Source organism: Vreelandella glaciei (genome assembly GCF_013415125.1).
In the GTDB taxonomy this organism is placed as follows: domain Bacteria; phylum Pseudomonadota; class Gammaproteobacteria; order Pseudomonadales; family Halomonadaceae; genus Vreelandella; species Vreelandella glaciei.
This window is the reverse complement of record NZ_JACCDE010000040.1, coordinates 1-40645: the sequence shown is the minus strand read 5'-3', so window position 1 is coordinate 40645 and position 40645 is coordinate 1. Positions and strand designations below refer to the sequence as shown.

Below are 40645 nucleotides of genomic sequence, written 5' to 3'. Positions count from 1 at the left end.
CCTGCTCAACGGCCACTCCCCCCAGGAAAACTGGAACGCGCTGTTCAAGGCCGGTGAGCGGGTACGGCTACGCGTGATTAACGGTTCGGCCATGTCATACTTCGATGTCCGTATACCTGGCTTGAAGATGACCGTGGTGGCCGCCGATGGCCAACCGGTCCAGCCCATCCCTGTTGATGAGTTCCGCATTGGCGTGGCGGAAACCTACGATGTGCTTGTTTCACCTGAAGACGACCGGGCATACACCATCTTCGCCGAAGCCATGGATCGCAGCGGCTACGCCCGCGCTACCCTGGCACCGCGTGAAGGGATGCAGGCCGACATCCCTGAACGCCGTCAAATTGCCGACCGCGGTATGGAAGCCATGGGTGCCCACGGTATGGGCGGGATGGATCATTCTGGCATGTCAAATATGGCGGGGATGGACCACTCCGGCATGTCGAATATGGAAGGTATGGATCATTCCAACATGTCGGAAATGGATCGCTCAAACATGTCGAATATGGAAGGCATGGATCATTCCAGCATGGCGGGGATGGACCACTCCAGCATGTCCAACATGCAAGGCATGGATCACTCTAATATGGGTGGCATGGCGGGTGAACAGGCGAAAATCGGCGAAAATGGCTTGCTCGTTGCCGGTGAAGCCCAGCCCGGCTCTCGATACGACCAGGCGGGCATCGGCATCGACCCTGATGAACGTCGTGTTTTAGTCTACCGCGATTTAAAAGCCTTCACGCCATGGCCTGACCGCCGTGAACCAGGCCGTGAGCTTGAGCTGCACCTGACCGGCAATATGGAACGTTATATGTGGTCGTTCGACGGTAAGAAGTTTAGCGAAGTGACCGGCCCCATCCATTTTGAGAAAGATGAGCGACTGCGCCTTATCCTCATTAACGACACCATGATGGAGCATCCTATCCACCTCCACGGCATGTGGATGGAGCTGGAAAACGGCCAGGGTGAATTGATTCCGCGCAAACACACCTTGAACGTGAAGCCCGGCGAGCGCGTGTCTGCGCTGATCACTGCAGACGCCGAGGGCAGTTGGGCGTTCCACTGCCACCTTCTCTATCACATGGATGCTGGCATGTTCCGCGTTGTTCAGGTTTCTTAAGGAGGCAGTATGAAAACCAAGTACTACGTAACCCTCGCCAGCGCCGCCCTCGGCATGGCCGCCGCCACGACTGCTCAAGCCGAAGACGGCTATGACGCCCCGGCCGGCTGGCCGTCACCGGTCGTGGAGCACCCGATGACCACGGTACTGGTCGATCGCTTGGAATATGCTTCGCCCGACAAGGGGGGGGATGCCTTGGTCTGGGATTTCCAGGCCTGGTATGGCGGTGATTTCAATCGCCTATACGTGGAAGGCGAAGGCGAAAACGTCCAGGGCGATGGCGAAGATGCAGAATTCGAGTCCCTCGACCTGCTTTATAGTCGTTTGATTGCCGACTTCTGGGAACTTCAGGGCGGCATCGGTTATCAGGGCGGTATCGCTACGAATGACCATCCCGAACGCTATTTCGGCGTCATCAGCCTATTGGGGCTCGTCCCCTATCGCTTCGAGACCGATCTCGACTTGAGGATAAGCGATGAAGGCGATATCTCCGCCAGCCTGGAAAGCGAGTACGATCTGCGCCTGACGCAGCGGCTCTACCTACAGCCGCGTACCGAAATTGCCGTTGCTGCTAGCGAAGTCGAGGAGTTTGGGGTGGGCCAAGGGCTAAACTCCGTGCGTGTGGGTATGCGTCTAGGTTATGAGGTGACCCGCCGCTTCGCCCCCTACATCGGTGCTTATTGGGAGAAAGAGTACGGCGACACGGCGGATCTCACCCGCGCCAGTGGCGACAACACGGAAGACACTGGAGTGGTGGCCGGTGTTAGAATGATGTTCTAACAACTCTGGTAATGGGTAACTTTTAACGTCACCAATTGGTGGCGTTTTTTTTATTGTTTTTATTTTTAAATTCAGCTTCGTTTCAAAAACCACAGCTAATATAAACAAATCATCAACCACTGGAGTAATTATCATGAAAGTTAAATCAATTCTCTTTGGAGCGCTTGTAGCCAGCATTCTTTCAACACCTGTATTGGCTAACTTCGGCAATACAACCCAGGATCTGCCGCTACTTGAAAGAGGCGTCTCTTCTACACAGATTCTTGCTCAGGGGCAATCCAAACGTTTCAATATTAACATTGAACAAGCGACTACGCTGAAGGTGGCAAGCGAGCACTTTCCAGGCGCAACCAGCACTGGAAACCGTATCTCCGCGGTGCTTTATAATGCAGCGGGACAGCAGGTAGCAGAAGCATCCAGCCCACGTGGCCATTTTGAAATGGTCCGCCAACTGCAGCCAGGCAATTATCAACTTGAAGTGACAGGCAATGCACTGGGAGGTACTAAAGAAAATGACAATAACCGCTATGAGTTACATGTTGACTATTAATATATAGTCACTAATTTAAGATACAGGGCCAGCCTTTATGCTGGCCTTTTTATTTAACATATATTTCTATCGTTGCAGAAACCTATTCGTAACCGTAGCTAGAATTTTAAAATAAATGAGCAGGCTATACTTGCCTGTATGTAGCACAAAGGTTCTATATTTTTAGTAAATACCATGTTCTTAACGAAGGAAAATCAATGCCAACGTCAACATCCACTGCCTCTGCACAGGTTTACCGGATGAAAACCGTCGAGCATATGTGCCCGTTCGGTTTGAAAACGGTTGATCTACTCAAGCGTAAAGGCTTTAAGGTCGACGATCATACCTTAACGTCTCGTGATGAAATCGATGCTTTCAAAAAACAGGAAAACGTCGACACGACGCCCCAGGTGTATATCGGTGACCAACGTATCGGTGGCTATGAAGAGCTGCGCAAACATCTGGGAATGAGCGTTCCCAATGCAAAAGAAACCACTTACCGGCCGGTGATTGCCATTTTTGCTACTGCGCTGCTGATAGGCTTGGCGATTAGCTGGGCGACCCAAGGCACACTGTTTACTGCACGCATGCCGGAGTTCGCCGTTGCTACGGCGATGGTGCTGCTGGGCTTGCAGAAACTGCAAGATGTCGAAAGTTTCAGCAGTATGTTTTTGAATTACGACCTTTTGGCCCAGCGCTACGTGCCCTACAGCTATTTTTACCCCTACGCCGAGACACTTGCAGGCATTTTAATGCTGGCCGGAGCATTGATTTGGCTGGCAGCCCCACTGGCGCTATTTGTCGGTACGGTGGGGGCGGTTTCCGTGTTTAAAGCCGTGTATATCGATAAGCGTGAGCTGAAGTGCGCCTGCGTCGGTGGTAACAGCAATGTGCCGTTGGGTTTTGTGTCACTAACCGAAAACCTCGTGATGATCGCTATGGGACTGTGGATGCCGTTGCGGATGTTGTTGGGGTAAGACCCGTACTCTTACGCCAAACCATGATATAGGTCAGTTAAATGACTGAACCATATTCAGGTTACGTTCAGCTAACTCAACCACACTTGGTGTTGAACTTATCCCACACTGGCCTAAGGCGGTGAACACGCACGCCTTAGGCTTAATCCATAGGAGTGTTTGCATGGCTGACCAGGATAGAACGCCACATTACGAAGAAGGAAGCCTCTCACTAATCGGTGCCGTAGCACTTGGCACTGGAGTAATGATCGGCGCAGGAATCTTTGCGTTAACTGGACAGATGGCGGAAATGACCGGCCCTCTATTTCCCCTAGCCTTTTTGGCTGCCGCGGTCATTGTCTCTTTCAGCGCTTACTCTTACGTCAAAATGTCCAATACTTACCCATCTGCCGGGGGGATTGGCATGTATTTGCAAAAAGCGTATGGCTCAACGCTCCCCACCGCTTTCCATGCGCTATTGATGTATTTTTCCATGGTGATTGCGCAGAGCTTTTTGGCGAGAACTTTCGGTTCTTACACGCTGGAGCTATTTGACCTGGGTGATCGCGCTGTGTTTGTGCCACTACTCGGTGTGGGCTTATTGCTCGCGGCTTTTTTGATCAATTTATCCACCAACAAGTTGATTGAAACAGTTGCCTCGGTGCTGGGCTTCATCAAAATTGGCGGCATCATCGTGTTTGGTGTTGTCGGTGTTTTTATTGCAGATTCTATCGACATGGGTACTGGCGGGGATGCGCCATCCCCAACCCTCTCAGGCTTCTTGGGCGCGACGGCGCTAGGTATTTTGGCTTTCAAAGGTTTTACGACCATTACCAATAGTGGCTCGGAGCTGAAAAACCCAAAGCGCAACCTGGGCAAGGCCATCATGATCTCCATCGCGCTATGTGTAGTCATCTATGCGCTTGTGGGCTTTGCGGTGGCCAGCAATCTTTCCTTGTCTGAGATTATCGAAACTCAAGACTATTCGCTGGCGGCAGCGGCTCGGCCCGCACTTGGTGAAGCTGCCGTTGGCTTTACCGTTGTTTTAGCCATGCTAGCCACAGCAGGCGGGATCATCGCCAGTGTTTTCGCCGTATCACGCATGCTAGCCATGCTGACTGAAATGAAATTGGTTCCACACCGCCACTTCCATATGCCAGGTAGCCTGCAAAAGCACACGTTGGTGTACACCATTGTGTTTGGCTTAATCTTGACTGCGTTTTTTGATCTTAGCCGTATCGCGGCGCTCGGCATTATTTTTTACTTGATCATGGATATCGCTATCCATTGGGGAGTGCTGCGCCATCTCAGGAAAAGTGTGGGCGCTAACGCGGTTATTCCAAGCATTGCCATTCTGCTAGATGTCCTCGTATTGAGTGGCTTTGTTTGGGTAAAAGCCACTTCAGATCCACTGGTACTTATCGTTGCCGCCGGATTGATGGCCGTGCTGCTCATCGGCGAATGGCTATTTCTTGCCAAGCGCAACAATTCAGCCGATAGCGAACAGTTTCATTCCCACTAACCACAACTGTACATGTGAACCGCCCCGGCTTTACCGGAGACTCCATATCTTGAGAGGATGGCGTCATTAACTCACCAAAACGATATTCCCCGGAAGTCCGGGAGCGGGGTGTTCGATTAGTCATTGAACAGCAATGGGAATACCTATCCAAGTGGGCAGCAATCTGCTCCATTGCTAGTAAGTTAGGCTGCACACCAGAGACCTTGAGAGCCTGGTGCAAACGCACAGAACTCACGCAGGAAAACAGCTCGGTTAACCTGTCTGAACATGAACGACTCAAGCAGCTAGAGCGTGAAAACACCGAATTGAAGCGTGCCAAGGAAATTCTCCGTAAGGCGGTTGCTTTTTTCGCCCAGGCGGAGCTCGACCGCAAACCCAATTGATGGTGTCATTTATCGACGAGCATCGTGCTCAGTTCGGGGTCGAATCGATTTGTAGTCAGCTGCCAATCGCCCCATCGAAGTATTACCACCACAAGGCACTTTGAAGCCGATCCTGAACGACGAGCAGAGCGATATCGGCAGGATGCGTTTCTTACGGCTGAGATTCATCGGGTATGGGAGGAAGATTTCTGCGTTTACGGTGCTCGTAAGGTCTGGCGGCAACTCCACGTTAATGTTGCTCGCTGCACCGTAGAACGGCTCATGCGCCCTAATAAGCTTTGGGTGGCCGATTTTACCTACGTCGCCACCTGGTCTGGCTTCGTTTATGTTGCGTTCGTTATCGATGTTTACGCACGATGTATCGTGAGTTGGCGTGTAGCGACGTCGATGAAAACGGGACAGGTACTGGACGCCCTGGAGCTAGCTCTGTGGGCACAAAAACACATACGAGGGTTGATCCATCATAGTGATCGGGGAAGACAATATCCCTCGATTCGCTATACAGAGCGTATGGCTGACGAGGGTATCGATGCCTCAGTCGGCACCACCGGCGACTCCTACGACAATGCACTGACCGAGACCATCATCGGCCTATTCAAAACGGAGGTGATTCACCATCGTGGCCCATGGAAGGGGCTGGATACCGTTGAGTATGCCAGGCTGGAATGGGTTGACTGGTTCAACAATCGCCGACTACAGGAACCCATCGGAAACGTTTCACCAGCAGAACGAGAAAGGACGTATTGTCGTCAACTGGAGGAGTCGGGTGAAGCAGCCTGACTCAAACAAACCGGTCTCCAGAATAACCGGGGAGGTTCATCCCGGGGTTACTCGCTTTGAGAATAGAAATACCGGCCCCAGTCATGGGCGCAAGCACACCGAGCTTGATGAGTAGCGGTCTGCAGTTCATCTTCCTAGTAGTTATAAACAGACACCTCAACTGTGCCAGTCCATGTTGTCACAGCGCCATGTAGTTCATGGCAAACACGGTGTAGATACGAACTGAATGTGCTTCTCTGGAAACCGGTGCAGCGCCTGCCAACTGATTGGACAACAACGGCATGCATAATTATCGAGGCAACGAGTGTTGCTATCTACTTTTGTGATCCACACAGCCTATGACAACGCGGTAGCAATAAAAACATCGACGGCTTAACACAGGCGAAAGGGGCGGAACTGCCGCGCCACACCCAAGAGGACATTGTATTACCAGTTGAATAGGAAGCGCCTTGACTTCAGGTGGCCAGTTGAGGCGCTGGTCTAAACACCATGAATGCTCACCCGCCATCTATTAGGTAGCGTTGCACTCAGAGCCTGCACCCACCTTGCGGTTTATTACTTTTTGCACCATGTTTTAGGCAGCATATTCAGTTTGCATTCAGGTTTGATATCTACACTTGTATAAATGCGCTGCTTCAGCCTGCTACGTTGTAATTTACGGCAAGGATTTGCTGGCTAATGACGCGAGGGATTCGCATGGAACTGTTGACTCTGCTTATTGTTTTATTACTGAGCTTAGGCGCCGGCCTGCTAGTGCAGTGGCTGCCTATGCGCCACCAGCCGATAGCCACCTACCCGCAGCGCGCGCCTTTTCTAGGCGGTGGTACGCCAGATAGCCACGCCTGGAGCCGCTATCACGTCCGCTATTATCCCATGACGCTGCTGCTGATCGCCTTCGAAATGGAGATGATGTTCATGTATCCATGGGCGGTTGTCTTCGTAGAGAAGGGCATGATGGCAGTAATGGAGATGGGCATGTTCCTGGCCATCCTGTCGGTTGGCATTGTTTACGCCTGGCGTGAGGGGGTATTCAAGTGGCAGTGAACTGGCTACGGAAACTCGCTTCGCATAAGCGGGCTCCCGTATTTCCTGTGCTGGGCAAGCAGGGCGATAAAGCGCTGCGGTACCTCGCGCTATCGCCGGAAATCGAACTGGTCGATTCGCCACGCCACGCCAGTGTGTTGCTGATTGCGGGGGAGGTTCCGGCTGATAGATTAGAGCCTCTACGTCGTGTTCACGATCAGTTGCCTGATCCTTTCACTACGCTGTGGTTTCGTAACGAACCGTGGCCTCATCTTGAAAACGTGGATCGGATCGATGATCTCACCGATTTACCTGCGGCCCTAACCAAAGCACATCGTGAACTGATGACAGGCCAGCGTGACAGTGGATGCCGCATCTTGTCGGATAGACCGCCCAATCCTTGGAAAGGTGAAGGAGACTTCGGCCAAGGTGGCGAAGGCATGATGGGTGGAGTGCCCTACGGGCGGCCCATGGCCATGAATATGCAGGAAGATATCAGCGATGGTTTGACGCTGGATTCGCTGACTTTTCGGCTCGGGCCGTTCTTCATGGCATTTCCGCCCGGCATGGCAGCGGAGGTTACGTTGCAGGGGGATCTGGTTCAGTCATGGGAAACGCAGTTGGAGCCGTATCCGCAACGCCTCGACGCGGTGTTTTTCAACGCTCGGAAGCACCCCGTCCCCATCGCCGAGATTGAGCTCGCACGGGCCCGTCATCATCTGCAGCGCCTGTACCATGCGCTGCATCTTGCTGGGCTGGAAGCACTCAGCCTAAGTTCCTTGCGCCTGGCACACGGTTTGTCGACATCAAGCACGCTAGATGGGCTACGTCGACGCCTGGTTCGCAGTGGCTTCTTTCATCTGGCTGCTGTAGGCGGTGGTGTGCTCAATACAGAGCAGGCCCGACAGTTTGGCGGGCCTGCCGCTCGTGCTGCCGGGCTGGCTGATGATTTGCGTTCACACGATGCCGGTTATCGCCGTCTAGGGTTTTCCCCCGTATGCCAGGACGGAGGAGGAGTCTCGGCCCGTTGGAAGCAAATCTTGGACGAAGTCGAACAATCCTTAATGTTGGCACGCCAGGCCGAACGGGATGAGGTGTACACGAACGATGTGGATTGCATCGAGACGCCACGGGGGCCGTGGGACGAACAGCCTCCCGAAGATGCTAGCGCGATTCTTGACGAGATCTTACCAGGCCTGGAGTGGGGCGATGCACTGGCTACTATTGCTAGTCTGGATATAGCGGCGGTAGCCGATAGAGGGGGCGGAACACAGTCGCCTGGTGAGTCACGGGCAGTGCAGGGAGGTTCGGGTAATGTTGTTAAGTGAGCTGTTCCTGCCTGTACTGATGGTGATGTTCATGCTGACTGTCGGCGCCTACGTCGTGGCGGTGCTTGATCGGCTTATTGCCGGTGCATTCGGCGCCCCTCAGGCAGGCCGTGTCTGGCTTGCTCCCATGGCCCGAGGGGCTTGGCTGATGACCCAACACGCCAATGCCACCGAAGCACCGGACTGGCAGGCCTGGCGGCTGGCGCCGGCACTGTATTTGGCGTTGGCTGCAATCGGACTGGCCGTGGTGCCGTGGTCGGAGTCGCTGGTCGCCACTGACTTGGTCACCAGCGTGGTGCTGTGGGGCAGCGTGGAAGCATTAGCGACAGTGGTTATCTTCTTGCATGGCTGGTCGGCAAACGCGCTGCTGGCACTCATCGGCGGCTACCGTTATGTGGCGCTAGGGCTCTCTTACATCCTGATCAGCATGTTTGTGCTAATTGGCGTGGCATTGCCGGCCGAATCGCTACAGTTCACCCAAGTGGTCGCCTCGCAAGAAGCGCTGTGGAATGTCATACGCCAACCGCTGGGGTTGCCATTGTTCCTGATTGTCGGCCTAGGCATGACCTTCTGGGGCCCGCTCAACCTTGCTGATTCGAAGGACCTGGCTGGAGGAACGGCTTCTGAGATCTCTGGGCCACCTCGGCTGGTCTGGGATGTGGCTCGGGCGGCCATGTTGGTTGCTTTCAGTGGTGTGGCAGCAAGTGCTTTTTTAGGTGGCTGGATGGGACCTTGGCTACCCGGTCCGTTATGGATGGCCATCAAGATGCTGGCAGTGCTACTCGTGTTGCTATTGCTTGGACGGGTACTGCCGCGTATTGCCCCTGAGCGCTGCGTCACCTTGATGTGGGTGGTGCTGTTACCACTGTCGTTTATCGACCTGGTGTGGGCTGGCATAGGGGCGCTGCTATGAATCACGGCATTGGCATTGATATCACGTTTCTATCATTGGCCACGCTCGCGGTGGTCACCGGATGGCGAGTGTTTCGTACCGATTCCATGGTACGCGCCTCCTTTTTCCTGCTGGTGTCGTTCATCGCCGTAGGCGTGATCATGATTCTGCTGGCAGCGGAATACCTGGGCGTGGCGATGTTCTTCATGATGGCTGTGGAGATGACGGTCATGGCGCTGTTCATGGTCATGTTCATGATGAATCCTGCCGGCCTTAACCCGATGAATATGGTTCACCAGGAACGTATCGCTATCGGGGCGGGGATTGTCGGCTTCCTGGTATTGGGCGCCATGGCGCTATTGGCTGCCTTTCCTGACCAGCCGGTCTCGGCAGACCTTGAGCCAGTTAGATCCCTAGGCAATGAGATGCTTGGTGACTCGATGCTGATCTTCGAGTCGGCGGGCATCGTGCTTTTAACCACCATGATCGGCGTGGTGGTGTTGTCGAGTCATCGGGGCCGCTATGGGGCGGCTGCAGTGGGTTCGCTACCGCCGGGGCTGGAGCCGGGTGGCGACCCGGCGGGTAAGCTCGAGGAGGACGAAGAGGAAGAGAGTGGTGGTCATCAACACCATCATCACCACTGACCAAGCAGACAGATAGGCAGGGAGGCTTGCATGACACTAACCACACTTTTGCTATTGGCAGCGGCACTGATTGGCATCGGGATTTATGGTGCGCTTTCCCAGCAATCGTTCGTGATGCTGATGATGGGACTGGAACTGATCCTCAATGGCGTCATGCTCGCCGCGGTGGCGTTCTGGGCCTTTAGCGGGGCTGGGGCGCCAGAAGGGCAACTGCTGACGATCATTGTTATGGCGGTGATGGCCATTGAGATGGCCATGGGATTTGCTTTGGTAGTAGCCGTCTTCCGCGGTAAGCAGGCCGACATGACCGAGTCACTGACCGGGTTGAAGCACTGATGTTGTGGTTTGTTCCTCTTTTCCCACTGCTTGCCGCCCCCGGGATGTATTGGCTTGGCAAGCGCTTGTCCGCTAGGGATAGTGGTCGAGCCGTGTTGGGCCTGATGGGGGCGGCAGTCGCTGTCGTTACCCTGCTGCTCGCGAGTGTGGCGCTCATGGGGGACTGGGGTGGTGCCTATCGCTGGAGCTCACGGATCGTCCTGTCGGTTGGGATGACACCAGCGAGCGCTGTATTTGCCATCGTCGTGCCACTGATCGCTACACTGATCATAGCCTATAGCGCCTACCATGAGTCTGAGCCCGTCAGTGAGGGCGTGCCAACGCGTCCACCCGTCAGGTTGGTCGCTCTGCTGACGGCATTTGTCGGGGCGATGGAGCTTCTCGTGCTGGCTGAGGATCTGGTGACCCTGCTGATCGCCTGGGAGCTGGTCGGGGCCTGTTCATGGGCACTGATTGCCCACGAGTGGCAAGAGGGCGACAACCTGCGGGATGCCGCCTGGGCGTTCCTGGTCACTCGCTTCGGGGATCTGGGGCTGTACATTGCAGCGGCGGCAGCGTTTGCCGGCACTGGCTCGTTTGCCTTTGCTGACCTGTCCCAACTCGATGGGTGGCTACTGGATGTGTTTGTTGCCGGCGCCGTGTTGGCTGCAGCGGCCAAGTCCGCCCAGGTTCCCTTCTCGCCATGGTTGTTTGCCGCCATGTCCGGGCCAACACCGGTGTCGGCATTACTCCACGCGGCGACCATGGTCGCCGCAGGTATCTATCTGGTGATTCGGCTGCATGCGGAGATGGCTGCCGTTGCCTGGTTTGGGCCGGTTGCCATCACGTTAGGCTTGGCCACCGCCCTGGCAGGGGGGGTCGTGGCCTATCTGCAAAGGCATGCCAAGAAGCTGCTGGCCGCCTCGACATCGGCTCAGTATGGCCTGATGTGGTTAGCGGTAGGGGCAGGCTTTCCCGGTGTCGCCCTGGTGCACTTCGTCACACACGCCTTCACGAAAGCGGCTTTGTTCCTAGCAGCCGGCATTGCCGAACGTCATGTCGGCAGCTACTCGCTAAATACGATGCGCCTCGGGCGACTGCTTCCGGGGATTGCAGTGGCGACCATGGTGGCCAGTCTGGCGCTGGCAGGGGTTATCCCGCTGGGGGCATCCTGGAGCAAGGAGAAGATCATTACTGCTGCTGGCCATCAGGCGTCCTGGCTGGCCGTGATCGCCGCCATCGCTGGTGGGCTCAGCGCGTTGTATGCAACACGCTTTCAGTTGCTCGCATTTGGACGAGGTCTGCATGGCCCCACGAAAACTGCCCCATCACAGCCAGGGCACTCCTCGGTTGAGGCCGGCTCGCTCTACCTGCTTTCGGCAGGCACGCTAGTGCTATCTCTGCTCTGGTGGCCCGGTGTGGGAAACGACCTTGCTAACCTGCTATCGATCCAGCTTCCCCAAACCAAACTGTGGGAACTGATCCTGTCGCTACTGCTGGTGGCGCTAGGCATTGGCGCTGGGTTTTGGGCGGTGCGCCGAGAGGGGTCGAATCAGAGCCGACAGAGCGAGACGCATGCTGCTATGGCGAACTGGTTTGGCCTGCCAGCTCTGGCAGAGCGGGGGATTTCTACCTTCATGAGGTTCAGCCATGGCCTGGCACGTTTCGATGATCGCGTAGTGGATGCTGGATTACGGGGCCGCGGAGTAAGTGCTGCGATATCCTTCAGCCATGGCCTGGCACGCTTCGACGATCGAGCTGTAGATGCTGGCATCCGCGCCAGCGCCCGTTTTGGCGTGTGGCTGGCCAAGGTCAGTGATCGACGTGGCGAAGGGGCATTCGATGGCGCAACGAGCCTACTAGCGAGAGGCGTTGACTGGGCGGGCCAAGTAGCGCGGCAGGCCCATACCGGACAGACGCATCATTACTACACCGGTATCGCGGCAGGGTTCGCCGTAATTTTTATAATCTTGGGCATAGGAGCACTCCTTTGATTCTCACCGCAACCTTGGGCCTTCCCATGCTGGGAGCTCTCGTACTCGCCGTTTCACGCCGTTGGACAGAGACCACGGCTCGCCTGTTTGCTGTGGGGGTTTCCCTATTGCCTGTATTACTGCTGGCCTGGGCTTGGCTGCAGTTCGATACCCAAGGCGCACTATTTCAATTTGTCGAAGAGGTGCCTTGGGTACCCAGCCTGGGCATGGCATACCGGCTAGGCGTAGACGGCATCGCGCTGGCTATCGCGACGATGAGTTCCTTGGTCTTCGCTGCCAGTATTGCCTATCCCATTAACACGCAGAACCAGCCTCGGCAGTACTACGCTTGGATGCTCTTTCTGCAGTCCGTGTCGCTTGGCGTCTTCCTCTCATTGGACCTGCTGCTCTTCTATGTCTTTTTCGACCTGAGCCTGGTGGGGATGTTTTTCCTGATCGGCCGCTGGGGGCACGGTCAGGCCCAGCATTCAGCATTCAAGTTCTTTCTTTACACTTTCTGTGGTTCGCTACTGTTGTTGCTGGCATTCATCGGGCTTTATCTATCAGTCGAGCCACACACCTTTGACATGCGAGTGCTGATCGAGCAGCAGCCATTGGCGGGAGCGGGTGTGTCTGCTGGCCTCATATTTCTCGCCCTCATGCTCGGCTTCGCCATCAAGACTCCCATCGTGCCCGTGCATACCTGGTTGCCCCAAGCGCATGTCGACGCTCCCGGACCGGCCTCGGCAGTTCTCGCCGGGGTGCTGCTCAAGATGGGCACCTACGGGATTCTGAGGATTCCGTACTCAATGATGGGGGAGACCTTTGCCCGCTACGCTCTGATTATCGCTCTCTTTGCTGTGGTTTCTATTCTCTATGGTGCCCTCGTGGCATTTGGCCAGGGAAATTTGAAACGACGCATTGCCTATACCTCTATCAATCATATGGGCTACACGGTGCTAGGGATCGCCGTGGCTGGCGCCTTGTTCCAGGATGCGGTATATGCCCGCGAGATGGCACTGATAGGGGCCACGGTAGAGATGGTGGCACACGGACTGATTACCGGGGCGCTGTTTCTGATCTGCGGCTCGTTCTGGCAGCGCACCGAGGAATACGATTTGGATAGCTATGGTGGGCTGCTCCGACAGGCACCGCTATTGGCAACGTTCGCCATACTCGCCTCGTTTGCCAGCCTGGGGCTTCCTGGTCTGGCCGGCTTCGTGGCGGAGTTCCATATCTTTGCCGGCACCTTTGCCGTCTACCCTTGGCTCGCTGTCATTGGTGTGCTGGGCATTCTGATCACGGCAGCGTTGTTTCTGCAGATGCTGCAAAAACTGTTCTTCGGGGCGATGCCGCAGCGATGGGCGAAGTTTGACGATCTACGCCCAGCTGAGTGGGGTGTGCTCGGGGTGCTGTCGGCAGGCTTCGTGATCATTGGTATTGCGCCGCAGTTCCTGCTGACCCTCATAGAGGCTTCAGCAACGCTGTTGGTAGGAGCCCGCTGATGCCTATTGGTGATGTGTTGCCGGAAATCAGCCTGACGCTCGGTGCTGTGATTATCGTATTGTTCGCGGCTTTCGCCCGACAACACCAGCATGTCTGGGCGGCTGTACTGGCGTTGCTCACGATTGGGCTTTGTATTGGGTTGACCTTTACGCAGTGGGATGGACCGCCGAGGCTGACGTTCTCGGGTGTGTGGGCCCTGGACGGCATGGCACTCTCCAGCAAACTAGTCGTGTTGATTGCCGGCGCGCTGGTTATTGCCATGTCCCCTGAGTGGATGCAGACCGATCGCCGCCATGCCGAGTATTACGCATTGATGTTGTTCGCGCTGTTGGGTGTGATCATGATGGCGTCAGCCAGTGACACCATGGAACTGGTCGTCGGTGTGTTGCTGTCGTCGGTGGCCAGCTATCCGCTGGCTGCCTATCACCGCACCTGGGCACCCGCCCTGGAAGCTGGCATGAAGTATTTTCTGATGGGAGCCTTGACCAACACTTTACTGACGATAGGCGTTGTCGTGTTGTTCGGCCTGACTGGTAACACAGGCTATCCAGAAATCGCACAAAAACTTTCCGTAGGTCACGACAGCCTGGCGCTAACCATCGCCACTGCCTCTATCATACTGGGCTTGTCCTTCAAGCTGGCGGCTTTTCCGGCCCACGCCTGGATGCCGGATGTAGCCCAAGGTTCCCCGGCACCGGTGGCAGCCTTCTTGACCGTAATTCCCAAGATTGGCGCTGCCGTCGCATTGGCCCGTTTCGTGTCATTAATGCCGCCGGATGTCGCCTGGCGAGCGATTGTGGCTCTGATCTCGGTCACGACCATGACGCTGGGTAACGTGGCTGCCCTTCGACAGACAGATGTACGGCGCCTGCTGGGTTGGTCATCGGTTTCCCAGTCCGGCTATGCCTTGATGGCGATCGTGGTAATGGGAACAAGCGACCAGGCTCTACCGGCGCTGGTGTTCTTTTTGGCCAGCTACGCCATTGCTAACTTGGCGGCTTTCGCTGTGGTCACCTATCTGAGAGGGCGCACTGCACTGGAGAGCTATCAGGGGCTAGCCAGACAGGCACCTATTGCCACAACGATACTAATCGCTTCGCTACTTTCTTTAGTGGGTATCCCGCCGCTGATCGGTTTTTTTGGCAAACTCATGTTGTTCAGCGTCACGATTGAGGGGGGATACGCTTGGCTGGCATTCGTGGCTGCCGCCAACACCGTTGTCTCGCTGTTCTATTACCTGCGCATCGTGGCGCGGATGATGTTTAGCGATACCCGACCCACTGTGCATGTACTGGTGGGCCAGTGGGCACGAACCACCATGATCGTGTCTGGCTTGCTGTTGATTGTCGGTGGGCTTGGTGCAGAAATGCTAATGGAGTTCACGGATTCGATAGGCTTTGTGCGTTAGGCCTGGCCTGCCGAATCAAGCTAAACGGAGTAATACTTAGAGGGAGTTATTTATGTCACCTATTCAAGATTTAACTATCGAAACAATCGATAGCATTCATACCAAGGAGTGGCTGCGTGCGTACCAGCGGGTTCGTGCCGCCACCGACGCAATTTGCGAACCTCTGCATAAAGAAGATTACATGGTGCAGAGCATGCCGGACGTCAGTCCCCCGAAATGGCACATCGCCCATGTCAGCTGGTTCTTCGAAGCCTTCATCCTCAAGCCGTTTCACCCCAGCTACCAGACCCTCGACCCCGCATACGATTACCTTTTCAACTCTTACTATGAGACCCACGGTACGCCGTTTCCTCGTCCTGAACGCGGCATGATTTCGCGCCCCACAGTGGATGACGTCTATCGCTATCGCGCGCACATTAATCAGGCCATGGAAGAATTGCTCAACGACCCTCCGCAAGAACACCTGCAGGAGATTCTCCATCGTCTGGAGCTTGGGTTGCCTCACGAGCAGCAACATCAGGAACTGCTATTCATGGACATAAAGCATATCCTGGCCCAGAACCCGCTCTGCCCAGTCTATCGAGGTGATCTTGTGTCGGCACCCGCCCATGAGGTCGGTGAACTCGGTTGGCACGCTTATCCAGCCGGCGTGCGGCAGATAGGTCATGATGCCAACGATAGCCGTTTTGCCTACGACAACGAAATGGGGCGTCATCGTCAATTCATTGAGGCTTTCCAGATCGCTGACCGTCCGGTTACCAATGGTGAATTTCTCACGTTCATGCAGGCGGGGGGATACGACAAACCTGACTATTGGCTGTCGGATGGCTGGGCCACGGTCAAGGCGGAAGGCTGGAAGGCGCCACTTTACTGGGTCGAGCGGGACGGCGTCTGGCATCACTATACGTTAAGCGGGCTGGTGCCAGTGGACGTGAATGCGCCGGTTTGCCATGTCAGCTTCTACGAGGCCGATGCCTATGCCCAATGGGCCGGCGCACGCCTACCTACTGAGGCCGAGTGGGAGGCGGTGGCTCAACATGTCCCCCTGCATGGCAACTTCGTCGAACAAGGCCATCTTCAGCCGGTCGCGGCTGCCCCCGGCGGATCCAGCGAGGGGCCGAGGCAGATGTTCGGTGATGTTTGGGAGTGGACCGGCAGCGCCTATCGGCCCTATCCAGGATTTCGCAAGTTGCCGGGCAGCTTAGGTGAATACAACGGCAAGTTTATGTCGGGGCAGATGGTGCTTCGAGGTGGCTGTTGTGCCACCCCGGAAGACCATATCCGCACGACCTATCGTAATTTTTTCCCACCTCATGCCCGTTGGGCATTTTCCGGATTCCGTCTTGCTAAGGAGAGCTAATCATGAGCCTGGCCGTACAATTCCACGACTTGCACCCGTCCCCAGCCTCAACATCGCTTCGCGATGAGATACTGACGGGATTCAGAGCCGATCAAAAGTTCGCCTCGCCAAAGTTCTTTTATGATCAGCGTGGTTCTGAGTTATTTGATCAAATTTGTGAGCAGCCAGAATACTACCCGACACGGACCGAGGAGGCGATCCTCGCGGAGGCCGCCGATGATATAGCCGAGATAGCCGGGCATGAAGCGACGTTGATCGAGCTTGGCAGCGGGGCGAGCCGTAAGGTACGACTTCTACTGGAAGCCATGCGTCCTAGCAGTTACCTGGGAATCGACATCTCGCGGGATTTTCTGCTCGACAGTACACGACGACTAGCGGCGGATTACCCATGGCTTGAAGTGCATGCCGCCTGTGCCGATTTCTGTTGCAATATGGCCTTACCGGACGGGCTATGCTGCGAAAGACCGGTCGGTTTTTTTCCTGGTTCAAGTATCGGTAATTTCGACCCCCAAGCCGCTGAAGATTTTCTTCGTGGACTGCATTCTTTGTTACCCACCGGCAGCGGATTGTTGGTAGGAGTCGACTTGGTTAAGGATAAGCCGACCCTTGAAGCCGCCTACAACGATGCAGCGGGTGTGACGGCAGCATTCAACCTAAATCTATTGGAACGGCTACGGCATGAGCTGCACGCTAAAATCGATCCCGCCAATTTTGTCCATCATGCGTTCTTCAACGAAGCACACTCTCGTATTGAGATGCATCTGGTCAGTCAGTTACCTCAAGTCGTCACTATTGAAGGGGAGCGCTTCAGTTTTCTGGAAGGCGAGACAATCCACACTGAAAACTCGTATAAATACACGCTCGAGGGGTTTCAGGCGTTGGCGGGACGTGCGGGATTTGAGGCGCTCTCGTCCTGGACCGATGCGAATAGCTTGTTTAGCGTCCACTACCTGACGCGTGCCTAGGGGACACTGATAGCGCGGCCACTACAACTCCACATTAAGCGCTGATAGGGAAGGCCAAGGACAGGCCAATCCCGGGAGTACACATAAGGGGTCGCGCCAGTTCGCGGTGTCACTTCGGCGCTGAGGGTAGCCACCTTGAATTGAGGGGCGCGCTTAAGGACCATTCCTTCGTAGCAGATAGCTGCAGTGATGCCGGTGGTCGTGGTACTTAGCAGTTCTCGGCCGGTTTCGATGGCACGCATGCGTGACATCTGGAAGGGCAGGTGAGGGCCGAACCAAGCATTGTTGCTGACATTTACTAGTAACTGCGCTTCGGACAGAAGTTCTGTGACTTCGGCACCAAGACCGCTTCGTAGGAGATGAAGACCCCTAAGGGCGCCTCTGATGCATTAAGAACGTGTGCTTGCCTTCCCGGTATGAAAACAAACATGGCCGCCCCGAGCACGTCGGGGACCGAACCCAAGAAGTCTCGAAACGGAACATATTCACCTAATGGCACCAAGTGCGTTTGTAGTAGAAGCCTGAGAGATGGGAGAGGCTCACCACCACATTTTAGATACGACCCTCCGCTTCGCATATCGGGACGCCAATCAGTAACAAGTTGCCTGCCTGCTCGGCTAACGCCTCAAGCTCAGCAAGATATTCATTAGCCTGGTTATATCACATCGGGGTTGCTGCTTCTGACCAGATCCCGATGTCGGTCCCGAGGGCAAGGTACCGTGGCTTTTTTCGAGCACTACGCTTACTTATTAGCACTAGGGAAACACTACAAAAAACCGCCTGAGCTTGCAGGTAGTCATCGTCAGGGAATTGGTATCTAGCTTTTTGTCACCGTCTGCCAAAGCTGCCCTATGAATAGAGTTCTTCGCTGTGCTAGCGCAAGAAAAAGCCTTGCTGCGCAAATTGTCGACTAGCGTACCCTCCATCAGTGACGGAAACCGCTGTAAACCGACGGCCGGCTTCCCGCGTTCACGGCCTATTAGCTTCACGGAGCCCGCCCCGGCTCGTTCAGACCAGACTAATCGTTATGCTTTTTACCAAATAAAATTCCAACACGCGCGCGCCGCAACGGCTCACCGATCAAGACGATCAGCCCGACCCCAACCGCAATGGCGAGCATATCGGAAGGTATCAGCTTGAAACCGCCTAAGGCGATCAGCAAAGCTGTGGCCGCAGCCGGCGGGTGCGAGGCCTTAAGTAGCTGCTGAACGAGCAGGCAAATTCCCATCGCGATGGCCGATGCGACGACGCGCGACAGGGGCATGGTCTGGCTCGACAGCACCGATGCCCATACGAGGAGCCGGTTAAGCTGTGTACTCAATCGGCAAGGAGTGTCGGTAGCCGTCATTTGTCCACGGACACGGGTGGCTGATCAAAAACATTAATCACATGCTACAGGCCTCGCGCGCTAGGTAGCCCACGCGAGAATATAACGTTCACGTTCATCGCGCCCGCCTTTACCAAGGGAGTGACTCCCCATTGCTATGCCATAACCCACCATTGTTATCTAGTGTCAGCGCTTCAATACGTGCGGCAATGCCCAATGCAGCCTCTTGTGGACTGATCAATCCACCAGAATTAACCATGCGTGTTTTCACATAGCTGGGATGAAGGTGAGCCACGGCAATACCCAACGACCTCAAGTCCATCGCCAACGATTTACCAAACGCATTGAAAGCAGCTTTAGAGGCTCGGTAACCTAGCACCCACCGGAGTCGTTATCCGCTAGTGAGCCCATGTGGCTAGTGATATTAGCGAACTTGCTACCCTTTTTAAGATTTGGTAGTAGCGCTTCCACTACTCGCTGTGGCGCATAGACGGTGATTTCTATCTGCTCGCGGATACTATCGAAATCAACACCACCTAGTAACTCATCGCGAAGCAGTCCGCGTTGTTAATTAATAGATCTACCTCTTGGCCATTAAGCGCCTCGACCAGCCGGGCGACGTCGCCAGGCCGGGTGTCATCAATGCCCTCATTCACCTGATCGGCCTCGCGATCTAGTTCTTCCGACGACTGGCGGCAGGCACCGAACACTCGCCATCCAGCATCAAAATAGTGTTCTGCGAGCACCAAACCTACACCGCGGTTGACACCCGTAACGACAACTGCCGATTTCATTTTTGTCCCTCGCTTCCTTTCCTAATGTGTCCTACCAAGCCTAGGTGATAATAGCGCTACTGACCTGGAATAACCCACAAGACGTGCCCTTAATATACATTCAATCCCTTGGTTAAACTTGTGCAACCCAAGGCTTCTTGACTATGTTTCAAGTTATGTATGCGAATCGACACAGAGGTAGAGCTGCATATTAAAAATAAAGAATTCATGGAGGAATGCCCATATGAGCCAGCCGTGCACGATCATTTTCGATGGAGAAGAAATAAGAGGCATCGCCGATGAGCCATTGATCGACTTTCTAGAAGGTCATGGCATCGCTTTGCCAAGTGTTTGTTATCATCCCTCGCTAGGGGCGATTGAAACCTGCGATGCCTGCTGGGTCGAAGTCAATGGAGAGCTAAAACGAGGCTGCGCGCTGCGTACCCAAGAAGGGATGCAAATTTCCAGCCGTGATCCACAGGCTGTTGCAGCACGCCACGAAGGAATGGATCGCCTGCTTAGCAAGCATGAGCTGTACTGTACGGTATGTGAAAACAATAATGGCGATTGCAGCCTGCATAACGCAGTGGTGGAAATGGATATCCCCATTCAACGTTATGAGTTTCAACCTAAACCGCATGCTAAAGACACTACTAGTCCGTTTTATACCTACGATCCTGACCAATGCATTCTGTGTGGCCGTTGTGTCGAAGCGTGTCAGAACATCGAAGTCAATGAAACCTTAAGCATTGACTACGCCAGTGAAAACCCTCGCGTACTTTGGGATGGCGGCAAGGAAATCAATGATTCAAGCTGCGTTCATTGTGGACATTGCGTCACTGTTTGCCCTTGCAACGCACTGATGGAAAATAGCATGGATGAGCATGCGGGTCCGCTTACCTCCATGCCATGGTCACTTAAACGGCCGATGATCGAAATCGTCAAGAAAATCGAAACGACCATCAGCGCTAAGCCCATCACAGGGATTTCGGAAATAGATTCAGCTTGGCGCCAGCCCGGCATCAAACGCACTAAAACGGTCTGTACCTATTGTGGCGTCGGTTGCTCATTTGAAATGTGGACGCGCGATCGTCATATCCTCAAGGTTCAACCTTCCCCTGACGCTCCTGCCAACGGTATTTCTACCTGTATTAAAGGTAAATTTGCCTGGGATTTCGTTAATAGCGAGAAACGACTGACCACTCCACTGATCCGTGAGAATGGCCGCTTTCGTGAAGCCAGTTGGGAGGAAGCATTAGATCTCGTAGCTCGCAGGTTGCTTGAAGTCCGCGACACGCATGGTTCTAACAGTCTGGGTTTTATTGGCTCAAGTAAGGCCAGCAATGAAGAAGCTTACCTAACTCAGAAAATCGCTCGTTTGATCATCGGCACTAACAGTGTCGATAACTCCTCGCGCTATTGCCAAAACCCCGCCACTAAAGGCTTGTTTCGCACTGTCGGCTACGGTGGAGACGCCGGTACCATCAAAGATATTGAGCAAGCTGAGGTGGTCGTGTTAGTGGGTAGCAATACGGCCGAAAACCATCCTGTGATTGCTTCAAAGATTAAAGCTGCGCAAAAACTACGCGGCCAAAAATTGATCGTCATGGACCCACGCAAGCACGAGATGGCCGAACGCGCTGATATTTTTCTACGCCCCAATGCCAGCACTGACCTTATTTGGGCTTCGGCTCTGTCGCGTTATATGTTCGATAACCACTTAGCGGACCTGGATTTTCTGGGAAGATGGGTCAATAACGTGGAGGAGTACCGCCGCTCATTGGAGCCATTCACCTTGGATTTCGCCGAATTCAAGACAGGGATTTCCAAGCAGGAGCTAATCAACACCGCCGAAATGATTGGCCGGGCAAAAAACGTCTGCCTGCTGTGGGCGATGGGAATCACCCAGCACTCCCACGGCTCGGATACTAGTACTGCACTTTCCAACTTACTACTGGTAACAGGTAATTATGGCAAGCCCGGCACTGGCGGTTACCCTATGCGTGGCCATAATAATGTGCAGGGTGCGAGCGATTTTGGCTGCCTACGCAATATGTACCCCGGCTATGATAAAGTCACCGATGAGAGCGCACGACAGCGCTGGGCTAAAGGCTGGGGCGTCGATCCGAGCCAGCTCTCTAATGAGGTCGGTGAAGGCAATTTCCTCATGGTGCAATCGGCCGACCAGGGCGATATCAAAGCGATGTATGTGATTGGCGAGGAAACTGCTTTTTCCGATGCCAATACTCATAACGTACATTCCGCCTTTGAAAATCTTGATTTTATGGTGGTGCAGGATATCTTTTTAAGCCGTACTGCGGAGTTTGCTGATGTAGTGCTGCCCGCCTGCCCTAGCGTTGAAAAAGACGGAACATTTGTCAATACGGAACGGCGTATCCAACGCTTCTATGAAGTGCTGCCACCACTTGGTGACAGTCGTCCTGATTGGCGTATCCTTACCGACTTGGCCGCTCGTATGGGCCATGATTGGGGTTACACACACCCTTCTCAGATTATGCAAGAGTGCGCCTCTATCTCGCCGATGTTCGCTGGCGTCACCTACGAACGCCTGGAGGGCTGGAAATCCCTGTCGTGGCCAGTAGCTGCGGATGGTACTGATACACCCCTTCTGTATACCGATGGATTTCATACAGAAGACGGCAAGGCCAACCTTTTCCCGATGGAGTGGAAGGAGCCTGAAGAAGCTACCGATGCGGAATATGATTTATCACTCGATAATGGTCGGATACTTGAACAATTCCAAGGGGCCAATCAGACAGGCCGCTCGCAAGGCATCTGGGATCAGGCCCCGCATGGCTTTGTCGAAGTTAGCCCTGAACTTGCCGCCGAGCGGGGCATCAAGGAAGGCACTTGGGTACGGATTACTTCACGACGCGGCAGTATCGATTTCCCAGCGTTAATTACTGACCGTGTGGCTGGCAAGACCCTGTTCATGCCAATCCATTTCGGCAAGCCGGGAGTGAACGCCCTAACGGGCGAACATAACGACCCCGTTGTACAAACGCCGGCCTACAAGGAGACAGCCGTCAAACTTGAGGTGCTCGACAAGCGCACAGAACCGCCACTACCCAGTACTAACTATCGCTTCGGGCGGCGCACGCCTAATCAAGGCGTAGCGGTTGAGGTCAAGTGGATGCAAGAAGATTATCGGTTACCGCCCGCCCAGCAAACCAATCCGAGGAAAATGTAATGGCCGAACGAATCTCCCAGGACGTGACGCCGCCAAAGATAGGCCCTGATGCTCACGAAGAGTTAGAGACCCTGCTTCAGACCCTACATGAGCATGGGGTGCTGCGCTTTACTAACGATATGGTGGCCGCCAATTCCGATATTATTCGTATCTTGGTTAACGGACTGAGTAAAGAAGGGTCTCTCAACGCTATTCAAAATATCTCGATCATGGCGATGACCTTGTCCTCCATCCCCCCGGATCGTTTTTACCAAGTGATGTTCGCGATTAAGGAGGGGATGGGCGAGGTCAGCAGCTATCATGGTAATGAAAAGAGTAGTGAAAAGAGTGACGCAAAGACCGCTGAAGAAACTGACAACAAAGAAGCACCAGGTATCCGCGGTCTGTATAAGCTGCTGCACGACGATGAACTCTGGCATGCCATCCAGCCACTACTGGCGGGGTTAAGAGCTTTTTCCGAGCGGCTCGACAAGCCTATCGACAAGCCAGTCACCGACTTTACCGGCAAGGCGACAGAGGGACCATAAACCACGAACACGCTGGTAAATGAGTGCCCAGACTAGGCTGAGCGTTTGTTGACGGCACTATTGGGCAACACATAAGAGGGTCCGAGAATCCGCTCCGAGCCTGAGTAAATATTAAAACGACCCTCGCGCAGAAATCCTACCAGTGTTATACCGAACTCTCTTGCCAGCCGCACCGCATAACTGCTGGGGGCGGAAATCGCGCATACAACCGACACCCGCGCCATGATACATTTCTGAATGAGCTCGAAACTAGCTCGTCCACTTAGTAGCATGATGCGATCAGAAAGCGGCAGCTGATTATTCAATACTGCCCATCCATTCAATTTGTCCACCGCATTATGACGTCCAACATCTTCTCGTAATACCAGTAGTTGCCCACTGGTATCAAACAGGGCAGCGGCGTGTAACCCGCCGGTTTGCTCGAAGAGTGTTTGATGCTTGTGTAGCTCTGCTGGCAACGAAGAGAGCAGTTGTCGACTCAACTGATTGGAAAATGCTAAAGGTGGCAGCCCCTGCATAGCCTCAAGATTCAGCTTTTTCTTACCGCATACGCCACAGGCGCTGTTAGAGAGAGATGAACGCTCCAAGCGTTCGGCCTTAGTGGCATTAAAGCGCTTAAGCACTACTTGCAGTACATTGGGCTGCCCGACTAGATGGTCGATAACTTCAAAGTCATCCTTAGTACGCGCGAGCCCCTCGCTTAGCATTAATCCGGCGGCCAGTTCTCGATCGTGGCCTGGTGTTCGCATAGTGATAACAGGTTCGGCACCCGATAGGCGGATTTCCAACGCCTCTTCGATGGCCAAAGCGTCCTCTCTGGCGGTGATACCTTTGGCGTCTAAGGTGAGGATATCCAAATGAATATCGCCGTATTCGTGCGCGTTCCTCGCTATATCCATTGTAAGCTCCTTGCCCTGGTCTCTTCCTGAGTCGCGGCCACTTTTTTAGCAAGCAACAAGTCCACTATCTTTGAGGCTAGTTCAGCTTTTACCACCTGCCAATAAGATATGTGCTTAATCCTCCACATACCGCTAAAAAACCGCTATTCATATATATAGGTAACCGTACGCTGTCCAGCATCAAGGTGTCATCGCTTGTTCACCTACTTGACTCCGCATTGTCATTCCCCCCGTCCAGGATCCTTACAAAGAGAATATAGGAAACACTACAAAAAACCGCCTGAGCTTCCAGGCAGCCATCGACAGGGTATCGGTATCTAGCTTTCTGTCACCGTCTGCCAAAGCTGCCCTATGGATAGAGTTCTTCGCTGTGCTAGCGCAAGAAAAAGCCTTGCTGCGCAGATTGTCGAGTGGCGTACCCTCCATTGAGTGACGGAAACCGCTGTAAATCGACGATTAGTTTTCCGTGTTCACAGTCTATTAGCCTCACGGAGCCCGCCGCAACCCGCTCAGATCAAACTATTTATTACGCTTATCACCAAACAAAATTCCAGCACGTGCGCGTCGCAACGGCTCACCGATCAAGACGATCAGCCCGACCCCAACCGCAATGGCGAGCATATCGGAAGGTACCAGCTTGAAACCGCCTAAGGCGATCAGCAGAGCTGTGGCCGCAGCCGGCGGGTGCGAGGCCTTAAGTAGCTGCTGAACGAGCAGGCAAATTCCCATCGCGATGGCCGATGCACCGACGCGCGACAGGGGCATGGTCTGGCTCGACAGCACCGATGGGGCCTGGCTCGCCCCGGTCAGTAGAACACCGACTGCGCCTGCGGCCACGCCAATCAAATGCCCCATCACCGTGTTGTAAAGCCTGGCCGACTCTAGGTTGGGCTTGTGCACATGCAGGAAAATGCTCGGACCCAGGCTGGGGAATAGCCAGGGTTGACCGGCAATGACCGCTACACCCCCGATCAATAGCGTCGTGAATGCAGCGGTGACCGGGGACCAGAACCACTCCGGTCCGCCAAATGGCTTTCCATTCTTCGTATCCTCGCCCATCAACTTGGCACTATCAGACTTTGCGGAGCGGTCTGCTTGATTCGCGTCTTCAGCCAGGCCAATTGCCGACTGTTATGCTCCGACATGCGCTGCAATAGCTCCATCATTTCGTCGTCGCGCAGCGCCTGCGTAGCTTGCTTCAACACAACGATCGATATATGCGATTCCTGTGCCAGCAACCAGCAATCATGCAAATCACGCAGTAGCGAAAGAGGGCCCTTATGGTGGCTCGGCTGAAGCACCTCAAGCAGCTTATCTGCCTCCTTTTCCTGAGTTTCGCCGTAGCGCTGGATGCATGGTTGCAAGTCTTCGGAATGCTCTTGTGAGAAGCGCGCTAGCATTTTGCATATCGCGCCAATGTCCGGCTCGGCTTTATGCTTTTCCGCCACGGCGAACAGCGCCTGAGCAGTGGCGCGCGAGCTATCGTCGAGCAGACCGAGGTAATCGGCCACATGCGCCCTGGGGTTCTCCGAAGCCTCCTTTAAATGCTCGTCGCGCATCGGATCATCCATCTCGAAGGGCTCGCCCGGTTGCATCTTTCGCAAACGCACCGCGGCGTACTTGAAATACGGCTGTTTGCTCACCGGATCCCACTCATACAGCGTCATCTCGTTGACTGCTCGAGGCCGCTCGTCATTGTCCCAGTAGCCATAGTGAAACGGCATGAACACATGGCCTGGCTCGATATCACCAATACGCGCTGGAGCGTAGGCCCACCCGCGCCGGCTCTCAATCTGCAACATGTCTCTTTCTTCGATCCCCAGGCGCTCTGCATCTTCGCCATTAAGCTGGATAAAGGCATCCGGCGCAGCTTCGTTCAGCTCGCGAGAATGGGCAGTCTTGGTTCGCGTGTGGAATTGGAACACCACTCTTCCGGTGGTCAAGTGCAACGGATAGTCCTCATCGACTATTTCGTGAGGAACAACGTAGTCGGCGCCCTTCAAAAGAGCGCGGCCAGCGGGGTTCAGCGCTTTAAACGTTTTGGGCGTGACGGCCGCACCGGTGTCCAGGTCATGACCGAAGTTCTCCGCTGTGTCGTAGAATGTACGGAAAACATAGTCGGAATAGAGGTGTTCGCGCCCGTGCGGATACTGCTCATTGCACGGCCACTGGATACCGGAGCCGCCGCTTAGTTTCTCATAGCTCATGCCCGTGTAGTCGCAGAGTTGGCCCCGCGTACATTCGCGCCACGCATCAAACGCTTCCTCGGGCGTGTTCCACTTGATCAACGGCTCGCCATCCTTGTCTCGAAAATCCATGCGGCGTGCATAATCAAGCCAGATATCGAGGTCGGCTCGCGCCTCGCCGGGGGGCTCGATGGCCTTATGCGAAATATGCACTGTCCGGTCGACGTTCGTGAAGCAGCCTGTTTTCTCGCCCCAGATCGCTGCCGGCAGCACGACATCGGCCAGAAGGGTCGTCTCGGTATGAAAACCATCTTGAGCCACCACGAAGAGATCTTTGCGAGCGAGCATCGCGCGTACTCGATGTAGGTCCGGCAGCGACACGGCGGGATTGGTGGCCGAGATCCAGAGCATCTTTAAAGTACCTTTTTCCGCGTAGCGGAAGATCTCCAATGCATGGGTCGGCGGTTTCCAGGCGGGGAGCTGTTCTTTTTCTATGTTCCACAGATCCGCCAGTTGCTGGACATGGTCCGGGTTTTCCCAGTTACGAAAGGCCGGCAAGTCGCCGTCGGCACCGCACTCGCGCGTGTTCTGTGCCGTGGGTTGGCCATTCATTTGTAATACACCGCTGCCAGGCTTCCCGATCAGGCCACGGATGAGGTTAATGTTGTTGACCTGAACCGCAGCGGCCGTTGCCTGGTTAGACTGATAGACGCCCTGCAAGACAGTAGAGACCAAGCTTTTAACCTCACCGAGAATGGTGGCAGCAGCACGCAGGTCAGCTACCGGCACGTCAGTCAGTTCTTCGACACGCTCCGGCGAATACTTCGCCACCGTTTGCCTGAGCTTGTCGAAGTCCATCGTGTGATTGTCGATGAAGTCCTGGTCGATATGCCCCGCTTCAATAATCAGGTGGAGCAGGCCGTTGAGCAGCGGCACGTTGGTGCCGACCCGTGGCGCCAGGTGAACGTCCGCCTTGGCCGCAGTGGCTGTACGCCGCGGATCGATTACCACCAGCTTGGGCGGGTTGGGTCCACTTAGCCGGTCGAGAATCCGCATCCACAACACAGTCTGGGTATTGGAAATGTTATGGCCAACGTGAAGAATCCCCTCGGTCATATCCAGATCGGTATAGCTTCCCGGCTGACCGTCCGAGCCGAAGCTTTCCTTCAACGCTGCCGCAGCGGTTGCAGTGCATAATCGGGTATTACCGTCCATATGAGGTGTGCCGAGGCCAGCCTTACCGATCACGGCGAGGGTATAGTACTCCTCCAGAAATAGCTGGCCCGACGTATAGAAGCCTATTGCATTAGCCGTGTACTGCTCATAAATCTCTTTTGAGCGGCGCACGATCAGCTCCATCGCTTCGTCCCAGCTAGCCGGTTCCAGTTGGCCGCTGTCACGGCGAATCAACGGCTGAGTGAGCCGATTATCGCTGTGGTTGGCAATCCAGCCATGCAACCCCTTCGGCCCGAGCCGACCTCGGTTGACCCGGTCATCGGTGCGACCGCGCACGCCGACGATTTTTCCTTCCTTGACGCCGATGTCTAACCCACATCCGTTCGAGCACAATACACAGGCCGATTGCACCCAGCGCTCAGGCTCGTCGGCAAGCTGATAATCAGGGCGATCGGGCCATTTGCCAACGTAGGGCGTTCTATCACCCCAGATATTGTCGATACTGTCTCGGGATTGTGCGGTCATGGCAGGCTCCTAACATGCATGTATGTGACAACTGAGAGCAGCATAGTAGATAACGGCCATCTCAACAGGAGCGGTCTAGCTGAATCGGACCAGGTATTCTAGACACTGTTTGGTCTAGTATTTGGGGTTTGAAGGGTTTGTCTAAGCGGTCAATGTAAGTGTTCGAATAAGGTTTTCATCTAATGATGAGCCATTATGTCAGCTTTAACTAAAAGATCGCTTCTGGCCGGGCAACGACGGCCCGAAATAGGCCGTCGTTTGTCTATATCAAACTTCTGTTTGTTCTGCCACATCCAACGCATTATCTATTTCAATCCCAATATATCGGACGATGCTTTCCAGCTTCGTGTAACCCAGGAGCAGCTGCACTGTCCTCAAGTTTTTCGTGCGACGGTATATAAGCGAAGCTTTGGTGCGGCGCATTATGTGCGTGCCATAGATTGAGGCATCTAAACCTATTTCGGTGACCCAGGCTTTCACAATATGGACATATTGGCGCGTGGAGAGATGCTTTGCGCTGTTGATTCGGCTGGGAAACAAGAAGTCTCTATTTCTGAGTTGAGCAAGCTGTATCCAGTCCATAACTGAGATAGGGGTTTGCTCGGTTATTTCGAACTGTTCAGGTCTTTGCTTTTTTTGCTGCGTCCAATGGCTCGTGAGGGCATACACGCATCATGGGCTATATCCCGTACTCGTAAATTGACGAGGTCGTAGCTCCGAAATTTACTATCCTATCGTTGACCAGGCTAAAGAGGGGGGAGATCTTTCGTCTTTTTAGCAAGTTGTAGCCGAACATTAATAGCTCAGGTATTTTTAAGAAGCATAGGCCTCCTGTTCTACCAACTTGCCTTTACTACAAGATGCAATGGAGATTTCAGCCGAAATATTCATGGGTTGGAGATCGGCGATATATAGACACGGAGGGTATTCTCTTGCAAGACACCAATTATTCCCCAGCACAAACGAAGGCGAAAAAGCTGAACCAGCACTGCGTCTGCGTCACTCTCGATCGGCCAGAAGTGGTTCGTAGTCTAGCTAATCAGTTGGGAAGTAATGCGAACGACATGCTTTCCAGTTCAGTCTGGCATCACTTCTTTTCAGATGTTGCGGTTTTTGTTCCCAGCCAAGATCTGGATCGAATGCTGGCCATTGTCGGAGCTCTGGAAGCTGCGGCCAAGCTCCCCGACTTTCATCACCGTGTGTTTTCCAGAGCTCCTCAGAGCGCCCGAGCCAATCCTGGCCCCGTAGGCGCCTTCATGGGCTATGATTTTCACCTCGGTGGGGAGGGTCCGCTTCTCATCGAAGTCAACACCAATGCGGGGGGCGCGTTCCTCAATGCTGAGCTTGCACGTGCCCAACTGCAATGCTGCAGCGGGGCTACTCGGGTGGCCTGGGCCGAAAACTTTGATACTGCGGTCATCGCCCAGTTCGAGAGTGAATGGCGCGCCCAGCGGGGCAGTGGACGACCGAAAAGCATAGCGATCGTCGATGACCAGCCTATCGAGCAGTACCTCTATCCTGAGTTCCGACTGGCACAGCAGCTGTTTCGGGATAATGGTATCGATGCCCACATAGTCTCTCCCTCTGATCTCAGATATGAGTTGGGTGCGTTATACAGCGGCGGCGAGCGAATCGACATGGTTTACAACCGCTTAGTGGACTTCGCTCTGGAGGTGCCAGAGCATGCCGCACTGCGCTCGGCTTGGCTGGACGGAGGCGCTGTCATAACCCCAAACCCATTCGCACACGCACTCTTTGCAGACAAGCGCAATTTAGCCGAATGGTCTGATCCTTCCATTCTTCAGGATTGGGGGTTGAGCCCAGAGAACGCCGAGCTGCTTCGCTGCGGCGTTCCGCGCACCGTTAGGGTTGCCGCCAGTAACGCAGATGAGCTTTGGCAACAGCGACGGCTGTGGTTTTTTAAACCAGTGGCAGGTTATGGCAGCAAGGGCGCTTATCGAGGCAGCAAACTTACCAAACGCACATTTTCCCAGATACTCGAAAGTGACTATATCGCTCAGGCGTACGTGCCTCCCTCGGAGCGACTGGTTCTGGTCGATGGCGAGCGGGAAATGCTCAAGGTAGACGTACGGCTATATACCTATCGTGGCAATCTGATTCTGGCTGCGGCACGCCTGTACCAAGGCCAAACCACGAATTTTCGTACACCGGGGGGCGGATTCGCACCCATACTCATTGAGCCGATCTGACATAAGGCGTGGCGTTCCAACCATAGTCTTACGGAGCGGCCTGGCACTGATCGGCAGCCTGGGTAGACGCTCGCTCAGACAAGTTCAGCAAAACAGACCATCTTATTGTTTAAATTTGGCATGCCAGTAAAACCTTACTACTCTGAACAAATCACGTGATGAGAGGTGAATCAACGCTTCCTTTCTAGGAACAAGCGAGGTGCCGCAATGCAGCCGAAAACTAAGCATTTAGCGCTGGGAGCAGCCTTCGGGCTTGCAATACTCGTTCTGATTTTACTCCTTGTCGTCGTTTGGGTGGCTTATTCCGGCACCTACAACATCGCGGCGACTCAAGGCCATCAGCCCCTTGTACGCTGGACGCTGATGACAACGATGAAAAATTCTGTAGCAGACAGGGCAGAAGCCATCACGACTCCTTCAATGAATGATGAGATGGTGACTGCCGGAGCGACCGACTACAAGTCGATGTGTCAACATTGCCACGGCGGCCCGGGAGTTCGACAGAGTGAGTGGGCTAGAGGCATGCTGCCAGAGCCGCCACATCTGACCGATACCATCTCCGAATGGGAGCCCCGCGAAGTATTCTGGTTGGCTAAACATGGGATACGAATGAGTGGTATGCCTGCGTTCGGACCTACTCACAGTGATGATGAAATCTGGAACATCACTGCGTTTGTCATGCGCCTACCCGGCATGACGGAAGATGAGTACGCAAGCTTTGAAACGGGCAGTTCAACAGATCATGGACACTAAAGGGAAACGCTATGAACATGTCTTATTGGCGTTTCGGCGCGATGATCGCTACCTCTACGGTCATTATGTACGGGGTGATGTATCTCAATACGTACGCCTATGAGCATGTCTTCTGGAGCGAAACCAGAGCATGGATGGCACTTGTGATGGGCGCTGTGATGGCGGTGATAATGCTGAGCTTTATGCTCAATATGTATCAGAAGAAACTGATCAATATCGCCATTTTTGTGGGCAGCGCTCTGCTTTTCACCGCCGCATTATGGCTCGTCCGCAGCCAGGCTACCGTGGGCGATGACGAGTATATGAAGGCAATGATTCCTCACCATTCGATCGCGATCTTAACCAGCGAGCGAGCACAAATTTCCGATCCGCGTGTGCGTAAGCTCGCCGATGAAATTATTGAGGCACAGCGTCGCGAAATTGCGGAAATGAAATATCTCATACGCGATTTGGAGAGGGCCGACTGATGTTTATTCCTTCACAGAACCGCCCTCGTCAGATCCTTATCCTTTCGACAGTAACGCTGGGCACCGCTTTTCTCGCCGGTTGTGGCGATCCTGCCCCTGGCGAAGGAGTGGAAAATCCGATGATGCAAGGGCCGTCTCCCGAAGTGGTTGGAGCGCAGGAGGCCGTCAACTCGCCTGATATACCGGCGATCGATCCCCAAACGATGCAAGAAGCCGAAATCGAAAAGGTGCTGGGAGACGCTGCGTATTGCGCCTATCGGTATACCGCAGAAAGCCCGCCGATTCTCGCTATCGACAACACGGATCAAGGCCAGGGTGCCCGCGCAGTTACCAAGATTCATGGTCGTCTAGTGGAGTTATCAGCAGACCACAATCCTGATTATGAAAACTTGAAGCAAGGCCTCATGCTCACCGCAGAAGGGTTGACGATGAGGGTGTTTTCGGATGAAGAAGAACCAGAATCAGCGGAGCCAGGAGAGCTCATTACAGCAGAGCTACACTTTTCTCTTCAACAGGGTTTGAACGCCGGGTATCTAGGCTGGTATAGGTGCGAAACAGAATAGGCAATGCCTCTTCAGTGCTTCTTGATAGTGCGCCCGTTCGGGACTTGGCCAGCGAGTAAAAGCTGTTCGGCGTGTTTTTAGCGCAAAAAGACCAGCGACGATCAGGTAAAGACCTGGAGAAGCAGATGCTGCAAAAAATATGAACAGTTCTCGGCCTAGCATTACTCCCTGCGGCAGGAAACCTAGCCGGCGGCCTAATATCTGTCATGCATGCTCAGTAAGGAGGTTGCATGGATTTCGATTTTGATAAGCTAGTCTATCCAGAAACGGTTGTTATTGATGGTGTGGAGCACAAAGCTCAGAGGGATACCTTCAAAGAAAAATGAGTATCCCTTATTCAGAGGAACCCGACGTGGGAATGAAAGCAGTGATAGTTCAAAAGGCAAGCAAAAGAGAAATACACCTCAAGGTAACTGATGTTCAGTTTCTCGAAAGTCTGCAATGCTGCAAACAGGGTATTTCTCATTTGTTTCGAAATAGTCTTCAGACATCTTTCATTCGTCCTGTTTGGCGAACAAGGCGCATGGCTTCGTGTTCTTCTAAATCCAAAAGTGCATCCACCAACTCTTTGGTCTCAGGGATTTCCGCTTTGCCAGCCAAGCTGCGATAAAGACTGATTGCTTGCTCATGGAAGTCGAAAATCTCGTGACAAATATCGTCAAAACTCAACTCGGCGTAAGGAGCATCGCAGGTCCGATGCGTACGGATAGGTTTATGCTCTAGATAGTCATATACATATGTTTTTAATGCCTTTGTGTCGGCTTGTTGCTCAAAGCGTGCAACAACACGCTGCATTTCTGCTTCGTGAGCAGCTAAATAATTGAGCAGCATTTGAGCACGCTCTTCTTCATGCTCGGTGGCGCAGTGGGCTAGGCAACTAGCGAGATGTTCATGTAGCTGACGCGTCCAATCAATCAAATCACCAAACGTTCTGACTTCCATGGGATAGCTCCTATAGCGCTATTAATGTTAATGAGCGTGGTGAGAATGCTCGCTATCGTCTGATGTGCCGCGTTTGGCGAGGAACATCCACTCACCTAGCAAAATGATCGCCATTACTACGCCTGCAATCATAAGAACAAAAGGGTCTGAGGTGGCTTTTACCCAAATAAAGCCCAGCAACACAATGGCGTCCAGCAGTATGGCAATGACCAGTATGATAGGGTTGGCGCTCACGCTCTCTTTAAGATGCCGCAGCACACCCCAGTGAATAGCGATATCCATGATCAAATAAAGAATAATGCCGAGTGCTGCGATACGGCTCAGGTCAAAGAAGGCCGTGAGCACCAAACCGAATACAATGGTGTATACCAACGTGTGCTTTTGCAGGCTGCCGGGCATGTGAAAATGACGGTGCGGTACCAGTTTCATTTCCGTCAGCATCGCAAGCATGCGCGAAACGGCAAAGACGCTGGCGATAATCCCACCGGCGGTAGCCAGCATGGCGAGTATCACAGTAAAGGCAACCGCCGCTTCACCAAGCGCGGGCCGAGCCGCAGCGGCCAGCGAATAATCTTGTGTTTCAATAATTTCTGATAAGGAAAGGTTGCTGGAGCGGCAAAGCCGACAAGCGCATAGATCACCATGCATAAGGCAATTGAGATCATAATCGCTCTACCGACATTCCGTTTGGGGTTCTTAAGCTCCGAACCGATGTTAGTAATAGTCGTGAAGTCTTTAAAGGCTAAAATGCCCAGTGCCGTTGCGCCTAAAAAAACCTGCGATTGTAGGCGAAGGTGCTTCGCTGCTTGCCCCCATTTCGAGAGAATCGGCAACAAACACACCGACAACACCAAACACAACAATACCGCCTATTTTGACGAACCCGAGTACCGAGGCAACCGTCTCAATTAGCTTGTTGGCGGATAAATTGACCAAGAAGGCCGCTAGTAGTAAACCAACACCTAATAGAGGGGCATAAAAGGAGCGATCCCCTAATTCCAAGGTGTACGAGCCAAAGGTTCTCGCCAGAAAGCTCTGCGCGATCACCATAAAAAAATACATCAAAAGCGCATGAAAAGCGGTGGGGAGTGTTGGGCCGTATGCTTTCTGAAGGTACATGCCGATGCCGCCCGCCGATGGGTAGGCATTGGACATCTTTACGTAAGAATAAGCGCTGAAAGAAACGATCACCGCAGCGGCCAAAAAAGCGAGAGGAAAAAGATAACCGGTCATTTCGGCCATCTGGCCGGTTAACGCAAAGATACCAGCCCCAATCATCACGCCTGTGCCTAATGCAACGGCACCGACCAGCGAAAGACTGCCTTCTTTATACTGTGGCGTTCTGTCCTGTTTCGCCATAAAAAAAGCTACCTCTTCAATATCGACAGCGACTACCCTCGCTGTTTCGGATAGAAATGAATGAAGTTACCTTACCTACAGCATGGGTGACGATTCTGAACGCAACCTGAACAACGCAGAATGAAGACATGATCCCGATCAAGTGTTTGGCGAAAATAGGCTTACTCATCCGAGCAGCATTCGAAGCGGCATCCACAGTCCCACGGTACCGACGAAAAGCGCCAGTGGCGCGGCCAGCCAGATAAGGGTACCCGCTAACATCAGTAGCCCCGCCAGCGTTTCAGCGTAAGGGTAAACATAGCTATAGGGGACATGGCGCTGGGCAAGCAGATCGTAGTTGAGAAACATGGTGCTGAAGCTTTCTACGTCTTGAAGCTTTTGCAGACCCAAGAGCACCATCGCAGTGGCAACGGCGTACTCTGGCATACGAGTGGTGAACAGGGAGCCTTGGGCAGCCCAGCTAAAGGCAAAGCCGATCAATAGCGCGGTGGCGAAAATCGCCAGCACCGGACGATAGGTAATGGACTTAGCGTAAGGAACGCTCATCCCCAGGTGCTCGCGGAGTTCTTCATAGCCGCCGATACGTTCATCGCCAAGATATACTTGAGGCGTTGTGTCGCATTTTCCTGTTCTTTAAACGCGTCAATTTCTTCCCGTGAGGCCAACAAGTTATCGTCAACTGTGAAGCCTTTACGCTTGAGTAGATCAACCGTTTTCAAACCGAACGGGCACATATGCTCGACGGTTTTCATCCGGTAAACCTGTGCAGAGGCAGTGGATGTTGACGTTGGTATTGTTTTTCCTTCGCTAAGAATATGGTATTTGCTAAAAATATAGAACCTTTGTGCTACACAAAGGCAAGTATAGCCTGCTCATTTATTTTAAAATTCTAGCTACGGTTACGAATAGGTTTCTTCAATGATAAAAATATATGTTAAATAAAAGGGCCAGCATAAAGGCTGGCCCTGTATCTTAAATTAGTGACTATATATTAATAGTCAACATGTAACTCATAACGGTTATCATCATTTGCGTTACTGCCACCCCCTGATCTTCCTGTAACTTCGAGTTGATAATTCCCAGGTTGCAACTGATGGACAAGGTTGAAGTGGCCTTGTGGACTGGACGCTTCTGCTACTCGTTGTCCAGACTCATTGTAAAGAACTGCTGAAATGCGGTTACCATAGCTCCTTATGCCGGGAAAATGCTCACTCGTCACTTGTAGGGTAGTCGCTTGTTCAATATTGATATTGAAACGTTTGGATTGCCCCTGAGCAAGAATCTGTGTAGAAGATACGCCTCTTTCAAGCGTCGGAACGCCTTGAGAGGTGTTGCCTTGGCTAGCCAAGACAGGTGTAGATAGTATAGTCGCTACCGTTGCGCCAAAAATAATTGCTTTAATTTTCATGATAATTACTCCAGTGGTTGATGACTTGTTTATATTAGCTGTGGTTTTTGAAATGAAGCTGAATTTAAAAATAAAAACAATAAAAAAACGCCACCAATTGGTGACGTTAAAAGTTACCCATTACCAGAGTTGTTAGAACATCCTGGGTTCATAGAATAAACGCAGCACTTTGGACAGCACGGTAGAGGTAGGAGGACCAGCGCCGGTACCCTTCTCGGCTCACCGACCAAAGTGAAGAAGAGCATGGGATACCGATAGCTGACCCAGATCCAACGATAACAGATCTACGCCCGCCATGACCTGAGCCAGCGGCAGATCGCCGGAGAGCTTGGCATCCATAACAGCACCGTCAGCCTTGAGCTGCGCCGTAACGCCACCTCTTGTGGCTACGATCCCGAGCAGGCTCAGGTGCTCAGTGATCAGCGGCGTCGTACCGCCTGGAAGTGGACGAAGCACCTGCCGAGCATGATCACTGCCGTTGTCGGCAGGCTGTATGAGGAGTGGAGCCCAAAGCAGATCAGCGGCTTCATCGCGCCCCTGGCAGGCGTCGGTGTCAGCCATCAGTGGATCTATTACTTAATCTGGGATGACAAGGCGCAGGGCGGCGATCTCTGGCAGCATCTGCGTCAGCCCAAACGTCGCAGCAAGCATCGCACTCAGGCCAAGAGCTCAGGGCTTGGCAAGATCCCTAACCGGATAGGCATCGAGCACCGCCTCGCTGAGGTCGAAAACCGGCGCTTTATCGGCCATTGGGAGGGCGACACCGTACTCCAGGGGCACAAGCATTCAGGCCTGGTCACGCTGGTCGAGCGTCGCAGCGAGTACCTGCTGGCGGCAAGGCTGCCCAGGGGCTCGGCGGAGCTGATGAAAGCGGCCATGATCCGCCTGCTGAAGCCTCGTCGGGGCGCTGGCCAGACCATCACGCTGGATAATGGCTCGGAGTTCGCCGTCCATGAAGCCGTGTCCAAGGCCGTGACGGCAGCAACGTATTTCTGTGATCCTTACTGCTCCGGGCAGCGTCGGACCAACGAGAACACGAATGGCCTGATACGGCAGTACTTTCCCAATGGAACCTACTTCCGACAGGTCACGATGGCGAGCTGCGCAAGGTGGTCAGCAAACTGAATGACCGCCCCCGAAAACGGCTCGGCTATCGGACACCGGCGCAGGTGTTCCTGGGGGAATACTCAGGCGCTCTGGATACCGCAGGTGCTGAGCTTATTGATTGAAGTCAGGATTGAGATCCACAAGCTGTGTTTTCATCCTCAAAGAAGTGCCTGTTGATGTCGGAAAGTGATCGCTTTCGATTCTTACGATAGAGCTGCTGTCGAGGTTTAATTCGTACTCATGAGGAAAGGCGCTGGTTAAGATGTCGCCGCAGTTATCTCCTCCTTTAGCAGTTTATCTTGACCCTCGGAGTGGCCGAGTTCTGCAAAAGCAGGAGTAGTAATTGTAACCATCCCCTAAAATCAGTACATGCGTGATTAGAGTTCTCCAGCCTACAATGAGACAAACGGAGAACGGCATGAAGAAGTCACGGTACAGCGAGGCACAGATCGTCAAAATCCTGAAAGAGGTCGAGGGCGGTCGCCTAGTCAAGGAAGTCTGCCGGGAGTACGGCATCTCCGATGCGACCTACTACAATTGGAAATCCAAGTACGGTGGCATGGAAGCCTCTGATGTGAAGCGCCTTAAGGAACTTGAAGAAGAAAGCCGCCGGCTGAAGCAGATGTATGCTGAGCTGAGCCTGGATCACAAGCTGCTGAAGGATGTCATCAAAAAAAGCTGTAAATTCAGCCGTTCGACGAGAGCTGGTTGATTACCTCAAGCAAGCACATGGTGTCAGCACCCGTAGAGCTTACCGAATCGCTGGCATCAGTGGCTCTGTGTACCGTTATCGTCCGGACACATCTCGGGATGACCCAGTGGTTGGAGCGCTTCAAAGCGCGACTGAGCGCTATTCCGCCTACGGCTTCAGCAAACTGTTCAAGTTGCTGCGACGATGGGGTCATGGATGGAATCACAAGCGGGTCCATTGACTGTATTGCGCACTCAACCTGAATAAACGGCGACGGGGCAAGAAATGACTTCCGACACGGAACCCGGAGCCATTGAGCGTGCCAGCCACCGTTAATCAGTGCTGGCCCATGGATTTCATGAGAGACAGCCTGTTCTGTGGCCGCCGGTTTCGGAAGTTCAACGTGGTGGAGGACTTTAACCGGGAGATATTGGCTATCGAGATTGACCTAACCTGCCAGCACCGAGGGTTATAAGGGTCCTGGAACGCATTATCGTCTGGCGAGGCTACCCGGCCAAACTACGCATGGATAACGGCCGGAATTCATCTCGATCGCCCTGGCTGATTGGGCTGAACAACACGATATCAAGCTGGAGTTCATCAAACCTGGCACCCCGACTCAGAACTCGTATGTTGAGCGTTCAATCGGACTTACCGGAATGAGATCCTGAACATGTATGTCTTCCGGAACCTTACCTAAGTCCGACAACTGACCGAATCGTGGATGACGGAATACAACGATGAACGTCCCCACGATTCACTGGAAGACCTGGCGCCATGGGAATACCTGGCGAAACACCAATGCTCGGAGAACCCTAGTCAGCGGTGCAACTGAAACTGGGATGTTTACATAACCATCACGATAGCTGCAGCATCGAATACAAGCTTGAGCTTTATGAAAACCTTCCTTTCTGTTTTGTTACAATGCCATTGTGAGGCTTTTACCTGAATCCTCCCTTAATAGGGCGTATAAAAAAATGACCCAGTTCATGTTTTTATACGCTGTGCCTGGTGTAAATAAAAAAGCTTGGGCATACGCCCAAGCTAAAAGATCGAAACAGCTTCTCTGCTATACTACTAACTCATCTATCCTAGAAACTATATTGGGCGGCAACCATCACACGGCTCGCATCTTCTTCACGGTCATCGGTCAACTCCGTTTCGAAATAGCCGTACTCAATTCCATACATCAAACGCTCGTTGGGAGTCCACATCAGATTAAGAAATGTATTCTTGTTCTTTCTACCTGCATTTCCACCCACGGTAGTGTCGCCTAAATCGACATCGGTATAGCCATGAGACGCGTTCAATGAATACTGCGGCGATATTTGATAAGAAAGCCCAACGGCTCCGCCGTCGCCAGATAGCGTTTGCAGTTTGCCGTTGGTATCAACGTAGGCATCGGCACCGTTAAAGTAATCGCCAGACAGATAGAGGTAACTATTCGCCCCCTCGCTGGCGTTCACGATTGCTCTCAAGGTCACCGGCCCAGCATGATAGGCGCCTGCGGCGAAGGCCCCATAGCCCATTTCCGTATCCTTCTCGCTGCCGGTATCGTACTTCAGCTGTCGGGCGATGCCGGCGATGGAGTAGGAAAACTCACCCATGCTATTTTCATAGCGCAGGCTCAGTGCGGGTATCGATGATACGGCATCGTCATTATCCGGTAGCAAATCCTCGTCTGGCACGGAGCCATCAATGTTCTCCGCCAGCTGTGCCTTTGGATCCTCCGCAGCTATCGAGAACCCTCCCATGCTGTAGCGCAACTGGGCCAGGCGCGTCCCATAGCCATTGCTTCCCGCCGTGCCGAAGAAATCCAGTGTGGGTGTGGCGGCGACGAAGGTGTTGTAATTCGACCAGGTCTGTCCGGCAAGGATGCCATTCCAGGACCCATAAGCATGCCGTAGTCTGAAGCGCGTATTATCATCGTTGTAGGACCAGAAGTCCCCTTCGATAACGGTGTCTAGCGTGCTCCCCTCGACAGGCGTACTGGTCTGAAAGCCGATGCGGCTTTGTGTCGCGGTGACTTGAAACTGATCCCCTACATCTCTCTCATCTTCCGATCCTGCGGCTTCAGCAAAGTAACCTTCGTTAGCCGATCCGGCATCCCGATCGAAGTTGTAAGCCATGTTCAGCCTGACGTAGCCATAAAGCCCCACGGTGGTCTCTCCCACTTCGGTTTCCAGGGCCGAAACATACGTCGAGCCAATTGCCAAGGCCATAACCGTCATGCTGACCAAGGGAATCTTCTTGTTATTCCACATGATGACACCTCTTTGTGAATTGTCTTTTTTTTAGGCCGATTGCGGCAATATCAAATTAGCGAAGATTCCTGAATTAAAGCTGAATTTGCCTGCCGGGGTATCAATTTTTCATAAAAAAGGCCAGCTCATGGCTGACCTTCTGTAACCTCAGCATATTTGCCAATAAAGGTTAGTAGACAACGTGCAGCTTATAACGGTTATCATCATTTGCGTTACTGCCACCCCCTGATCTTCCTGTAACTTCGAGTTGATAATTCCCAGGTTGCAACTGATGGACAAGGTTGAAGTGGCCTTGTGGACTGGACGCTTCTGCTACTCGTTGTCCAGACTCATTGTAAAGAACTGCTGAAATGCGGTTACCATAGCTCCTTATGCCGGGAAAATGCTCACTCGTCACTTGTAGGGTAGTCGCTTGTTCAATGTTAATATTGAAACGTTTGGATTGCCCCTGAGCAAGAATCTGTGTAGAAGAGACGCCTCTTTCAAGTAGGGGCAGATCCTGGGTTGTATTGCCGAAGTTAGCCAATACAGGTGTTGAAAGAATGCTGGCTACAAGCGCTCCAAAGATAATTGGTTAACTTTCATGATAATTACTCCAGTGGTTGATGATTTGTTTATATTAGCTGTGGTTTTTGAAATGAAGCTGAATTTAAAAGGGTATACGGATTTAATGGTTGATGGGGCACCTTCACCCCATCAATCTGATACCACCCTCAGATGGTTGATAGATCGACTCCGTAGTTGAGTTCCTCTGCGAAGTCCGGCAGTCCGTAACC

Annotated in this window: 36 protein-coding genes, 4 pseudogenes and 1 other annotated feature; of the genes and pseudogenes, 24 read left to right on the top strand and 16 right to left on the bottom strand. The window is 53.4% G+C overall.

What is annotated here, in order from left to right; all coding sequences use genetic code 11:
• The 16 genes and pseudogenes from HZS80_RS20625 to egtD form a co-directional block, all read left to right on the top strand.
• On the top strand, positions 1 to 1117 hold a 1117-nt coding region (locus HZS80_RS20625), incomplete at its 5' end, for a multicopper oxidase domain-containing protein (protein ID WP_176305112.1).
• Between the two features lie 9 nt (positions 1118 to 1126).
• Positions 1127 to 1897, top strand: a complete 771-nt coding sequence (locus HZS80_RS20620) for a copper resistance protein B (RefSeq protein WP_035556033.1) — start codon at positions 1127 to 1129, stop codon at positions 1895 to 1897.
• Positions 1898 to 2030: 133 nt separating this feature from the next.
• On the top strand, positions 2031 to 2447 hold the full coding sequence (locus HZS80_RS20615) for a hypothetical protein (protein ID WP_035556031.1): 417 nt from the start codon (positions 2031 to 2033) through the stop codon (positions 2445 to 2447).
• A gap of 197 nt (positions 2448 to 2644) precedes the next feature.
• On the top strand, positions 2645 to 3403 hold the full coding sequence (locus tag HZS80_RS20610; RefSeq protein WP_035556029.1) for a glutaredoxin: 759 nt from the start codon (positions 2645 to 2647) through the stop codon (positions 3401 to 3403).
• 163 nt (positions 3404 to 3566) lie between these two features.
• Positions 3567 to 4904 carry an APC family permease gene (locus tag HZS80_RS20605; RefSeq protein ID WP_035556027.1) on the top strand — a complete coding sequence of 446 codons (1338 nt, stop codon included), beginning with the start codon at positions 3567 to 3569 and terminating at the stop codon, positions 4902 to 4904.
• A gap of 65 nt (positions 4905 to 4969) precedes the next feature.
• Positions 4970 to 6067: pseudogene (locus HZS80_RS20600) on the top strand (IS3 family transposase).
• Positions 5245 to 5361, top strand: a sequence feature (AL1L pseudoknot). (Overlaps the previous pseudogene by 117 nt.)
• 696 nt (positions 6068 to 6763) lie before the next feature.
• The gene (locus HZS80_RS20595; RefSeq protein WP_035556078.1) at positions 6764 to 7111 is read left to right on the top strand and encodes an NADH-quinone oxidoreductase subunit A; all 348 of its coding nucleotides are present in this window, start codon (positions 6764 to 6766) and stop codon (positions 7109 to 7111) included.
• Entirely contained in the window at positions 7102 to 8418 is a 1317-nt protein-coding gene (locus tag HZS80_RS24035; protein ID WP_179917160.1) for an NADH-quinone oxidoreductase subunit D-related protein, read from the top strand. Before HZS80_RS20595 ends, HZS80_RS24035 begins: the two co-directional genes overlap by 10 nt.
• Positions 8405 to 9331 carry an NADH-quinone oxidoreductase subunit H gene (locus tag HZS80_RS20585; protein WP_113271257.1) on the top strand — a complete coding sequence of 309 codons (927 nt, stop codon included), beginning with the start codon at positions 8405 to 8407 and terminating at the stop codon, positions 9329 to 9331. Before HZS80_RS24035 ends, HZS80_RS20585 begins: the two co-directional genes overlap by 14 nt.
• Positions 9328 to 9954: an NADH-quinone oxidoreductase subunit J gene (locus HZS80_RS20580; RefSeq protein WP_045812309.1), complete on the top strand. Its 627-nt coding sequence runs from the start codon at positions 9328 to 9330 to the stop codon at positions 9952 to 9954. Before HZS80_RS20585 ends, HZS80_RS20580 begins: the two co-directional genes overlap by 4 nt.
• A 30-nt stretch (positions 9955 to 9984) precedes the next feature.
• Positions 9985 to 10290 carry an NADH-quinone oxidoreductase subunit NuoK gene (gene nuoK, locus HZS80_RS20575; protein ID WP_035413666.1) on the top strand — a complete coding sequence of 102 codons (306 nt, stop codon included), beginning with the start codon at positions 9985 to 9987 and terminating at the stop codon, positions 10288 to 10290.
• Positions 10290 to 12263, top strand: a complete 1974-nt coding sequence (locus HZS80_RS20570) for an NADH-quinone oxidoreductase subunit 5 family protein (RefSeq protein WP_113271256.1) — start codon at positions 10290 to 10292, stop codon at positions 12261 to 12263. Before nuoK ends, HZS80_RS20570 begins: the two co-directional genes overlap by 1 nt.
• Positions 12260 to 13747 carry a complex I subunit 4 family protein gene (locus HZS80_RS20565; protein WP_206604585.1) on the top strand — a complete coding sequence of 496 codons (1488 nt, stop codon included), beginning with the start codon at positions 12260 to 12262 and terminating at the stop codon, positions 13745 to 13747. The genes HZS80_RS20570 and HZS80_RS20565 overlap by 4 nt, the downstream gene beginning before the upstream one ends.
• Positions 13747 to 15156 (top strand): NADH-quinone oxidoreductase subunit N, encoded by a 1410-nt coding sequence (locus tag HZS80_RS20560; RefSeq protein ID WP_113271255.1) that lies wholly within the window; start codon positions 13747 to 13749, stop codon positions 15154 to 15156. Before HZS80_RS20565 ends, HZS80_RS20560 begins: the two co-directional genes overlap by 1 nt.
• A 52-nt stretch (positions 15157 to 15208) precedes the next feature.
• Positions 15209 to 16516: an ergothioneine biosynthesis protein EgtB gene (gene egtB, locus HZS80_RS20555; protein WP_083025449.1), complete on the top strand. Its 1308-nt coding sequence runs from the start codon at positions 15209 to 15211 to the stop codon at positions 16514 to 16516.
• 2 nt (positions 16517 to 16518) lie between these two features.
• Positions 16519 to 17481 carry an L-histidine N(alpha)-methyltransferase gene (egtD, locus tag HZS80_RS20550; protein ID WP_083025447.1) on the top strand — a complete coding sequence of 321 codons (963 nt, stop codon included), beginning with the start codon at positions 16519 to 16521 and terminating at the stop codon, positions 17479 to 17481.
• Here the strand turns inward: egtD and HZS80_RS23670 are convergent.
• The 4 genes from HZS80_RS23670 to HZS80_RS24025 all read right to left on the bottom strand — a co-directional run bounded on the left by HZS80_RS23670 (position 17478) and on the right by HZS80_RS24025 (position 19602).
• Positions 17478 to 17723, bottom strand: coding sequence for a hypothetical protein (locus tag HZS80_RS23670; protein ID WP_241524673.1), 246 nt, complete (start codon positions 17721 to 17723; stop codon positions 17478 to 17480). The two genes, egtD and HZS80_RS23670, sit on opposite strands and share 4 nt — an antisense overlap.
• Positions 17724 to 18499: 776 nt before the next feature.
• Entirely contained in the window at positions 18500 to 18829 is a 330-nt protein-coding gene (locus HZS80_RS20540) for an HPP family protein (protein ID WP_082072709.1), read from the bottom strand.
• Between the two features lie 109 nt (positions 18830 to 18938).
• Complete coding sequence (locus tag HZS80_RS24030; protein WP_338035174.1) at positions 18939 to 19187, bottom strand: SDR family NAD(P)-dependent oxidoreductase; 249 nt, start codon at positions 19185 to 19187, stop codon at positions 18939 to 18941.
• A 157-nt stretch (positions 19188 to 19344) separates the two neighbouring features.
• On the bottom strand, positions 19345 to 19602 hold the full coding sequence (locus HZS80_RS24025) for an SDR family NAD(P)-dependent oxidoreductase (RefSeq protein WP_338035173.1): 258 nt from the start codon (positions 19600 to 19602) through the stop codon (positions 19345 to 19347).
• A gap of 223 nt (positions 19603 to 19825) precedes the next feature.
• Here HZS80_RS24025 and fdhF point away from each other — a divergent pair, with 223 nt between their 5' ends.
• Together fdhF and HZS80_RS20525 are read left to right on the top strand one after the other, a co-directional pair.
• On the top strand, positions 19826 to 22792 hold the full coding sequence (gene fdhF, locus HZS80_RS20530) for a formate dehydrogenase subunit alpha (RefSeq protein WP_035556006.1): 2967 nt from the start codon (positions 19826 to 19828) through the stop codon (positions 22790 to 22792).
• A complete protein-coding gene (locus tag HZS80_RS20525) occupies positions 22792 to 23319 on the top strand; it encodes a helical membrane plugin domain-containing protein (RefSeq protein ID WP_035556004.1) in 528 nt (175 codons plus the stop codon). The genes fdhF and HZS80_RS20525 overlap by 1 nt, the downstream gene beginning before the upstream one ends.
• A 32-nt stretch (positions 23320 to 23351) precedes the next feature.
• On the opposite strand, the gene fdhD is transcribed toward HZS80_RS20525, so the two are convergent.
• The 4 genes from fdhD to HZS80_RS23665 form a co-directional block, all read right to left on the bottom strand.
• Positions 23352 to 24218, bottom strand: coding sequence for a formate dehydrogenase accessory sulfurtransferase FdhD (fdhD, locus tag HZS80_RS20520; RefSeq protein WP_052703837.1), 867 nt, complete (start codon positions 24216 to 24218; stop codon positions 23352 to 23354).
• Positions 24219 to 24737: 519 nt separating this feature from the next.
• Complete coding sequence (locus HZS80_RS20515; protein ID WP_052703838.1) at positions 24738 to 25277, bottom strand: HPP family protein; 540 nt, start codon at positions 25275 to 25277, stop codon at positions 24738 to 24740.
• Positions 25277 to 28105, bottom strand: a complete 2829-nt coding sequence (locus HZS80_RS20510) for a molybdopterin oxidoreductase family protein (RefSeq protein ID WP_035556002.1) — start codon at positions 28103 to 28105, stop codon at positions 25277 to 25279. The genes HZS80_RS20515 and HZS80_RS20510 overlap by 1 nt, the downstream gene beginning before the upstream one ends.
• A gap of 267 nt (positions 28106 to 28372) precedes the next feature.
• Positions 28373 to 28774, bottom strand: coding sequence for a tyrosine-type recombinase/integrase (locus tag HZS80_RS23665; RefSeq protein WP_167408847.1), 402 nt, complete (start codon positions 28772 to 28774; stop codon positions 28373 to 28375).
• 395 nt (positions 28775 to 29169) lie between these two features.
• Between HZS80_RS23665 and HZS80_RS20500 the strand changes: the two genes are divergently transcribed.
• From HZS80_RS20500 to HZS80_RS20485, 4 genes are all read left to right on the top strand, one after another.
• The gene (locus HZS80_RS20500) at positions 29170 to 30315 is read left to right on the top strand and encodes a hypothetical protein (RefSeq protein WP_246362381.1); all 1146 of its coding nucleotides are present in this window, start codon (positions 29170 to 29172) and stop codon (positions 30313 to 30315) included.
• 207 nt (positions 30316 to 30522) lie between these two features.
• Entirely contained in the window at positions 30523 to 31068 is a 546-nt protein-coding gene (locus HZS80_RS20495; RefSeq protein WP_045812310.1) for a c-type cytochrome, read from the top strand.
• A gap of 11 nt (positions 31069 to 31079) precedes the next feature.
• The gene (locus HZS80_RS20490; protein ID WP_035556000.1) at positions 31080 to 31535 is read left to right on the top strand and encodes a DUF305 domain-containing protein; all 456 of its coding nucleotides are present in this window, start codon (positions 31080 to 31082) and stop codon (positions 31533 to 31535) included.
• Complete coding sequence (locus HZS80_RS20485) at positions 31535 to 32098, top strand: hypothetical protein (protein ID WP_035555998.1); 564 nt, start codon at positions 31535 to 31537, stop codon at positions 32096 to 32098. Before HZS80_RS20490 ends, HZS80_RS20485 begins: the two co-directional genes overlap by 1 nt.
• Positions 32099 to 32581: 483 nt before the next feature.
• On the opposite strand, the gene HZS80_RS20480 is transcribed toward HZS80_RS20485, so the two are convergent.
• The 7 genes and pseudogenes from HZS80_RS20480 to HZS80_RS20465 all read right to left on the bottom strand — a co-directional run bounded on the left by HZS80_RS20480 (position 32582) and on the right by HZS80_RS20465 (position 35807).
• Positions 32582 to 33040: a hypothetical protein gene (locus tag HZS80_RS20480; RefSeq protein WP_035555996.1), complete on the bottom strand. Its 459-nt coding sequence runs from the start codon at positions 33038 to 33040 to the stop codon at positions 32582 to 32584.
• A gap of 27 nt (positions 33041 to 33067) precedes the next feature.
• On the bottom strand, positions 33068 to 33688 hold the full coding sequence (locus tag HZS80_RS24260) for a hypothetical protein (protein ID WP_338035175.1): 621 nt from the start codon (positions 33686 to 33688) through the stop codon (positions 33068 to 33070).
• Positions 33688 to 33789, bottom strand: a pseudogene (locus HZS80_RS24255) (hypothetical protein); the annotation flags it as partial. The gene HZS80_RS24260 and the pseudogene HZS80_RS24255, both read right to left, overlap by 1 nt.
• Complete coding sequence (locus HZS80_RS24250) at positions 33776 to 34399, bottom strand: amino acid permease (protein ID WP_338035172.1); 624 nt, start codon at positions 34397 to 34399, stop codon at positions 33776 to 33778. The pseudogene HZS80_RS24255 and the gene HZS80_RS24250, both read right to left, overlap by 14 nt.
• A 165-nt stretch (positions 34400 to 34564) precedes the next feature.
• The gene (locus HZS80_RS23660; protein WP_235272585.1) at positions 34565 to 34945 is read right to left on the bottom strand and encodes a MauE/DoxX family redox-associated membrane protein; all 381 of its coding nucleotides are present in this window, start codon (positions 34943 to 34945) and stop codon (positions 34565 to 34567) included.
• Positions 34942 to 35151: a hypothetical protein gene (locus HZS80_RS23655; protein ID WP_235272586.1), complete on the bottom strand. Its 210-nt coding sequence runs from the start codon at positions 35149 to 35151 to the stop codon at positions 34942 to 34944. The genes HZS80_RS23660 and HZS80_RS23655 overlap by 4 nt, the downstream gene beginning before the upstream one ends.
• Positions 35152 to 35390: 239 nt before the next feature.
• Complete coding sequence (locus tag HZS80_RS20465; protein WP_035555993.1) at positions 35391 to 35807, bottom strand: hypothetical protein; 417 nt, start codon at positions 35805 to 35807, stop codon at positions 35391 to 35393.
• 258 nt (positions 35808 to 36065) lie between these two features.
• Between HZS80_RS20465 and HZS80_RS20460 the strand changes: the two are divergent.
• Positions 36066 to 37036 (top strand): annotated as a pseudogene (locus HZS80_RS20460) (IS30 family transposase).
• Between the two features lie 296 nt (positions 37037 to 37332).
• Positions 37333 to 38440 (top strand): annotated as a pseudogene (locus HZS80_RS20455) (IS3 family transposase).
• A gap of 256 nt (positions 38441 to 38696) precedes the next feature.
• On the opposite strand, the gene HZS80_RS20450 reads toward HZS80_RS20455, so the two are convergent.
• Entirely contained in the window at positions 38697 to 39869 is a 1173-nt protein-coding gene (locus HZS80_RS20450; RefSeq protein ID WP_052703841.1) for a DcaP family trimeric outer membrane transporter, read from the bottom strand.
• Positions 39870 to 40645 lie beyond the last annotated feature (776 nt).

Bases quoted from the DNA above. Each gene is read 5' to 3' on its own strand.
- HZS80_RS20485 (WP_035555998.1), top strand. From the start codon at position 31,535: ATGTTTATTCCTTCACAGAACCGCCCTCGTCAGATCCTTATCCTTTCG.
- HZS80_RS24025 (WP_338035173.1), bottom strand. From the start codon at position 19,602: ATGAAATCGGCAGTTGTCGTTACGGGTGTCAACCGCGGTGTAGGTTTG.
- HZS80_RS20450 (WP_052703841.1), bottom strand. From the start codon at position 39,869: ATGTGGAATAACAAGAAGATTCCCTTGGTCAGCATGACGGTTATGGCC.
- HZS80_RS20495 (WP_045812310.1), top strand. From the start codon at position 30,523: ATGCAGCCGAAAACTAAGCATTTAGCGCTGGGAGCAGCCTTCGGGCTT.
- HZS80_RS24250 (WP_338035172.1), bottom strand. From the start codon at position 34,399: ATGGCGAAACAGGACAGAACGCCACAGTATAAAGAAGGCAGTCTTTCG.
- HZS80_RS20580 (WP_045812309.1), top strand. From the start codon at position 9,328: ATGAATCACGGCATTGGCATTGATATCACGTTTCTATCATTGGCCACG.
- HZS80_RS20560 (WP_113271255.1), top strand. From the start codon at position 13,747: ATGCCTATTGGTGATGTGTTGCCGGAAATCAGCCTGACGCTCGGTGCT.
- HZS80_RS20540 (WP_082072709.1), bottom strand. From the start codon at position 18,829: ATGACGGCTACCGACACTCCTTGCCGATTGAGTACACAGCTTAACCGG.
- HZS80_RS20490 (WP_035556000.1), top strand. From the start codon at position 31,080: ATGAACATGTCTTATTGGCGTTTCGGCGCGATGATCGCTACCTCTACG.
- HZS80_RS20500 (WP_246362381.1), top strand. From the start codon at position 29,170: ATGCTTTCCAGTTCAGTCTGGCATCACTTCTTTTCAGATGTTGCGGTT.
- HZS80_RS24260 (WP_338035175.1), bottom strand. From the start codon at position 33,688: ATGCATGGTGATCTATGCGCTTGTCGGCTTTGCCGCTCCAGCAACCTT.
- HZS80_RS20510 (WP_035556002.1), bottom strand. From the start codon at position 28,105: ATGACCGCACAATCCCGAGACAGTATCGACAATATCTGGGGTGATAGA.
- nuoK (WP_035413666.1), top strand. From the start codon at position 9,985: ATGACACTAACCACACTTTTGCTATTGGCAGCGGCACTGATTGGCATC.
- HZS80_RS20525 (WP_035556004.1), top strand. From the start codon at position 22,792: ATGGCCGAACGAATCTCCCAGGACGTGACGCCGCCAAAGATAGGCCCT.
- egtB (WP_083025449.1), top strand. From the start codon at position 15,209: ATGTCACCTATTCAAGATTTAACTATCGAAACAATCGATAGCATTCAT.
- HZS80_RS20570 (WP_113271256.1), top strand. From the start codon at position 10,290: ATGTTGTGGTTTGTTCCTCTTTTCCCACTGCTTGCCGCCCCCGGGATG.
- HZS80_RS20620 (WP_035556033.1), top strand. From the start codon at position 1,127: ATGAAAACCAAGTACTACGTAACCCTCGCCAGCGCCGCCCTCGGCATG.
- fdhF (WP_035556006.1), top strand. From the start codon at position 19,826: ATGAGCCAGCCGTGCACGATCATTTTCGATGGAGAAGAAATAAGAGGC.
- HZS80_RS20595 (WP_035556078.1), top strand. From the start codon at position 6,764: ATGGAACTGTTGACTCTGCTTATTGTTTTATTACTGAGCTTAGGCGCC.
- HZS80_RS20480 (WP_035555996.1), bottom strand. From the start codon at position 33,040: ATGGAAGTCAGAACGTTTGGTGATTTGATTGATTGGACGCGTCAGCTA.
- egtD (WP_083025447.1), top strand. From the start codon at position 16,519: ATGAGCCTGGCCGTACAATTCCACGACTTGCACCCGTCCCCAGCCTCA.
- HZS80_RS20615 (WP_035556031.1), top strand. From the start codon at position 2,031: ATGAAAGTTAAATCAATTCTCTTTGGAGCGCTTGTAGCCAGCATTCTT.
- HZS80_RS23670 (WP_241524673.1), bottom strand. From the start codon at position 17,723: ATGCGTGCCATCGAAACCGGCCGAGAACTGCTAAGTACCACGACCACC.
- fdhD (WP_052703837.1), bottom strand. From the start codon at position 24,218: ATGGATATAGCGAGGAACGCGCACGAATACGGCGATATTCATTTGGAT.
- HZS80_RS23660 (WP_235272585.1), bottom strand. From the start codon at position 34,945: ATGAGCGTTCCTTACGCTAAGTCCATTACCTATCGTCCGGTGCTGGCG.
- HZS80_RS20605 (WP_035556027.1), top strand. From the start codon at position 3,567: ATGGCTGACCAGGATAGAACGCCACATTACGAAGAAGGAAGCCTCTCA.
- HZS80_RS20610 (WP_035556029.1), top strand. From the start codon at position 2,645: ATGCCAACGTCAACATCCACTGCCTCTGCACAGGTTTACCGGATGAAA.
- HZS80_RS20585 (WP_113271257.1), top strand. From the start codon at position 8,405: ATGTTGTTAAGTGAGCTGTTCCTGCCTGTACTGATGGTGATGTTCATG.
- HZS80_RS23655 (WP_235272586.1), bottom strand. From the start codon at position 35,151: ATGAAAACCGTCGAGCATATGTGCCCGTTCGGTTTGAAAACGGTTGAT.
- HZS80_RS20515 (WP_052703838.1), bottom strand. From the start codon at position 25,277: ATGGGCGAGGATACGAAGAATGGAAAGCCATTTGGCGGACCGGAGTGG.
- HZS80_RS20465 (WP_035555993.1), bottom strand. From the start codon at position 35,807: ATGAAAATTAAAGCAATTATTTTTGGCGCAACGGTAGCGACTATACTA.